Genomic DNA, 56,599 nt, shown 5'->3' with positions numbered 1-56,599 from the left:
ATCAAGCTGCGCGGCTTCGGCGGCAAGACCGAGTTCTGGGACCACAATCTCGAAAGCTTCACGCTGATGGCGGGCCTTGCCGCCGTCACCACCCGCATCCGCCTCTTCGCCACCGCCGCGACGCTGGTGATGCCGCCGGCGATCGTCGCACGGATGGCCTCGACGATCGACAGCATCTCGGACGGGCGCTTCGGGCTCAACCTCGTCACCGGCTGGCAGCGGCCGGAATACTCGCAGATGGGCCTGTGGCCCGGCGACGAGTATTTCGCCCGGCGCTACGACTATCTCGCGGAATACGCCACGATCCTGCGCGAGCTCTGGGAGACCGGCCGGTCCGACCTCAAGGGCGCGTTCTTCCAGATGGACGACTGCCGCCTGTCGCCGCAGCCGCAGGTACCGGTGAAGATCATCTGCGCCGGCTCGTCCCATGCCGGCATGGCCTTCTCGGCGCGCTATGCCGACTACAACTTCTGCTTCGGCGTCGGCGTCAACACGCCCAAGGCCTTCGCCGGCAACACCGAACGACTGGCCAAGGCGACCGCCGAGACGGGGCGCGACGTCTCCACCTTCGTGCTCTTCATGATCATCGCCGAGGAGACCGACGAGGCGGCCCGCGCCAAGTGGGAGCACTACAAGGCCGGCGCCGACGGAGAGGCCATCGCCTGGCTCGGGGTCCAGGGCGCCGCCGACACCAAATCCGGCCCGGACACCAACGTCCGTCAGATGGCCGACCCGGTCTCGGCGGTGAACATCAACATGGGAACGTTGGTCGGCTCCTTCGAGACGGTGGCGCGGCTCCTCGACGAGGTGGCCGAGGTGCCGGGCACCGGCGGCGTGCTCCTGACCTTCGACGACTTCGTGGAAGGGGTCGAGGCCTTCGGCACCCGCATCCAGCCGTTGATGCAATCGCGCCGCCATGTCACGGCGCAGCTGGAGGCCGCCGAATGAGCGCCCTGCCCACTGCCGGCCACGTGCCTCGCCCGCAGACGTTCGAGAGCGTGGCCCTGCCGGCGCGCCCCGAGCCGCTGTCGTTGAAACCCCACGAGACCGCCGTCGTGGTGGTCGACATGCAGAACGCCTACGCGACGCCCGGCGGCTACGTGGATCTCGCCGGCTTCGACATCGCGGGCGCCGCCGGCACGATCGGAGCCATCGGCAAGGTGCTGCCAGCGGCGCGCGCGGCCGGCGTCCTCGTGGTCTACCTCCAGAACGGCTGGGACCGGGACTACCAGGAAGCCGGCGGCCCCGGCTCGCCCAATTGGCACAAGTCGAATGCGCTCAAAACCATGCGCCGCCGCCCCGAGCTTCAGGGCACGCTGCTCGCCAAGGGCACCTGGGACTATGCGATCGTCGACGGGCTGGAGCCGCGCCCCGGCGATCTCCTGGTGCCGAAGACCCGCTACAGCGGCTTCTTCAACTCGACGCTCGACAGCACCTTGCGCGCGCGCGGCATCCGCACCCTCGTCTTCGTCGGCATCGCCACGAATGTCTGCGTGGAGAGCACGCTGCGCGACGCGTTCCACCTCGAATATTTCGCGGTGATGCTGGCCGACGCGACCCACCAGCTGGGTCCGCCCGCCGTCCAGGAAGCGGCCGCCTACAACATCGAGACCTTCTTCGGATGGGTGTCGACGGTCGCCGACTTCTGCGGCGCCGTCTCGCAAGTCCCGCCCGCATCTCCTTCCGCCTGAACCAGGAGCCTCCATGCCCAAATCCATCGTCGTCCCCGAAGGCACGTCGAAGCCGATCGCCCCCTTCTCGCCGGGCACGCTCGCCGACGGCGTGGTCTACGTGTCGGGGACCCTCCCCTTCGATGCGAACAACGACGTCGTCCATGTCGGCGACGCGGCGGCGCAGACGCGCCACGTCATCGAGACCATCAAGCGGGTGATCGAGACCGCCGGCGGCACGATGGCCGACGTCACCATGAACCACATCTTCCTCACCGACTGGGCGAACTACGCGGCGGTGAACGCCGTCTATGCCGAGTATTTTCCGGGCGACAAGCCGGCGCGATACTGCGTGCTCTGCGGCCTCGTGAAGCCCGACGCGCTGATCGAGATCGCGAGCGTCGCCCATATCGGCCGCCCATGACGCTGCACCACGAGATCCGGGGACGCCGCGACGCCGGCGCGCCGACGGTGATCCTCTCGTCGGGCCTCGGCGGCGCCGGTGCCTATTGGGCGCCGCAGATCGAGATGCTGGCGCAGGATTTCCGGGTCGTCACCTACGACCATCGCGGCACCAACCGCAGCGGGGGCCGGGCCGAGGGGACGATCGCCGCCATGGCGGACGACGTCCTCCAACTTGCGGTCGCGGCCGGCATCGAGCGTTTCCATTTCGTCGGCCACGCGCTCGGCGGCCTGATCGGCCTCGATCTGGCGCTCCGCTCCGCTTCGCCCGTCGAGAGCCTCGTCCTCGTCAACGCCTTCGGCCGCGCCGATCCCCATTCCGGACGCTGCTTCGACACGCGGATCGCGCTTCTGGAAAAGGCGGGGGTGGAAGCCTTCGTCGAGGCGCAGCCTTTGTTCCTCTATCCCGCGGTCTGGATGGCGGAGCATGCCGAGCGGCTGCGCGCCGAGATCGCCCATGGCATCGCGCATTTCCAGGGGCGAGAGAACGTTCTGGCGCGCATCGCCGCGCTACGCGCCTTCGACGTCGAGGCACGGCTCGGCCAAATCCCGGTGCCGACGCTGGTGGTGGCGGCCCGGGACGACCTCCTCGTGCCCTACACGCGCTCGCTCGCCCTCGCCGAAGCGATCCCGCACGCGGCGCTCGCGCTGTCGGACTTCGGCGCCCATGCCGTCAACATCACCGAACCCGCCTGGTTCAATGCCGCCGTCGGCTCGTTCCTCGCTTCCCGGAAAGGATAGGACCCCGATGACCGTCGCATGCGCGTCCGCCGCGCCCCATGCCGAGCACCACGAAATCGACCGCCTCGCCTTCCGCGACGCGATGGCAAGGCTCGGCGCCGCCGTCACCATCGTCACGACCGACGGGCCGGGCGGGCGTGCCGGCTTTGCCGCCACCGCGGTCTGCAGCGTCACCGACGACCCGCCGACGCTTCTGGTCTGCGTCAACCGGGCGTCCTCGACCTACGCGCCCGTCCGGCGGAACGGGCGGATCTGCGTCAACGTGCTGGCTGCCGAGCATGCCGAACTGAGCCGCGTGTTCGGGGGCAAGACGCCCGTCGCGGAGCGCTTCGCCGCGGCAAGCTGGCGCGAGAATGCGGGCGGAACGCCCGAACTCGAGGGCGCCCTCGCCTCGTTCGGCTGCGAGATCGCGACGGCGACGCAGGCGGGCACGCACGACGTCTTCTTCTGCCGCGTCGTGTCGGTGCGATCGCGCGCCGAGGGGAAAGGCCTGATCTATTTCGATCGCGCCTACCACGTGCCTCAAGCGCTCGGCGCGACCGAGATGGCAGGGCCCGGCGCGTTCAGCGAGGCCGCACCCCGTCGATGATGACGGACAGGACCGACCGGGTGACCCCTTCCCGGAAGTCCGGACGCTCGACGTCCGGGCCGAGGATCGCTCGGATCTGGACCGCGAAATCGGCGTAGTGCTGCGTCGTCGCCCAGATCGCGAAGATCAGATGGATCGGGTCCACCGGGGCCAGTCGCCCCTGCGACGCCCAGGTCCGAAGGATCGCGGCCTTTGCCGACACCAGCGTCCGCAGCCTCGTCTGGAGGGTGGGCAGGATGACGGGCGCGCCGGCGAGGATTTCGTTCACGAACAGTCGCGACGCCTCCGGCCGTTCGAGCGACAGCGCGAGCTTGGCCGTGATGTAGCGGCCGAGTTCCTCGACCGGGTCTCCGTCGACGTCCAGCGCGTCGAGCGGATCCAGCCATTCCCCGAGCGTGCGCTCCAGAACGGCCTCGTAGAGATCCTGCTTGCGGCGATAGTAGTAGAGGAGGTTCGCCTTGGACAGGCCGGCCCGGGCCGCGATCTCGTCCACCGTCGATCCGCGAAACCCGTGGCGCGAGAAGATTTCCAGCGCCGCATCGAGGATCTGCGCCCGTGTGGCGGCCTGGATGCGGGTCACCGGTGGCGCGGGTGGCGCTTCCCCTCGATCTGCGCCTCGCGCGCCCATATGCGATCCCCGCTCGTCGGTGTGTCGCGACGTCCTAGGACGGCTGGCGTCGCCGACGCAATGGCTCGCGGTCCGACCATCCGGCGCCGCGGTCCGGGGCGCGTCGGCCCCTCACGCCACGGGCCGGCGCAGACGGATCGCCTTGGCGCCGGTCCAGAGCGTGCCGCGCCCAAGGTCTGCGAGGACGTCCAGACGGTCGGTGATCGTCAGGAAATGATTGCCCGCCAGGGGGCCGGCCTTGGAGGCGAAGGCGACGGGACCATAGGCGAGGAGGATCTCGGTTTCCGAGACGCCGCCGGGATAGAGGATCATCTGGCCGGGCGCGGGGTGGCTGGTCGCGTTCTCGTATCCAAGACCGAAGTCGCGCTCACCGAGCGGGATCCAGCAGGCCTCGCCCGACCAGCGCACGTGGATGATCCGTTCGGCATAGGGAAGGATCGCCTCCACCGCCGCGACGGTGCGGGGCGCCGCCTCGCGCTCGAAACGCGCGGGGAAGATCTCGCTGTCGATCTCGACGAGGATTTCGGTCATGTAGGGGCGACTCCTGACAGGCCGGATGGGTGCCGGGTTCTGGATCACGGAAAGGATACGAGCCCATGTCGCGCCGGATCGGAACGATCGCCATCTTCTGCGGATCGAACGCAGGCGGACACGAGGCCTATGCCGAAGGCGCGAAGGCGCTCGGCCGGACGCTGGCCCTGGAGGGCATCGGCATCGTCTACGGCGGCACGCACAAGGGGCTGATGGGCCACCTCGCCGACGCCGCGCTCGCCGAGGGCGGACGCGTCCACGGCGTGATCACCGAACGCCTGCACGGCCGCGGCCACGCCCATGCCGCCTTGAGCGACCTCGAGGTCATGCCGACCTTGCGCGCGCGCAAGGAGCGCATGGCGGCGCTCGCGGACGCCTTCATCGCCCTGCCCGGCGGCATCGGCACCCTGGAGGAGTTCCTCGAGGTCTGGACGATGAACCAGCTGTCCGAGATCGACAAGCCGGCGGGGCTGCTCGATACGCGCGGCTTCTTCCAGGCCTTCCTCGGCTTCATCGACCACATGGTGGTGGAGCGATTCCTGCCGGCCGCGCACCGCCATTCCATCGTCGTGGACGCCGATCCGGCGGCGCTGGTCGACGGGCTCCGGCGGTTCGAGCGGATCGACGTGCCGAAATGGCTGTGACCGCCCGGGACTGAAGACGCCAGCGTTCACGGCGCGGTGCGGCGCGCGATTACGGCGACCGGCCCGCCGCCGTCCGGCCCCTGGTGCTCGGCGCCGCCCGAGACGAAAAGTTCCGTCGTGCCGGTGAGCCCGGCCAGCACGCCCCCGACGAAGGCGCGCGCATGGCGCGTCGCCGAGATGTCGCTGTCGTCGTTCATCGTGTGCCGGACGCCGCGCACGAGGCCGGTGCGCGAGGCCTCGGCCTTGGCGAGGAGCGCCTCGAAGCGGGCGCCGGCGGGCACGCCGAGCCCGTCGAGGCAGGCGTGCACGGCGGCCGCGTCGATCGCATCGCGCATCACCGCATGCGCCACCGCGAGCGGCCCACGCCAGTTCCGGCTCATGCCGAGCACGAGGATCTCGTGGCCCATCAGCTCGATGCCGGCCGAGGTGCTGGCGCGGCCGGAGAACAGCGTCATGTCGCGGCCGATGGCGCTGTCCGGCACGTCGGCGGCATCGAGTTCCCCGAGCGCCAGCGCGATGCCGAGCGCGCTCGCCCCGCGCGACAGGCCCATCGACTTCAGCGTGTCGGACACGGCGCAGCTCTCGCCGCGCGCCGCAGCCTCCGCGATGCGGGCCGAGGTGAGGAGCGGGCACTTGATCTGAACGAAGTGAACGTCCTCCGCGCCGGCGATGCCGGCCGCCGCCATGGCTTCCCCGACGCCTGCCCGCACAACCTCCATCTGCGCGCCGCGACCGATCTCCTCGGGCAGGAGATCGCGGGTGACGGCGGTGCCGATCGCGAGCGAGCCGTCCGGATACGCCGGCCCCTCCCCGTCCCCGACCCGCTCGAACACGAGCCAGTGCGGGCCGAGCGCGCCTTCCGTGCCGCCCGACATGACCAGCACGACGCCGGCCGCCCGCTCCCGGCCGACATGGCCGGCCAGGAAGTCGGCGAGCGCGCGGGTGGCAAAGCCCCGCGTGAAGTCGTTGACGCAGCCGTTGCCCTCGGTCTTGCCGAGAATGGCGAGAATGCCGGCGGGATCGAGCGCGCCGCTGGCGACGAGATGCTCCAAGCCCGACACGTCGTCGGGCGCTGCGGCGGGAACGCGGTGGAGGCGCGTCGAAGGGCAGGAGGGCGACACGAAGGGATGCTCCTTAGGGGGTCAGCAGCAGGCGGGGCCATGGAAATGATCGCGCATCGCGGCTTCCAGATGCGGCAGCGCCGCGGCAAGGCGGCCGGAGGCGACCATGCCGTGGCGCACCTCGGCCAGAAGCTCGCGGGTGAGCGCCTCGTGGTCGATGCCGGCGAGGCGGCCGCCCTTGGCGATGCTGCGTCCGCCGACGATCACCTCGGCGATGTGGTGCCGGGTGCCGCGCGCCAGAAGGAGGCCGCCGGGCTCCGGCGTGATCGGCAGGCGGTCCTCGTCCAGCCGGTCCATGTCGAGGAGGAGGAGATCGGCTGGCTCGCCGCTCGCGATACGCCCGCCCTCCTCCTCGCCGAGCACCGCGGGCCGTCCATTGCGCGTCGCCATCGCCAGGATGTCGGCATCGCCGAACTCGTGCGAGAAACCCCAGCCGCGATGGAGGAGATGGGCCAGCCGCATCTCGCGCAACGCGTCGTCGTCCTCGTCGAGACCGAGCCCGTCGAGACCGAGCGCCACGCGGCAGCCCGCCCGGCGCATCGCGGCGAGGGGAGCGATGCCGGAGCGGATCTGGAGGTTGGAACTCGTGTTGACCGCGATCGTCGCACCACTTTGCGCGATCAGCTCCAGCTCGTCCGGCCGGGCATAGGTGCAGTGGGCGAGCGTCAGGCGCGGCGAGAGGAGGCCGATGTCGGCGAGCCAGCGCACGAGCCCGCCGGGCTTATCCTGCCGGTCGGCCCATTCGCGCTGATAGCGGGTTTCCAGGAGATGCATGTGGACGCGCCGACCGGTGAGGCCCGAGGCCTCGGCCACCGCGACGAGCAGTTCGTCGCTGCACCATTGCGGCCCAGTCGGCCCGTACTGGGCACGCACGCCCTCGCCGAGCGCCGCATCGACCTCGTCGACGAGGCGGATCTGCGCGGGCACGTCCGGCGCGGGGGCCGAGACGCGCGCGGCGATCTCGGCGCGCGCGTCACCCGGCAGCGCGTTCAGAACGGCTTCGGACGGGCCGTAGACCAGCGGGTTGCGGTCGCGAAGCGCGACAGCGAAACCGATGCGCACGCCGACGTCGCGGGCGGCCCGGGCCGTCGCGGCCGCTTCGTCCGGCACGGCGGCGAAGGATCGGAAGCGCGTGTGATGCACCATCACGACGCCGGCGCCGCCGAGCGCGCTGCGCCCGAGCGAGGCGGCGGCCGCGAGATAGGGGTCGATCGGCGGCAGCAGCGCGAGAGTGGACAGCCAGAGTTCCAGCGGCTTGCCCGCCGCCCCGAAGGAACTCGCCCGTACCGGCCGCGCGTGGTCGTGCGCGTTGACGAGGACCGGCATGGCAAGGGTCGGGTCAGCGGCCGTGCCCGGCGCGACCGAGGCGATCCGCCCATCCGCGAGGGTCAGCGTTACGGGATCGCGTGAGCCGAAACCCTCGGCGCAAAGCGCGCCGAGGCAAGGGATGCTCGTGCGGGTCACTGCGACGCGCCACCGGGCATGCGCTCGGCCTGCGGCGGCAGGAAGGAGCGATCGAAGACGTCGGACGGGGCCGGGCTGCGCTCGAGCCCGTAGGCCTCCGCGATCGAGCCGATCGCGCGTCCGAGGCGGGCGTCGTCGAGATCGCCGAGCCCCAGCCGCTTCGCCTCCTCGGTCTCGATCACGCGGGCCAGCGCGAAGCGCATGCGCGCCGTTTCCGCCTCGGCATTCACCAGCGGCTCGATCGCGGTCAGCGCGGCGACGCCGAGCGCCGGATCGGCCGCGACCTCGACCATCGCGCGATTGATGGCGCGCACGAGACCGCGCACGGCCTCCGGCTTCTCGGTGGCGAGGCGCCGGGAGACCATGACGCCGTTGGAATAGAGGTCGAGCCCGTTGGCCGCAAAGTCGATCCAGTGGAAGTCGCGCTCGGGGTCCTGCCCCTGCGACAGGAGATTGACGTAGCTCGTGACGTTGAAGACCAGAGATGCCGCGACCTCACCCCGCAGCAGCATCTGCTCCTGGAGGTTCGCCTGCATGTTGAGCACCTCGACGCTCGCAGGATCCACCGCATTGGCCTTGAGAAGCAACGGCAGAAGCTTGGTCGCCGCGGCCGAGGCCGGACCGCCGACCGTCTTGCCCGCAAGGTCCGCGATCTCGGCGATGCCGCTGTCGGCCTTGGTGAGTACCGAGAAGGGCGCGGCGTTGTAGACCTGGTAGACCATTACGGGCGCGGTGTCCGGCGCGCTCGCCGCCTGCTGGATCACGGCGTTGATGTCGCCGAAGCCGGCGTCGTAGGTGCCCGACGCGATGCGCGTGACGGTGGCGGCCGAGCCCTCGCCTTGGTCGATCGTGACGTCGAGCCCTTCGGCGTCGAAATAGCCCTTCTCCTTGGCGAGGAGGAAGGGGCCGTGGATGCCCTGGTAAACCCAGTCCAGCGTGAAGCGGATCGGCACCTTCTCGGCGGCGGCGGCGGGAAGCGTGGCGGCAAGCCACAGGGTGGCCAGGGCGAGGGCACCGGCGAGCGGTCGACAGGTCATGATCTCGTTCCTTCGAAGGGCGCCGGGCCGTCAGCCCAGGGCGAATTCGGTCTTGCGGTTGGCCCAGCCGGTGACGCGCTTCTCGACCAGCGAGAAGGCGGCGTAGAGCGCGACCCCGAGACCGGCGAGGATGAAGAGGCCGGCGAAGACCAGCGGCACGTTGAAGTTGGACGAGGCGATCAGCATCATGTTGCCGATGCCCTTGTTGGAAGCCACCGTCTCGGCGATCACCGTGCCGACGAAGGCGAGGGTGACCGCGACTTTGAGCGAGGCGAAGAGGTAGGGCATCGTCCGGGGCAGGCCGACGTTGAAGAGGATGTCGGTGCGGCTCGCCTTCCAGGTCTTCAGGACGTCCTCGAGCTCGGGCTCGGTGGTCGCAAGGCCCGTCGCCACGTTCACCACCACCGGGAAGATCGAGATGATCATGGCGGTGATGATCGCCGGCACCGTGCCCGCCCCGAACCAGAGGACCAAGATCGGCACCACCGCGACCTTGGGGATCGAGGAGAAGCCGACGAGCAGCGGAAAGGCCACCTTGTAGGCGAAGCGCGAGGAGCCGATCACCATGCCGATGACGACGCCGAGCGAGACCCCGAGCGCGAAGCCGACGAGCGTCGTATAGAGCGTCTGCACCGCGTGGGGCATGAGGGCGGGCCAGCGCGTGACGAGCACCGTCACGATCTCGCTCGGGCGCGGCAGCACGAGCGGGCTGATCGCGAAGGCGAGGCACGCGGCCTCCCACAGCGCGAAGAAGCCGAGGATGACGAGAAGCGAGCCGAAGCGTTCGCGGGACAGGCTCATCGATCAGGCCTCCTTGGCGGCGGTGCGCGCCTGGACGATCAGGGTGCGCAGGCGGTGGCCGAGCGCCACGAAAGCCGGCTCCGCCGTGGTGTCGATCGTGCGCGGGCGGGCGAAGGGCACGTGCTCGTCGACAAGGATGCGGCCGGGCCGCGCGCTCATGACGACGATGCGGTTGGCGAGGAACGCGCTCTCGCGCAGGTCGTGGGTCACGAGAAGGACGGTCGGGCGCGTTTCCATCCACAGCGACTGGAGGATCTCCCAGAGTTCCTCGCGGGTGAACTGGTCGAGCGCGCCGAAGGGCTCGTCGAGGAGAAGCAGGGTCGGCTCGTGGATCAAGGCACGGCAGAGCGAGGCGCGCTGCTGCATGCCGCCCGAGAGCTGCCAGGGATAGCGGTCGCCGAAGCCCGCGAGCCCGACCTTGGCGAGCAGCGCCTCGGCCCTCTCGCGGTACTCAGCCCGGCGCTTGCTCCGCCAGTGCTCGCGAAAGCCGGGAACGATCTTGAGCGGCAGCATGATGTTGTCGCGGATCGTCAGCCAGGGCAGGAGCGTCGGGTTCTGGAAGGCCATGCCGATGCGCACGTCCTCGGCGCCGACCTCGCGCCCGCCGACGAACACGTAGCCGGCGGTCGCCCGGATCAGCCCGGCGACGAGCTTCAGGATCGTCGACTTGCCGCAGCCGGACGGACCGACCAGCGCCACGAAGTCGCCGGCGAAGACCTTGAGGTCGGTCTCGGCCAGCGCCTGGACCGCCGTCCCGCCCCGCCCGTAGGCGAGCGCCGCCCCGTCGAACTGAATGAGCGGCACCGGCGAGGGCGGCGCGTCGGGGTCGAAGGGCCGGGCCCCCGCGGTGTCGTTGACGCTCAGCATCTGCATGGCCTCCTCCTCATGTCACGCCGCGGCGCGCGGTCGCGCCGAAGCCGGTGTCGGCGGGCGGAGCACGGCCTCCATCGTCTGGTCTAGGTTTCGCGGTCGGGGCGTCGGCATCGCCTGCACCCGGCGCACCGAGCGACCCCAGCCGGCGGTGTCGGTGACGAGCGTCCGGTCGCGCATGGCAAAGCGCCCGCGCACCATGGTGTGGATGGGCAGGCCCACCGTCTCCATGCCCTCGAACGGCGTGATCTTGCCGCGCGAATGGAGCTCCGCCGCGCGGATCACGTGGCGCCGCTTCATATCCACGAAGGCGATGTCGGCGTCGGCGCCCACCGTGAGCGAGCCCTTGCGCGGGAAGAGGCCGAAGGCGCGCGCCGGGGCGGCGGCCGACATGCGCACGTAGTCGGCGAGCGTGAAGCGCCCTTCGTTGACGGCGGTCAGCATCAGCTGCATCTGCGTCTCGACGCCGGGAAAGCCGCAATCGGCGGTCCAGATGTCGTCGCGGCGCTTTTCGGCGGGGTCGTGGGGCGCGTGGTCGGTGGCGATCATGTCGATCGTGCCGTCCTGGAGAGCCTCCCAGAGCGCTGCCTGGTGATGGCGCTCGCGCACCGGCGGATTGACGCGGATGATCGAGCCCAGCATCTCGTAGGCGTTCTCGTCGAACAGGAGGTAGTGCGGGCAGGTCTCGCCGGTGATGTCGACGCCCCTCGCCTTCGCCTCGCGAAGCGGGCGCAGTTCGTCGGCCGACGAGATATGGAGGATGTGGATGCGCGCGCCGGTCCATTCGGCGAGGATCGCGGCGCGGGCCACCGCCTCCGTCGCCACCACCGCCGGGCGCGAGGCGAGATGGGCGAGCGGATCGTGGCGTCCGGCGGCCGCGAGCTTGCGCTGGCGCCAGGCCATGATCGAGGCCGTCTCGGCATGGAGCGAGCAGCGCAGCCCGTGCCTGGCGAGGATCTCGAACCCTTCGAGCATCGCGCCGGTGGAGGGCGAGGGCAGGTTGCCGAACGTGTTGCCCATGAAGCACTTGAAGGCGGCGACACCCCCTTCGATCAGGGCTTCGAGCTGGTCGATATTGTCCTCGGCGAGAAGGCCGTAGATGCCGAAATCGACATGCGCCTTCTCGGCCGCCTTCAGCTTCAGCGCGAGGGCCTCCCGAGTGCCCGTCGGCGGGTTGGTGTTGGGCATCTCGAAGACCGTGGTGACGCCGCCCATGGCGGCCGCCGCCGTGCCGGTGCCCCAGTCCTCCTTGTGCGTGTAGCCGGGCTCGCGGAAATGGACATGCGCGTCGATCGCGCCCGGCAGGAGATGCAGGCCGGTGGCATCGAGGGTCTCGCGAGCCGGCGGCATGGCGTCGGGCATGCCGACGGCGATGATCACGCCGTCGCGGACGGCGAGTGCCGCGTCCAGCGTACCCGTCTCGCCGGCGATCGTGCCGCCGCGGATGACGAGGTCGGCAGTGGGCTGGGGTTCGTTCGTCATGGCGGGTCCTTTCAGAGCATGGCCCAGCCGCCGTCGACCGGCAGGTCGACACCGGTGATCTGGCGGGCGGCGTCGCTGGCGAGGAAGACGCAGGCATGGGCCACGTCCTCGTCGGTGGAAACGCGCCGCAGCGCGTAGTCCTCGGCATGGCGCCGGGCGGCCTCGTCCTCGGTGATGCCGAGCCGCGCGGCCATCTCGGGCACGACCTTCGTGCGGAATCGCGGGCCGTCCACCATGCCGGGCGCCACGCAGTTGACGTTGACGTTGTGCGGCCCGGCCTCGAGGGCGAAGGACTTGGTGATGCCGCGAAGGCCCCATTTCGATGCCGAGTAGGCCATGCGCCCGGCCCGGCCGCGCATGCCGAACGTGCCGCCGACATTGACGATGCGCCCGCCGCCGCCCGCGATCATCGCCGGCATCACCGCGCGCATCGTGTTGAAGCAGCCGGCCATGTTGAGCGTGACGATCTCGTCGAACTCGGCCGCCGTCGTCTCCCAGCCGGTCTTGCCGATCGGGCCGGAGCCGCCCGCGACGTTGACGAGGACGTCGATCCGGCCGAAGGCTGCCGTGGCCTCGTCCGCCAGCGCTTCCGCGTCGCCCTCGCGGGTGACGTCGCAGGCGACGACGATGGCTTGCGTCCCGCGCCGTTGCGCGTCCTCGGCCACCGGCGCGATCGCCGCCGTGTCGCGGCCCGCCAGCACAAGCCGGCATCCCTCGTCCGCAAAGGCGAGGCTCACCGCCGCGCCCATTCCCTTGGCCGGACCGGTGATGATTACGGTCCGCCCCTTCAATCCGAGTTCCATGTCGATACCTGCCTTGCGTTCAGTTCACGACGGCCGTCGGGCGCTCCGCGAGCGGCGGCAGGAAGGCGTCGGTGAATACCTTCTCCAGCGCCGGCGTCCGGGGCAGCGCGTTGGCCTCCACCACCACGTCGATCGCCCGACGCATGCGCGCGGGGTCGATGGCGCCAAGGCCGATGGTCTTGATCTCCGGATGGTTCATCTCGGCGGCGAGCGTCGCTTGCGTGCGCTCGACCTCGACCGCCTGGTTGAGGAGCGGCTCGCGGCTCATCACCGCGTCCACCGAGCCGGCGGGATCGGCGATCATGTCCTTCGTGGCGCGGTTCAGCGCCGCAACCAGCCCTTTCAGCGCTTCCGGGTGCTTGGCGGCGAAGCTCTTCGACGCGACCACGGCGTTGGAATAGAGATCGAGCCCGTAGTCGCCGAACTTGACGAAACGCAGCTGCGTCTCGGGATCGATGCCGGCCGCCTTGGCGCTGAAGGCGATCGTGTTGACGTAGCCGAAGACCCCATCCACCTGCCCGCTCATCAGCATCTGCTCGCGCAGGTTGGGCTGCATGTTCGTCACCGTCACCCCCGCCGGGTCTATGCCGGCCGCCTTGGCGAAGGCGGGAAACAGCTTCAGCGCGCCGTCGCTGGCCGGGCCGCCGATCGTCTTGCCGGCGAGATCGGCGGGCTTGGCGATCGGGCCGTCGGCCTTGACCGCGATCGTGAAGGGCGGCGTGTTGAACATCTGGTAGATGCCGATCGGCGCCTGGTCCGGCTGCGTGGCGGCCAGCGCGATCAGGGCGTTGATGTCGCCGAAGCCGACATCGTAGGCGCCCGTCGCGACCTTGGTGATGGCGGCGGCCGAGCCCTCGCCCTGGTCGATCGTCACGTCGAGACCGGCTTGCTTGAAATAGCCCTTGTCCTCGGCGAGGAAGAACAGGGCCTGCGGTCCCTGGTACTTCCAGTTCAGGACCATGCGCACGGGCGTCTGGGCCGACGCTGCGCCAAGCGGCGCGGCGGAGGCAAGAAGGGCGAGGCCGAGGACGGCGAGAAGGGATCGCATGGGTCAGGCTTCCTGTGCGGGAGGGACGGGCGAAAGGGCGGCGAGGAGGTCGGGGCTTTCCGCCACGAAGCCGTGCAGCGTCTCCACCAGCCAGACCACGGCGGCCTCGATGGCGGGCGGCGAGACGGTGGCGCAGAGGTCGGAGAGGAGCACGCAGTCGTAGCCGAGCGCGGCGGCGTCGGTCAGCGTCTCGAAGACGCAGCGGTCGGTGTTGATGCCGCAGAAGAGAAGCGTCGACACGCCCATGCGCCGCAGCAGGCTGTCGAGATGGGTGTCGGGAAAGCCGGAAAAGCGCTGCTTGTGCACCTCGTGGTCTTCGGGCTCGCGCGTCAGCCCGTCGGCGAGCGCGGCGCCCCAGGACCCCGCATGGAGCGTGCCCTCGTCGCGGCCCGCCGGGCGCTCGCCGTAGCCGATCGCGTCCGCCTCGCGCTTGCCGCGATAAAGCGTGGAGGCCGGCAGGTGCGCGGCGGTGCCGGGCAGGCCCCAGTTCAGCCAGACGACGGGCAGGCCGGCGCTCCGGCAGCCGCGAGCGAAAGCGTCGATCCGCTCGATCGGCGCCCGCCCCTGCCGCCCGGCCTGGGCGAACCAGCCTTCGCCGTGCAGGAAGTCGTTCTGGAGGTCCACCGCGATCACGGCGGTCCGCGTGAGATCGATCTCGACCGCGCGCGGCCGCGCCGCGAACGAAGCCGGCCGGGGCGTGGGCTCGGGGCGGAGCGTCGAGATCCGGTCCGGCGCGACCTGCCAGCCCTGCCCGGGCGAGGCGCCGAGGCGGAAGGGTTCGGCGGTTCGGGAAGGGTGGATCGGCTCGGCCAAGCGCTTCGGGCTCCTGTCATCTCGGGACGACGCTACAGGCCGAAACGCGGATACCGGAAATGCCGATTTCGATGCGATGTGATACGAAAAAGTCTACACCCCTGAGCGGAGCACGCGGCGATGCGCCATATGCGGATCTGGTCCTACGTCGATCTCGCCGCCCGCCACGGCTCGATCCGGCGCGCTGCGGAGGAGCTCAACATCACCCCCTCCGCCCTGCAGCGGCGCATCCAGGACGTCGAGGACGATCTCGGCACCGCGATCTTCGAGCGGTCCGCGCAAGGGGTTCGCCTCACGGCGGCCGGCGAGACCTTCATCCGCTGGATCCGGCAGCAGACCGTCGACCTCGACCGAACGCGCTCGCAGATCGAGAGCCTGGAGGGCCTGAAGCGCGGGCATATCCGCATCGCCTGCAGCCAGGCGCTGGTGAACTATCTCCTGCCGCAGGAGATCGCGGCCTTCCGCCGGATCTATCCGCGCGTCAGCTTCTCGATCTCGGTGGTGGACCACGACGTCGCGCTGCAGCGACTGGTGGACTACGAGGCGGACGTGGTGCTGATCTTCCGGCCGCGCCGCAGCGCCGAGCTCCAGCCGATCGTCACCATCGGCCAGCGGCTTCACGCGGTGATGGCGAGCGACCACCCGCTGACGCGCTTTGCGAGCATCCGCCTGCGCGACTGCGCGCCCTACCCGATCGCGCTGGCGGACCGCTCGTTCGGGTCGCGGCGCATCATCGACGGCATCCTGTCCACCAGTTCCTTCGCGCTGTCGGTCGATTTCGAATCAGACTCCTTCGAGATGCTGCGCAACCTCGCGCGCTCCGGCGAGGTGATCACCTTCCAGATCGAGGTCGGCTCCGAGGTCTCCTGGCTCGAGCCGGGGCTCGTCTCCATTCCCGTCGCCGACGCCGACCCGACCCACGGGCCGCTGGTCCTCGGCCAGTTGCGCGGTCGGACCCTGCCGGTGGCGGCGGCCAAGTTCGTGGAACAGGTGGCGCGCCGCCTCGACCGGACGCGCAACCTGCCGCAAGGCGCCTGAACGCGCAGGATCGCGATGCACCTGCCTAATGTTTCATCAACACTCGAAACTGATACCACCGGAGAAATTCGCCAAACAACTGATATGACATGATCCTTCGCCTTGGCACGGGCATTGCATGCAATCTCTCGTCATTCCTCGACGGGATCATTTCGCCATGCCGCTTCTGCCGATCCATCGCCGCCGCTTCCTCCAGGGCGCAGGCGCGCTCGCCCTCAGTCCGCTGATGCTGCGCGCCGGCTCCGCGCGCGCCGCCGAGGACCTGACGGTCGGCTTCCTCTATGTCGGCCCGAAGGACGACTTCGGCTACAACCAGGCCCATGCGCAGGCCGCCGCCATCATCAAGGCAATGCCCGGCGTCACCGTCCTGGAGGAGGAGAACGTCGCCGAGAGCGAGGCGGTCTCGCGCTCCATGCAGTCGATGATCGAGCTCGACGGCGCCAAGCTCCTCTTCCCGACCTCGTTCGGCTACTACAAGCCCTTCGTGCTGGAAGCCGCCACCGCCAACCCGGATGTTCAGTTCCGCCATTGCGGCGGCCTCTGGAGCGAGAGCGATCCCGAGAACGCCGGCTCCTATTTCGGCTATATCGGCATGGCGCAGTACCTGTCGGGCATCGTCGCCGGCCACCAGTCGAAGTCGAAGAAGCTCGGCTTCATCGCCGCCAAGCCGATCCCGCAGGTCCTCCTCAACATCAACTCCTTCACGCTCGGCGCGCGCTCGGTCGATCCGTCGATTACGACGCAGGTCATCTTCACCGGCGACTGGTCGATGCCGGTCAAGGAGGCGGAGGCCGCCAACGCACTGATCGACCAAGGCGTCGACGTCATCACCTGCCATGTCGACGGGCCGAAGGTGCTGGTGCAGACGGCGGCCGGCCGCGGCTCGTTCGTCACCGGCTACCACACGAGCCAGGCCGAGCTCGCCCCCGAGCACTACCTCACCGGCGCCGAATGGGACTGGGCCAACGTCTACCGCTCCTTCGTCGAGAAGGCGCAAGGCGGCGAACCGCTGCCGAACTTCGTGCGCGGCGGTCTTGCGGAAGGCTTCGTGAAGTCGAGCCCCTATGGCGCCATGGTCTCGGAGGCCGCGCGTGCCCAAGCCGACAGCGTGCGCGCCGAGATAATGAAAGGCGGCTACGCCGTCATCAAGGGGCCACTCAAGGACAACAAGGGCAAGGAGGTGGTGGCTGCCGGCCAGAGCTATCCGGAGACCGCAATCGAGCTGGAAAAGATGGACTATCTCGTCGAGGGCGTCGTCGGCTCGACGGCCTGAGCGAGCAGGGACCGGCCGCGATGAGCCTCGATCTCGCCTCTCCCCTGGCCGCGCCGGCGCGCGGCCTCTCGGACGCCGCATGCCGGCGGATCGAGGCCGTGCTCCTGCCGGTCCTCGCGATCCTTGCGGGCTTTGCGGCGTTCGCGCTGTTCCTGGGCCTGCAGGGCCATTCGCCGGCGACGTTCGCGAGCCTCGTCTGGCGCGGCGGGTTCGGCACGGCCTTCTCGATCGCCAACACGCTGCAGCGCGCGGCGCCCCTCCTCCTCACCGCGCTCTGCGTCGCGCTGCCGGCGCAGCTCGGCCTCGTGATCATCGGCGGCGAAGGCGCCTTCGTGCTCGGCGGTCTGGCAGCCGCGGCGACGGGCGCAGCTCTGGCCGGCCTGTCGCCGGTACCGGGCATCGCCGCGATGGCGTTGGCCGGCGCGCTGGCGGGCGGGCTCTGGATCGGCCTTGCCGGCTGGCTGCGCCATGCGCGAGGGGTCAACGAGACCATCGCCTCGCTGCTTCTCAGCTACATCGCCATCGCACTGTTCAACCACATCGTGGAAGGGCCGCTGCGCGATCCGGCGAGCCTCAACAAGCCCTCCACCACGCCGATCCCGGCGGACTTGCGCATCGGCACCCTGCCGGGAATCGACGTGCACTGGGGCTTTGCGGTCGGCGTCCTCGCCTGCCTCGTGAGCGCCTTCGTGATCCGGCGCACCACGTTCGGCTTCGCCGCGCGCATCGCCGGCGGCAATCCGCGCGCCGCCGCCGTGCAGGGCCTGCTGGTCGGGCGGCTCGTCGTCGCCTTCGCGATCGCCGGCGGCGCGGCGGCCGGCATCGCGGGGATGATCGACATGGCGGCCGTGCAGGGCTCGGCCAACGCCTCGCTGATCGCGGGCACTGGCTACACCGGAATCCTCGTCGCGTTCCTCGCGCGGCAGAACCCGCTCGCCATCGTGCCGATGGCGATCCTCGTCGGCGGCATCGCAGCGGCGGGCGGCCTCGTGCAGCGGCGCATGGGCCTGCCGGACGCGACCATGCTCGTCCTCCAGGGCTGCCTGTTCCTGTCGATCCTCCTGTCGGAGACGCTGGCCGGACGTCTCGTGCCGAAAGCCCTGCGCGCGGAAGGGGGTGCCCGATGAGCCTCGATCTCTGGAGCGTCCTCGTGGCGGTTCTGGGCGGCGCGATCCGCGTCTCGACGCCGTTCCTCTTCGTCAGCCTCGGCGAGTGCGTGACGGAGAAGTCGGGCCGCATCAATCTCGGCCTCGAGGGCACGCTCGTCTTCGGCGCGATGGCCGGCTACGGCGGCTCGCTCCTGACCGGCAGCCCCTGGGCCGGGGTGCTCGCCGCCGGGCTCGCCGGCACCTTGTTCGGGCTCCTGCACGGCGCGATCTGCTCCTTGAAAGGCGTCAACGACATCGCGGTCGGCATCGCCCTGATGATCTTCGGCACGGGCCTCGCCTTCTACTTCGGCAAGCCGCTGATCCAGCCCGCCGCGCCCATGCTCCAGGCGATCGACCTCGGCTTCTGGACCAGCGACCCGGCGCTTCGGGCGGCGCTCCAGATCAATCCCCTGTTCCTCGTCGGCATCGCGATCGCGTTCGCGATGGGCTTCGCCTTCCGCCGCACGCGGGTCGGCCTGGTCCTGCGCATGGTCGGCGACAGCGCGGATGCCGCGCGCGCCATGGGCTATCCGATCGTCCCCGTGCGCATCGCGGCCACCATGTTCGGCGGCTTCATGGCCGGCGTCGGCGGCGCCTACCTCTCGCTCTACTATCCCGGCTCCTGGAACGAGGGCATCTCGTCCGGTCAAGGGTTGATCGCCGTCGCCCTCGTCATCTTCGCGCGGTGGAACCCGGTCGCCTGCTTCGGGGCGGCGCTCCTCTTCGGCGGGGCGGGCGCGCTCGGACCCGCGCTCCAGTCGGTCGGCGTCACCGGCGGCACCTACCTCTTCTATGCCGCGCCGTATGTGCTGACGCTCGTGATCCTCGTCCTCACCTCCTCGCCCCGCCGCGCCCTCGACGGCGCGCCGCGCGAGCTTTCCATCACCAAATAGGAGCCCGGCATGAACGGCCTCGGCGGACTGAACAAATCGGACAATGGCGTCGTCATCGGCTGCGTGCAGCTGCAGCTGCCGACCGTCGCCACCCCGGACGACCTCCGGCGCCAGACGGCGCGCATCGTCGCCATGGTCGGCAAGGCGCGCCGCAACCTCTCGACCATGGATCTCGTGGTCTTCCCGGAATACTCGCTCCACGGCCTGTCGATGGACACCAACCCGGCCATCATGTGCCGCGTGGACGGGCCCGAGGTCGAGGCGTTCCGCAAGGCGTGCCGCGACAACCGCATCTGGGGCTGCTTCTCTATCATGGAGCTGAACCCCGGCGGCATGCCCTACAACACCGGCCTCGTGATCGACGACACCGGCGAGATCCGGCTGAACTACCGCAAGCTCCATCCCTGGGTTCCGGTCGAGCCCTGGGAGCCCGGCAATCTCGGCATCCCCGTCATCGACGGGCCGAAGGGCGCCAAGCTCGCCCTCATCATCTGCCACGACGGCATGTTCCCCGAGATGGCGCGCGAATGCGCCTACAAGGGCGCCGAGATCATGCTGCGCACGGCCGGCTACACCGCGCCGATCCGCGAAAGCTGGCGCTTCACCAATCAGGTCAACGCCTTCTGCAATCTCATGGTGACCGCGAATGTCTGCATGTGCGGATCGGACGGCTCGTTCGATTCCATGGGCGAGGGCATGATCGTCAACTTCGACGGCACGGTTCTCGCCCACGGCACCACCGGCCGCGTCGACGAAATCATCACCGCGGAAGTCCGGCCCGACCTCGTGCGCGAGGCGCGTCGCGGCTGGGGCGTCGAGAACAACATCTACCAGCTCGGCCATCGCGGCTACGTCGCGGTCCAGGGCGGCGCGCAGGACTGCCCCTACACGTACATGCAGGACATGGTCGCCGGCCGCTATCGCTTAGCATGGGAGGACGAGGTGAAGATCGTGGACGGCACGTCCTGCGGCTTCCCCGCCCCGACGCGCCGATACGGCGACGCCCTTCCCCAGGCCGCCGAATAAGGAGCCGGAGCGATGGACACGCTGAACGCCGCCGGTCTCACGATCGCCTCCACCCCCTATCGCTGGCCCTACGATGGGAGCCTTGCGCCCGCGACCACTGCGCTCGTCATCATCGACATGCAGACCGACTTCTGCGGCCCCGGCGGCTATGTCGACAAGATGGGCTACGACCTCCAGCTGACACGCGCGCCGATCGAACCGATCCGTAGCGTTCTCGCCGCCATGCGCGACAGGGGCTTCCCCATCATCCACACGCGCGAGGGGCATCGGCCGGACCTGGCCGACCTTCCCGCCAACAAGCGCTGGCGTTCGCGCCAGATCGGCGCCGGCATCGGCGATCCCGGCCCCTGCGGGCGCATCCTGGTGCGCGGCGAGCCGGGCTGGGAGATCATCCCCGAACTCGCGCCCCTGCCCGGCGAGGTCGTCATCGACAAGCCCGGCAAGGGCTCGTTCTGCGCCACCGACCTCGAGCTGATCCTCCACGCGCGCGGCATCCGCAACATCGTCCTCACCGGCATCACCACCGACGTCTGCGTCCACACCACCATGCGCGAGGCCAACGACCGCGGCTTCGAGTGCGTGATCCTGGAGGACTGCTGCGGCGCCACCGACCGCGGCAACCACGAGGCCGCGATCAAGATGGTGACCATGCAGGGCGGCGTCTTCGGCGCCGTGGCCTCGAGCGCCGCGTTGATCGAGGCGATCACCGCATGAGCGCGCTGGAGGCGCTGCCCGACGACGAGCCCGAGGCCGCCGAGACGCGTGGATCGCGCCCACTTCTCGAAGCCGTCGGCCTCACCAAGCGGTTCGGCGCCTTCACGGCGCTCGACGACGTGACGATCGCGCTCCATCCCGGCGAGTTCCACGCGCTGCTCGGCGAGAACGGGGCGGGCAAGTCGACGCTCGTGAAATGCATTCTCGGCTACCACCGGCCGGACGCCGGCGCCGTGGTGCTCGACGGTCGCGAGGTGGCCGTCGGCTCGCCGCGCGACGCGCGCCGGCTCGGCCTCGGCATGGTCTATCAGCACTTCACGCTGGTGCCCGCGATGAGCGTTCTGGAGAACCTCGTGATGGCCGGCGCCACGGTGCCGCGCGTCGTGGACTGGCGGGCCGAGCGCCGGCGCCTCGCCGCCTTCATGGAGACGATGCCGCTCCGCGTGCCGCTCGATGTCGCCGTGGACCGCCTGTCGGCCGGCGAGCGGCAGAAGACCGAGATCCTGAAGCAGCTCTATCTCGGCTCCCGCGTCCTCGTGCTCGACGAGCCGACCTCGGTGCTGACGCCGGGCGAGGCGGAGGAGGTGCTGTCCTTCCTGCGCACCCGCGCCGCCGAGACCGGCATGGCCGTGCTCCTCATCACCCACAAGTTCTCGGAGGTCACGCGGTTCTGCGACCGGGTCAGCGTGCTGCGAAAGGGACGTGCCGCCGGCGGCGGCAAGGTGGCGGACCTCACCGTCGAGGACATGGCGCGGATGATGATCGGCGAGCGTGAACTCACCGAGGCCCCCGCCCGCACGGCCTCGCCCACCGCGCCGCCGGTGCTGCGGCTGGAAAACCTCACCGCCGGCCTGCCGGGCAGTCGGGGCGCGATCGCGATCGACCATCTGGAGGTTGCGCCCGGCGAGATCGTCGGCATCGCCGGCATCTCGGGCAACGGCCAGACGACGCTAGTCGAGGTCCTCTCGGGACAGACACCGGCGGACGGCGGCGTACTCGAGGTCGGGGGCAAGATCTACCGGGCGAGCCGGGCCGAGGCGCAGGCGCGGCGGGTCCGCTGCCTGCCGGAGGAGCCGTTGCGCAACGCCTGCGTCGGCCGCATGTCGGTCTCCGACAACCTCGCCTTCCGCTCCTTCGACCGCGACGAGGCGGGCGCGCCGATCCGCCTCCTCGACCGCGCCCGCATGCGGCGCGACGCCGAGCGGCTGATCGCGGCCTACTCGGTGAAGACGCAGAGCCCCGGCTCGCCGATCGCCACGCTGTCGGGCGGCAACGTGCAGCGCGCGGTGCTCGCCCGCGAGCTTCAGGGCGAGACCGACCTCCTCGTCGTCGCCAACCCGTGCTTCGGGCTCGACTTCGGGGCGGTCGCCGACATCCGCGCCCAGCTGATGGCCGCGCGCAACCGGGGCACGGCCGTCCTCCTCGTCTCCGAAGACCTCGACGAGGTGATCGCGCTGTCGGACCGCATCCTCGTCCTCTTCGAGGGGCGGATCGTGATGGAGACGCCCGGCGGCGCGGCGGCCGATCCGTTCGCGATCGGCCGCGCCATGGCGGGGCACGTCTGATGGGAACCGTTTCCGCCCTGCCCTTTGCGTTCGCGCTCGACCCGGCCCGCGTCGGCCTCGTCGTCATCGACATGCAGCGCGACTTCCTCGAGCCCGGCGGCTTCGGCGAGAGTCTCGGCAACGACGTGCACCCGCTCCAGGCGATCGTGCCCGCCGTGGCGAAACTGATCGCGGGCTTTCGCGCCGCCGGGCGCCCGGTGATCCACACGCGCGAGTGCCATGCGCCCGACCTGTCGGACTGCCCGCCGGCCAAGCGTCTGCGCGGCCCCGAGGGAAAACGCATCGGCGATCCCGGCCCGATGGGGCGCATCCTCGTCCGCGGCGAGCCAGGCGCCGACATCGTGCCCGACCTCGCGCCCCTGCCGGGCGAGTTGGTGCTCGACAAGCCCGGCAAGGGTGCCTTCCACGCGACACCGCTGGACGCGGAGCTTGAAAGGCTCGGCCTGCGACAGCTCGTCTTCGCCGGCGTCACCACGGAGGTCTGCGTCCAGACCACGATGCGCGAGGCCAACGACCGGGGCTACGAGTGCCTGCTCGCCGAGGACGCGACCGAAAGCTACTTCCCCGAATTCAAGGCCGCGACGCTCGCGATGATCCGCGCGCAAGGCGCGATCGTCGGCTGGACCGCAGAGACGGACGCCATCCTGGAGGCCCTCGCATGAGCGACCCCGTGCATTTTCCGGGCCTGGCCACGGGCGCCTTTTGCGACGCCGCCTTCGAGCCGTTCCGCGAGGGCGTCGAGATCGCGCATCTCCAGCGGCCGGGGGAAAGCGGCGGTCCTGCGCTGGCCCTCCTGCGCTACCGGCCGGGCGCCGGCGTGCCACGCCACGAGCATACCGGCCTCGAGACGATCCTCGTCCTCGCGGGGAGCCAGAGCGACGAGCGCGGCACCTACCGGGCCGGCGACGTCGTCCTCAACCCGCCCGGCAGCGTCCACCGCGTCTGGTCCGACGAGGGCTGCACTGTCCTCATCTCCTGGGCGGCCCCCGTGCGCATCCTCGGCGACGCCTGACCCTTTCGAAAGCCCGCGACATGACACTGCCCACCGTCCTCGACTTCGCCCGTCTTCGGGCTGCCTATGCGTCCGGCCTGACCCTGCCGGAGATGGTGGACGCCCTTCTCGAACGGCTGGCGGCGGCCGATCCCGCGATCTTCATCGCGCGGACCGCGCCGGACGCGCTCCGCGCAGCCGTTGCCGACATTCTCGCACGCGCGCCGGAGCCCAACTCCCTGCCGCTCTGGGGCCTGCCCGTCGCGGTCAAGGACAATATCGACGTCGCCGGCCTGCCCACCACCGCCGGGTGTCCCGACTTCGCCTACGAGCCGGCGGCGGATGCGCCGGTCGTGGCCCGGCTAAAGGCGGCAGGCGCCCTCGTCATCGGCAAGACCAATCTCGACCAGTTCGCCACCGGCCTTAACGGCACGCGCTCGCCCTATGGCGCGCCGCGCTGCGTCTTCGACGCGAGGTACGTTTCGGGTGGCTCGTCCTCGGGCTCGGGCGTCGCGGTGGCGGCGGGCCTGGCCGCCTTCTCGCTCGGCACCGACACGGCGGGCTCCGGCCGCGTGCCCGCCGCCTTCAACAACATCGTCGGCATCAAGCCCTCGCCCGGCCGCGTCGCCACCGCGGGCGTCGTGCCGGCCTGCCGTTCGCTCGACGTCGTCACCGTTTTCGCGGCTTCCGTCGCCGACGGGTTGGAGGTGCGGCGGGTGGCCGAGGGCTTCGAGGAAAGCGACCCCTTCTCGCGGCGCCTCAGCGAGGCCGCGCTGCCCGCGCGCCTGCGCGTCGGCGTGCCCGAGGACGACGAACTCGAATTCTTCGGCAACGAGGGCTATCGCGCGCTCTACGCGGCGAGCGTCGAACGCGCCCGCACGCTCGGCGCCGAGATCGTCCGCTTCGACTACCGGCCGTTCCGCGAGGCGGCGGCGCTGCTCTACGAGGGCCCCTGGGTGGCCGAGCGGTTGCACGCCGTCCTGCCGTTCATCGACCGGGCACCGGGCGCGATGGACGCCACGGTGCGCACCATCATCGAGGGCGCGCGGGGCATGACCGCGGTGGATGCCTTCGCCGGTCGCTACCGGCTGGAGGCGCTGCGGCGCGAAGCCGAGCGCGAGTGGGCGAAGGTCGACGCCCTCCTCCTGCCGACCTCGCCGGACATCCAGACGGTCGAGGCGATGCGGGGCGATCCGGTCGCGCTGAATGCCCGCTTCGGCCGCTACACCAACTTCGCCAACTTCTTCGGCTGCGCCGCCATCGCCGTGCCCGCCGGCTTCACGGAGGCCGGCCTGCCCTTCGGCGTGCAGCTCGTCGCCCCGAGCGACACGGACGAGGCGCTCGCCCCCTTCGCCGCCCGCCTCCACGCGGCGGCCGAAACCGGGGCCGGTGTCGACCGCACCCTCCAGCCGCCCGCGGTCGCCGACAGGCCGACCGACGACATCGCCATCGCGGTCGTCGGCGCCCACCTCACCGGCATGCCGCTGAACGGTCAGCTGACGGAGCTCGGCGGCGCGCTCCTGACGGAAGCCCGCACCGCGCCGGGCTATCGCCTCTACGCGCTCGCGGGCACCGTGCCGCCCAAGCCCGGTCTCGTGCGCGCGCCGGGCTTTGCGGGACCGGGCATCGCCGTGGAGGTCTGGCGGCTCTCGCCCGCCGCCTTCGGCCGTTTCGTCGCCGCCATTCCCCAGCCGCTCGGGATCGGCAAGCTCGTGCTCGACGACGGGTCCGAGGTGTCCGGCTTCCTGTGCGAGCCGGCCGCGCTCGACGGGGCCACCGAGATCACCGAGTTCGGCGGCTGGCGGACCTACATTGCCTCGCGCGCCCAAGCCGCCTGATACTGGCGCAATGACGAAGCATCCCAAGCGCACGCAGGCGGACATGATCCGCGAGGTCCTGTCCGATCGGATCGTCCACGGCATCCTTCGCCCCGGCGAGGCGCTCGACGAGACGAGCCTTGCGGCCGAGTTCGGCGTCTCGCGTACGCCGATCCGCGAGGCGCTGCGCCAGCTCGAATCGATCGGGCTTGCCCTGTCCCGCCCCCATCGCGGCACGATCGTCACCAATGTCGGCGAACGCGAGCTTCACGACATCTTCCGCGTCATGGGCGAGTTGGAAGCGCTCTGCGCCCGGCTGTCGGCCGAGGCGATGACGCCGGGCGAATGCGAGGCGCTATCGCATCTCCACGCGCACGGCGCCGAACTGGTGCTGCGCGGCGACGTCGGCGGCTACCTCGCGCACAACGAGCAGTTCCACGACGCGCTCTATGCCGGCTCGCACAACGGCTTCCTGGAGGAGACGACCCGCTCCGTGCGCCGCCGGCTCGCCCCCTTCCGCCGGATGCAGTTCGAGGCGCTGCACCGCATCGCCCATTCGCAGCGCGAGCACGGGGCCGTGGTGGCCGCCATCCTCGATGGCGACGCCGATCGCGCGGCGCGCGCCATGCTGGAGCACCTGTCCATCGTGGAACGGGCCGTCGACCGGATCTCGCCGTCCCATCGTGCGGCCGGCGAGGACGGGGCCGATCCGTTGCTTCGGGCAGACGTTGGCTAGCGCGCGCTAACGCGGGAACCAGGATCGCCCTCCTGCTTGCGGTCGGAACGCCTTCGATGAAGCACTTCCGCCTTGGGCACCCTGACAACGAGCGGGCGGCGGCCGGACGGCGTCAGGGCGTGCGCCTCAGAAGTCTTCCCATTCGGATGCAGCGGAGACGGGCCTCGCGGCAGCGCCGCCGGAGCCGAGCGTGCGCATCTGCACCACGGGCGCGCGGGGCGTTGTCGCCCGCGCGGCGGGCGGGGCGGCGATCGCCGAGCGGATCCGGAAACGCCGCGTGAGGGCGGCGAGCCGTTCCGTCTCGTCCGTCAAGGCCTTGGCCGCCGCGGTGGTTTCCTCGACCATGGCCGCATTCTGCTGCGTCACGTGATCCATCTGGTCGGCCGCGGACGCGACCTCCTTCAAACGCCGCGCCTGATCGCTCGCGCTTTCGGCGATGCGAGAGACGATCCCGCTGACGTCGCCGACCTTGGCGACGATGTCCTCGAGCGACGAGCCGGAGGCGGAGACGAGGTCGACGCCGATCGAGACCTGCGAGGCGGAGCTCGAGATCAGCGACTTGATCTCCTTGGCCGCTTCCGCCGAGCGCTGGGCAAGGCCGCGCACTTCCTGCGCCACCACGGCGAAGCCACGGCCCGCTTCCCCGGCGCGCGCGGCCTCGACACCGGCGTTCAGCGCCAGGAGGTTGGTCTGGAAGGCGATCTCGTCGATGACGCCGATGATCCGCCCGATCTGGTCCGACGACGCCTTGATCGCGGCCATGGCCGTCACCGCGCGGGCGACGATCTCGCCGCCGGCCGCAGCGACCCGCTCCGTGCCGGAAGCCGCCCGCTGCGCGTCGCCGGCCCCGGCCGCCGTTCCGTCGATGGTGACCGTCACGTCCGCGAGCGCCGCAACGGTTTCCTCCAGCGAGGCCGCCTGCTGTTCGGTGCGATGGGCGAGGTCACCCGAGGCCGCCGCGATCTCACCGAGCCCGAGGCGGATCGTGCCGACGGATTCGACCACCGTTCCGATCGCGCCTTCGAGAGCTTCCACCGACGCGTTGAACGTCCGGCGGATGGGCTCGAATTCGGGTGCGGTGGTCGCGGCCATGCGCACGGTGAGGTCGCCTTGCGAAAGGCTCTGGAAGCTTTCCTCGACAAGATGGACGAAGACGCGCAGGTCCTCCGCCTTCGCCTGATCGATCGCCGCCTGACGGGCCGCACCGGCCGCACGGGTCTCGCGGCTGGCCTCGGCCTCCGCTTCGAGCCGGAGCTTTTCCAGCGCCGCGTCCTTGAAGACCTGGACCGCGCCGGCCATGTCGCCGATCTCGTCGCGGCGCTCGGTTTCGGGGATGTGGATCGAGGTGTCGCCCGCTGCCAGCCGGCGCATCGCGCCGGTCAGCCCGACGATCGGCCGCGAGATCGTGCGGACCAGCATCCAGCCCATGAGGAGGGCGATGGCGCCGCTGATCGCGAGCGAGCCGACCATCGTGCGCATGGACATCGTGTTCGCGACGTCGGCGGACGCGCCGTTCGAGGCGATGAGTTCCTGCTGGACCTTCAGGGCGTCGTCAAGCAGGTCGTAGGCCTGCGTCAGCGGGAACTGCTTGGGCAGGGCCAGCGCCTCGGCCCGGGTCGCGGGATCGCGGCCGAGCTCGATCATGCGATTGCCGGCCTTGTCCCACCAGGTCTCGACCACCGTGCGCGCCGTCGAGACCTTCGACCGCTGCTCGTCCGAGGGAGACAAGGCGAGGAACTCGTCGGCGGCCTTCCCGAAGCCGCTCTTGGCGTCAGCATAGGTCTTGAGGAAGCGCTCCTCGCCGGTGAGGAGATTGTTGCCGATGGCGTTCTGCTGGCGATACAGCGATGCGCGCATGCGCTCGGCCTGCAACGAGGCCATCAGGTTGTTCGTCTGCGCGCCGTTGGCGGACGAAGCATCCGACATGCTCGACCAGAGCAGGCCGTTCGCCGCAAAGAGAACGACCATGATCGCCGCGAAGGCAAGGATCAGCTTGCGCGATATCGTAAGCTTGGGAAACATGGAGAACCATCTCTGGACGATGCCGGCCGGCCGCACCGTGACGGCGACGGTTCCGGTGTAAGCCGTTCCAGTGAAGGTTTCGTTGATCGGCACCCCGGGGCGAAGGGCGACGAGACGCCGTCCGAACGCGGGCAGGCCTGTCAGGCCGTGTTCGACAGGGTTCTCACGAAGCGTATCGTGCGCTCGTCCCGCGGATGGCCGAAGATCTCCGCCGGCGGCCCCTGCTCGACGATCTCGCCGCCCTGGAGAAAGACCACGTGCTGGGCGATGCGGCCGGCGAGCCGCAGATCGTGCGTGGCCATCAGCATCGTCATCCCGTCCTCGGCGAGCCTGCCGAGGACGTCGACGACTTCGGCAGCGAGTTCGGGATCGAGCGCCGAGGTCGGCTCGTCGCACAGAAGCAGCTTCGGGGACGCCGCGAGTGCGCGTGCGATGGCGACGCGTTGCTGCTGCCCGCCGGAAAGCGTGGCGGGATAGGCGTCCGCCTTGTCCCCCATGCCGACGGTCCGCAGGAGTTCCGCGGCCCGCGCCCGCGCCCGGTCGAGCGGCCACCGCTGGACGATGACGAGACTTTCCGTGACGTTCTCCATCACCGTGCGATGGGGAAAGAGCTGGAAGTTCTGGAACACCATGCCGGTGCTTCGCCGCACGGCCAGAACGTCCTTCTGCGGCAGGCGCCCATCGGGGTTGAAGGTGATCCGCAGCGTGTCGAGTTCGAGGCTGCCGGCTTCGGGAACCTCGAGAAGGTTGACGCATCGCAGGAGCGTGCTCTTGCCGCTGCCCGAGGGGCCGATCAAGGCGGTGACGCGCCCCGGCGCGATGTCGAGATCGACGCCGTCCAACACGGTGTTCTCGCCGAAACTCTTGCGAAGGCCCGAGAGGCGGATCATGACCGGCCCTCGACATATCCGCCATAGCTGGAGAATCGGCGTTCCAGCCTGTTCTGCAGCGCCGACAGGACGGACGACAGCGCCAGATATATCAGGGCCGCCTCGATGTAGAGGATCAGCGGCTCGTAGGTCACGGCGACGACCCGCTGAGCCTGCTGGAACAGCTCCGGCACCGTGATCGCGGCGGCCAGCGAGGTATCCTTGACTAGGGATATGAACGAGTTCGAAAGCGAGGGTACGGCGACGCGCAACGCCTGGGGCACCACGGTGCGCGTCATCGCCTGGCGCTGCGTCATGCCGATCGAGTAGGCCGCCTCCCATTGGCCCTTCGGGATGGACGAGAGGGCGGCGCGGATGATCTCTGAGGTGTAGGCGCCGACGCTGAGCGAGAAGCCGATCAGGGCCGCGGGAAAGGCGTCGATCAGGATGCCGAGGCTCGGCAGTCCGTAGAAGATGACGAACAGCTGCACCAGCAGCGGCGTGCCGCGAATGAACCAGACGTAGAAGCGCGCGATCGCCACGATCGGCCTGGGCGCGAACAACCGGACCACCGCCGTCGCGAACCCGATCGTCAGCCCGATGGCGAACGACAGGATGGCGAGCGGCACCGTGAACGTCAGCCCGGCCCGAACCAGCGGCCAGAGCGAGTCGAGCATGAGTTGCAGGCTGGGAGGCACAGCGATCCGTTCTTGTCACGTTGCGCGACGCAGCCGCCCCGCATCGGGGATGATAGGGCGGCCGATCGATCGCGGAAGACGGGAGGGCCAGCCTCAGCGCGAGACGTCGGCCCCGAAGTAGCGCTGCGAGATCGCCTCGTAGGTGCCGTCCGCCTTCATCTCGCCGAGCGCCTTGTTGATCGCGGCGACGAGATCGGGGTTATCCTTCTGGACGATGATCCCCGAGGCGGCGGCCTCGCCCTGTGTCGCGACCACGACGACGGGCGCGTCGGGCTTCTGCTTCTTGAAGTCGAGGAAGGACAGGTTGTCGTTGATCGTGGCGTCGGCGCGGCCCGTCAGCACGAGCTGAACCGACTGGTCGAACCCGTCCGTTCCCACAAGCGTCGCGCCCGCCTCTTCCGCAAGGCGGCCGTAGTTCGACGTCAGGGACTGTGCCGCCCGCTTGCCCTTGAGATCGCCGAAGCCCTTGATCGCCTCGTTGCCCTGCTTCACGATCAGGACGGCCTTGGATACGATATAGGGATCGGAGAAGTCGAAGCGCGCCTTGCGCTCCTCGGTGATGCCGACCTGGTTGATCACCGCATCGTAGCGGTCGGCGGCGAGGCCCGCGATCAACCCATCCCACTTGCCCTCGACGAACGTGGCCTCCACGCCCAGGCGCTTTGCGACCTCCCGGCCGATCTCGACGTCGAAGCCGACGAGCTGGCCGGAGGCGTCGTGAAACGTGAACGGCGCATAGGTGCCTTCGGTCCCGATGCGCAGGGCCTTCGCCGATTGCACGTCCGCAAGGCTTCCAGCGAATGCCGCGCCGCTCGAGAGCGCGAGGGCGAGAGCGGTGGCAACGAGGCATTTCATGCGACTTGTCCTTTGGACGGGGATCGATCCGATGGGTGAGATATGGGCGATGGGTCCCGGCTTCTCCAAGGAACGCGATTGCGCCGATCGGAGCGGAAGGGAACTTTCTTCCTTCGCCGGCCACGCCCATCCCGCGGTGTGGGGTTCCAGTCCCGGCGTTTCGGTCCCTCCCCCCAGCCAACTGCAGCGACCAAGGCGCGGTGCCCGAGACCGCCAGCGCGGCATCTGCTCCCTCATGCGAACGCGGGCCGCCGCGATACGGCCGGATCGCGGAACGGCAAGGGCACCGTTCCGGCGCCCCGCTCTCGCATCAGGCCGGCTGGCCGTTGCCACCCGTCGATCCGAAGATCTGGCCCGTGGAATAGCTCAGCAGCGGGTCGGCCGCGGCGACGTAGAGAGCTGCGATCTCGGCCGGCTGGCCGGCGCGGCCCATGGGCGAATCGCCGCCGAAGGTGCGCAGCTTCTCCGTCGTCGCCCCGCCCGAAACCTGGAGCGGCGTCCAGAACGGTCCCGGCGCGACCGCGTTGACGCGGATGCCACGCGGCGCCAGTTCCTTGGCCAGCCCCTTGGTGAAGTTCAGAACCGCCGCGCGGGTCATCGCGTAGTGCATGATCTCCGGTGACGGGTTGCCGGCCTGTTCTGACGAGGTGTTGACGATCACCGCCCCCGCTTCCATGCGCTCCAGCGCGGCTTTCGTCAGCCAGAACGGGGCGTAGACATTGGTCTTCATCGTGTCGTCGAAGAGCTCGGACGAAATCTCGGCGATCGAGGGACGGGTCTGCTGGAGAGCCGCGTTGTTGACGAGGATGTCGAGGCCGCCGAGCTGGTCCGCGGCCTGCGAGATCAGGCTGCGGCAGAATTCCTCCGAACGCAGGTCCCCGGGGATCGCGACCGCCTTGCGCCCTTCCGCCTCGATCAGCGCGACGACTTCCTTGGCGTCGGGCTCCTCGGCGGGAAGATAGTTGATCGCGACGTCGGCGCCCTCGCGGGCATAGGCGATGGCGGCGGCCCGGCCGATGCCGCTGTCGCCCCCCGTGATCAGCGCCTTCTTGCCCGCCAGCTTGCCGGAGCCCTTGTAGCTCGTCTCGCCGTGGTCGGGACGCGGATTCATGCGCGAGGCCAGCCCCGGCCAGGGCTGCATGTCGGTCGGATACGGGGGCTTCGGATAGCCCGCGGCAGCCGGGGCGGTCGGCTCCGACGCGCCGCCGCCGCCGCCCGACTGAGCGGACGCCGCCGTGTTCGAGGCGAGCGTGACGGCGGCGCCTGCGGTCAGGGCGGCGCCTGCCAGAAACGTGCGGCGGTTGGTGTCGGTCATGACGTGTGTCTCCGTGGTGCATCACGAAGCTGGCTTCACCGCGAATGGTTCCGCAGCGGGTCCTGGCAAACGAACCCGGCTCATCCACCAGTTCCGGCACCATCGCCGCACGGAGGAAGTGCCTGCGTCCGGGACCTCGCATCCGACGAACGGTCGATCGGCCGGCAGGTCTGGCACCGTCGGGGCGGGAGACGGGAGCGCTGGGGGAGCGGTCATCGGCGATGCCTCGTGTGTCGGCGGGGATCCCGCGAGCCGACTTTCAGCGGCACTCGGTCGCACCATCGATCCCGTGCCCCTCGCCTCTTGTGCGCAGAACCCGGAACATCCATTTACCATCCACTTGGATGCATAATGGGAAAGTCGGGGCATGCCGAAGAAGGCCGTCGGACAGGAACGCGCCGGGGACAGCGAGAAGCTGACGCTGAACCTTGGATATGTCGATCTCGGACGCATCGACCTCCTGGTGCGCGAAGGGTTCTACGCGAACCGCAGCGACGTCATCCGCACCGCCATCCGCAAGCATCTCGACGCCCATGACGCCGAGCTGCGCCGATCGTCCGAGCGGCTGACGCTCGAACTCGGACTGCGCCGCTTCACCCGGGCCGACCTCGAAGGCGCCAAGACGGCGGGCCGGATCCTCCACGTCCGCGTGCTCGGCCTGGCGACCTTCGACGACGACGTTCCCGCGGAGCTCGCCCGCGAGACGATCGGGTCGATCACCGTTCTCGGGGGCCTCCAGGCCAGTGCGGCGGTCAAGGCCGCCCTCGCCGACCGCATTCACTGACGGGCCCGGTCCGGCTCGTCTCCAGGCCTCTTGTTGCAGGAAAACCGCATGGTCCGTTCCCTTCCCTTCCTGGCCGAGGCGCAACGCCTCGTTCTCTCCCGGCGCCTGTCGGACGCCACGGCGCTGATCCAGGAGCGCCTGGGCGGGGCCTCCCGACCGGTCGCCGGCGCGCCGGACGGTTTGCGTGGGCCGACGATCGAGCTGACGGTCGAGGCGGTGAAACCGGCACGAGGCAAGCCGCCGGCGAGCGAGCCGACGTTGCGCACCCGGCCGCGCTTTGCACCCCACGCTCCGATCCATCCCGGCCGGGCGGCGGAGCCTTCGCCGGACATGCCGCGCGGGGCCGAGTTCGCCCGCCTTGTGCACGAGGGTCCGGCCGGGCGACGCGCCTATCGTCTCTACGTGCCGGCGGCCGAGGCCAAGGGGCCGCGCCCGCTCGTGGTGATGCTGCACGGCTGCACGCAGAACCCGGAAGACTTCGCGCGGGGCACGCGGATGAACGTGGTCGCCGAGGAGGCCAACGTGCTCGTCGCCTATCCCGAGCAGGATCGCTCGGCCAATCCCAATCTCTGCTGGAACTGGTTCGACCCCGCGCACCAGGACGGCGGGACCGGCGAGCCCGCGATCGTGGCGGGGATCGTCGAGGACATCGCCCGCCGTCATGCCGTCGACCGCCGTCGCATCTTTGCGGCAGGCCTGTCGGCGGGTGGTGCGATGGCCGCCACTCTCGGATCGACGCGGCCCGACCTCTTCGCGGCCGTCGGCATCCATTCCGGCCTGCCGCATGCCAGCGCCCGCGACGTCGCAACGGCGCTGGCCGTGATGCGCACCGGCAAGGCGGGGGCGAACGGCGCCATGCCGCCGCGCGTGCCCGCCATCATCCTTCACGGCGCCCGCGACACGACCGTCCATCCGGCGAACGGCGAGCGTATCGCGGGTCTCGACGCGGCTCGGCATGGCTCCGGCGAGAGGATCACGGGCACCGAGAACGGACGGGACTTCACGCGCACGACGCTGCCCGGTGGCGGCCGGACACAGCCGCGGGAACACTGGCGGATCGAGGGCCTCGCGCATGCCTGGTCGGGCGGCGACGGCGCCGGGTCCCATGCCGATCCTGCCGGTCCCGACGCATCGCGCGAGATGCTCCGCTTCTTCCTGGAACAGGCGGCGTCGAGAACACGGGGATGATCCGCGGCGCCAGGGGGTGAACCGGGGCGTGGCCCGATCGCCACGGCGGCCCGGAGCCTTCGGTCCCGCCCGCCACGTTTCGGGCGGGAAGTGTTCCTAAGGTCATGGCCGACCCGCCCGACCACGGTTCGCTCGGTCCAACCCAAGGAACTCACCTTGTCGGTCACACGCAGTTCCCCTCAGCCGCGCTTCCAACTCATCCTCATCAAGCCCTCGCATTACGACGACGACGGCTACGTGATCCGCTGGTGGCGCGGGATGATACCCTCGAACTCGCTGGCGGCCCTCTACGGCATCGCCGCCGATTGCGCCGACCGGGAGGTGCTGGGTCCGGGCATCGCCATCGACATCGTGGTGATCGACGAGACCAACACGCGGATCGATACCCCCGCGCTTCTCGCTCAGCTGCGCGAGCAAGGCGGCTTCGGCATGGTCGCGCTGGTGGGTGTTCAATCCAACCAGTATCCAAGGGCGCTCGACATCGCGCGCCCCTTTCGCGAGGCAGGCGTTCCGGTGGCGATGGGCGGCTTCCACGTATCGGGCTGCCTTGCCATGCTGGACGGCGACGCGGTCGGGCTTGGCGCCTGCCGCGAGATGGGCATCTCGATCTTCGCCGGGGAAGCCGAGGGTCGGCTGGACGGGGTGATCCGGGATGCGGCGTCCGGGCAGCTCGCGCCCCTCTACGATTTCATGAAGGACCTGCCGGGCCTCGAAGAGGCTCCGACGCCGTTTCTGCCCAAGCGCTATGTTGAGCATACGCTCGGCCTCAGTTCGAGCTTCGATGCCGGGCGCGGCTGCCCCTACCAGTGCTCGTTCTGCACGATCATCAACGTCCAGGGCCGCAAGTCGCGCTTCCGCTCGGCCGACGACGTGGAGCGGCTCGTGCGCACGAACTGGGCGCAGGGGATCTCGAAGTTCTTCATCACAGACGACAATTTCGCGCGCAACCGCCAGTGGGAGGCGATCCTCGATCGGCTGATCCACCTGCGCGAAGTGGAGAAGATCCCGATCGGGCTGATGATCCAGGTCGACACGCTCTGCCACAAGATCCCGCACTTCGTGGAGAAGTCGAAGCGGGCCGGCGTGACACGCGTCTTCATCGGGCTCGAGAACGTCAACCCGGACAACCTCATCAACGCCAAGAAGCGGCAGAACAAGATCACCGAGTATCGGCGGATGTTGCTCGACTGGAAGGCGCAGGGCATCATCACGCTGGCCGGCTACATTCTCGGCTTTCCCGCCGACACGCCGGAAAGCATCCGTCGCGACATCGCGATCATCCAGCGCGAACTGCCGCTCGACGTCATCGAGTTCTTCTGCCTGACCCCGCTGCCCGGCTCCGAGGACCACCAGACGCTCTGGCGCGAAGGCGTCGCGATGGATCCCGACCTCAACATCTACGACGTCGAGCATGTCTGCACGGCCCATCCGAAGATGACGAAGGGGGAATGGGAAGCCATCTATCGCGAGGCCTGGGCTCTCTACTATACGCCGGCTCATATAAGGACGCTTCTGCGCCGCGCCGTCGCGACCGGCGTTCCGGTCGGCAGCCTCGTGAAGATCCTCGTCTCGTTCGCCACCACCGTGCGCCTCGAGAACGTCCACCCCCTCCAGGGCGGGGTCCTGCGGCTGAAGCATCCCTCGGAACGGCGGCCCGAGATGGCCCGGGAAAGCGCGTTTGTCTTCTGGCCGCGGTTCGCCTGGGAGACCGCACGCAAGCATGCCTCGCTGGCCAAGGCGATCGTCCAGCTGGTGGTGGCCGCGGTGGCGATCACCCGCTCGAAGGAGGCTGCGAACTACATGGATCAAGCGCTCACGCCGGTCGGCGAGGACGGCGACGCGACGCTCGAGCTGTTCACGCAGACCACCGGCGGGCGCGCCAGTCTTGCCCGCGCGAGGCCGATGGCGCGACCGGCCTGACCGGAACCCATCCCGCGCAACCGGACGGCGGCGCCTGGCAGGAAGCCAGCGGGCGGGCCGATCGGTGAACGCATAGGCATGACGGGGCGACGGCCCCATATGGCAGGCATGCCAAGCCCTTCCCAGCTCCTCGCCCCGAAGCGGATCTATTTCGAGCCGGCCGTGCTCGGCTTCGAGCGTGGCCGCGAGATCCTCGCGCGGTTTGCGGACGCGGAGCGCGTCGAGGTCCAAAGCCACACGCGGATTCCCCAGCTCTACGGCGACAGCGCGTCGGCCGAGGACTGGTTGCGCTTGAAGCGGGACGTTCTGGTGCTCGGAGTGAAGAAGGGCCTGCAGATGCGCCCGAACGGGCGGAGCGCCGACTTCATCGCGCCCTCGTCGTCGAACGGCTGTGCCATGGCCTGCTCCTACTGCTACGTCCCCCGCCGCAAGGGCTACGCGAACCCGATCAGCGTGTTCGTCAACGTCGGGCAGGTGATCGCGGCGATCCGCAAGCACGCGGCGGCGACCGGACCCAAGGCGGCGCCGAACCAGGTCGACCCCCGCGCCTGGGTCTACGACCTCGGCGAGAACGGCGATCTGTCGGTCGACGCGCTGGTGTCGGACAACGTGCGCGACCTCGTGGCCGCCTTCCGCGACCTTCCGCATGCGAAAGGGTCGTTCGCCACGAAGTTCGTGAACCGCGACCTTCTCCGCTACGATCCGCAGGGCCGGACGCGCGTGCGCTTCTCGCTGATGCCGGCGGAGATGGCCAAACTGGTCGATGTGCGCACGTCGCCGATGGACGAGCGCATTCGCGCGATCAACGATTTCGTGGAAGCGGGCTACGAGGTCCACGCCAATTTCTCGCCCGTGGTCGTCCACGAGGGCTGGCAGGCGGAATGGCGGCGCCTCTTCGCAGAGATCGACGACGCGCTGACGCCCGCGGCCAAGGCGCAGCTGAAGTGCGAGGTCATCATGCTGACGCACAACGAGGGGCTGCACGACCTCAACATGTCCTGGCACCCGAAGGCCGAGACCTTTCTCTGGCGGCCCGACATCCAGGAGGAAAAGCGCAGCGAGAACGGCATGGCGAACGTCCGCTACCGGCATGGCTGGAAGCGCCAGTGGCTCGACCAGCTGCTCGGCTGGATGGGCGAGACGATGCCCTATTGCGGCGTGCGCTACGCGTTCTGAGGTGCCCGACGTCGCAAGCCTGACCCGGTGGGTCTGCTGACGGGACGGCCCGGACCAGGTCGCCCCTTTCACGCTTGCGGGTATCCGTCTGGATTCGCTGGACGGTTGACCGCACTGAAGTGATGATGTCTGCTGTCAGACAACATCGTTCGGGAAAAGCGGAGGCGAGACGAGCGTGACCGACGGGCTGGCCCGCCTCCCTCCCGCCAACCGGACGCGGGCCGCGATCGACATCGTCGCGGACTACATCGCGCAAGCCGGTCTCAAGCCGTCGGAGCGCCTGCCGACGGAACACGAACTGATGGGGGCGCTCGGCATCGGCCGCTCGACGGTGCGCGAGGTGATGCGTCACTTCCAGGCGCTGGGCGTCGTCGAGACGCGGCGCGGCAGCGGCTCGTTCCTGCGCCGGAGCATTTCGGCGGCGACCGTGCACATGCCCCTGTCCTTCGATCCCGGCCCGATGCGCGATGGCCTCCTGCGCACGCTCGACGTTCGGCGCGGACTGGAGGTCGAGGCCAGCATGCTCGCGGCCGTCAGGGCCGAGGCGGCCGATATCGAGACCATGCGCGCGACGTTGGAGGAGATGGAACGCGTGCACCTGGAGAAGGGCACGGCGGGGCGCGAGGACCTCGCCTTCCACCTCTCGATCTACGATGCCACGCGCAACCCGCTGTTCGGCCAGTTGCTGGCGCAGATGCGGGAGGCCTTCGAGCTCTTCTTCGAGAAGCCCTTCGACCGCCCGGACTTCGCGCGCCGGTCCTTTCCGTTCCACCGCGAGCTGTTCGACGCGATCCGGGCCGGCGATCCGGCCGGCGCGCGGGAGAAGACGTTGCAGATCCTCGCCATCGTCGAGGAAGACATCAAGGACATGTCCCAATGATCGACGGGATGGACTGGTTGGAGCATGCGGCCGGCATCGTGGCCCACGACGCGCCCAACGCCTATGCGGCGGTGGTGCCGCCCATCGTGCAGACCTCGCTCTTTACCTTCGAGTCCTATGCCGAGATGGAGGCGGTCTATCGCGGTCTCAAGCAGCGTCCGGCCTATTCGCGCGGGCTGAACCCGACCACGCGCATCTTCGAGGAGAAGGTGGCCGCGCTGGAGGGCACCGAGGACGCGCTGTCGTTTGCCAGCGGCATGGCGGCGATCTCCTCCACGGTCCTCACCTTCGTGTCGCCCGGCGAGCGCATCCTCGCGGTCCGCAACGTCTACCCCGACGCCTACCGCCTGTTCGAGACCTTCGCCAAGCGCATGGGCATCCGGGTGGACTATGTCGACGGGCTCGATGAGGCGGCCGTGAAGGCGGCCCTGCCCGGCGCGCGGCTCTTCTACATGGAAAGCCCGACGAGCTGGGCGATGGAGGCGCACGACGTCGGCGCGCTGGCGGCGCTCGCCCGCGAGGCCGGCGTGATGACCGTGATCGACAATTCCTGGGCCTCGCCGGTCTTCCAGAACCCGATCGCGCTCGGCGTCGACCTCGTCCTGCATTCCGCCTCGAAATATCTCGGCGGCCACAGCGACGTGGTGGCGGGCGTCGTCGCGGGTCCGTCGAGCCTCGTCGCGCGCATCCGGGGCGAGACCCATCCCTATCTCGGCGGCAAGCTGTCGCCCTTCGAGGGCTGGCTCCTGATCCGCGGCCTGCGCACGCTTCCGATCCGCATGAAGGCGCACGAGGCTTCGGCGCTGACGATCGCGCAGCGGCTGAAGGCCCACGAGGCGGTGGAGGGCGTTTCGCATCCCGGCCTTGCCAACGCCCTGCCGCTGGGGCTGCGCGGCACGTCGGGCCTGTTCTCCTTCGTGTTCCGCGAAGGCGTCGACGTGGTGCGCTTCACCGACGCGCTCTCGACCTTCTCGCTCGGGGTCAGCTGGGGCGGCCACGAGAGCCTCGTGGTGCCCGGCGCCATCGTGCGGGCGCAGGCGGCGCAGCCGAACTCCGCCGTCGCCTTCGGCATCCATCCGCGCTCCGTGCGCCTGCATATCGGCCTGGAGGGGGTGGATCTTCTCTGGCGTGACCTCGAAGCGGCCATCGCGGCCGCGACGCTCTGAGCTTTCAAGACGACCAAAAAAGGAGGAATGGCATGATCAGGACGCTTCTCACCGCCACCATTCTGGCCGGGCTCGGCGCCGGCCCGAGCCTTGCCCAGACGCTCAAGCTGACCGAGGTGATCACCAGCCCGGAGCGCACCGCGACGCTGCGCGAGATCGTCAAGGGCTTCGAGGCCGAGAACCCCGGCGTCACCGTGGAGATCACCTCGCTGCCCTGGGGCCAGGCCTTTGAGCAGTTCGCGACCACCGTCTCGGCCGGCGAGACGCCCGACGTCGTGGAGATGCCCGACACTTGGCTGGCGCTCTACGCCAAGAACGGCGCGCTGGAGAATCTCGAGCCCTACCTGAAGGACTGGCAGTACACCGCGGGCCTCAACGACCGCGCGCTTCAGTTCGGCCGCGCCGTCGACAACACCGCCTACATGCTGCCCTACGGCTTCTATCTCAGGGCGATGCTCTACAACAAGGACGTCTTCAAGGCGGCCGGCGTCGAGGCGCCGCCGAAAACCCTGGCGGAGTTCACCGCCGCGGCCGAGAAGATCAAGGCCGCCGGCAAATCCGCCTATTGCCTGCGCGGGGGCCCGGGTGGCCTCAACGGCTGGGTCATGTTCGGCGCGACGGCGAACGGCGACAACACCTTCTTCAAGGAGGATGGCACCTCGACCTTTTCCGAGCCCGGCTGGGTGAAGGGCCTGACCTACGTGGTCGACCTCTACAAGAACGGTCATGCGCCCAAGGACTCCATCAACTGGGGCTTCAACGAGATCGTGGCGGGCTTCTATTCCGGCACCTGCGCGATGCTCGACCAGGACCCGGACGCGCTGATCGCGATCGACGAGCATCTGAAGCCCGAACAGTACGGCGTCGCGCCGATGCCCAAGGGCGAGGCCGGCAAGGCCTTCCCGACGATCGGCTATGCCGGCTGGTCGATGTTCGCCGCCAGCGAGAACAAGGACCTCGCCTGGAAGCTGATCGCGGCGCTCGAAGGTCCCGAAGGGAATCTCGCCTGGAACAAGCGCACCGGCGCCCTGCCCGTCCACAAGTCGGCCGAACAGGACCCGTTCTACGCGCAGGACAAGTTCAAGGGCTGGTTCGAGGAACTGTCGGACGCGAACGTCGTGCCGACCGTGATGCCGACCGACCTCGAGGAATTCGCCTTCTTCAAGGATTCGCTCGTCATCAAGACCAGCCAGGAAGCGCTTCTCGGCTCGATCTCGCCGGAGGAGCTTGCCAAACAGTGGGCGGACTACCTGACCGCCGCCAAGAAGAAGCAGATGGGCAACTGACCCCTTTGCCGAACCCCGGAGGGCGGCCGTGAGCCGCCCTTCCCCCCTCCTCCCACCATCGGCGAAGCGCTCATGACCGTGATCGGCCAAACCGGCTTCCCGCCCGGAGCCCAGGCCCCGCGCCGAAGCTGGACCGCGCGCCTCGAGCCCTACCTCTACGCGGCGCCGGCGGTGATCCTGATCCTCGCGATCATGCTCGTGCCGCTCGTCGTCGGCATGTCCTACGCCTTCCGCGACATCCGGCTGATGAACCCGTTCAGCGGCGGCTTCGTCGGGTTCGACCAGTTCGTGAAGCTGTCGGGCGACAGCGACTTCCGCCTGGCGCTCGGCAACACCGTCTTCTGGACCGCGACCTCGGTGGCGCTCCAGTTCACCTTCGGCCTCATCCTCGCGCTCCTCCTCAACCGTCCCTTCACCGGACGAGGCCTCGCGCAGGCGCTGGTCTTCCTGCCCTGGGCGGTGCCGAGCTTCCTCTCCGGCCTCGACTGGGCCTGGCTGTTCAATCCGGTGGTCGGCCCGATCCCGCATTGGCTCACGGCGCTGGGGATCATGGACACGCCCTCCAACATCCTGGCCGACCCGGACCTTGCGATGTGGGGGCCGATCGTCGCCAACGTCTGGTGGGGCATCCCGTTCTTCGCGATCACGCTTCTGGCCGCGCTCCAGTCGATCCCGCGCGACATCTACGAGGCGGCCGCCATCGACGGCGCCGGAGCGTTCGAGCGCTTCCGCTCGATCACCCTCCCCCTTCTGGCGCCGACGATCGCGATCACCATCCTCCTGCGCACCGTCTGGATCGCCAACTTTGCCGACCTCATCGTGGTGATGACCAACGGCGGCCCGGCCGACCGGACGCAGATCGTCGCGAGCTACATCTTCACCACCGCCTTCCGGCGCCTCGACTTCGGCTACGCCTCGGCCATCGCCATGGTGCTGCTCGTGCTCCTGATGATCTATTCGCTGCTGCTCGTGATGCTGCGCCAGACCCTCCTGAACAGGTCCTGATCCATGGCCGCCGTTGCCCGCCGGCGCCTCGTCGGCACCATCGCCCACCGCACCGCGATCCTCCTCTACATCGTGGTCGCGCTGTTTCCGCTCTTCTGGCTGCTCAAGGTGTCGGTGACGCCCAACGCCCTCCTCTACAGCGAGGGCGTCCGGCTGTGGCCGTCACGCACGAGCTTCGAGCATTTCGCGTTCGTGCTCGAGAACAGCGACTTTCCGCTGTTCTTCCGCAACTCGCTGATCGTCTCGCTCTCGACCGCCGTGATCGTCACGCTGATCGCAGCGGGCGCCGGCTACGCGATGTCGCGCTTCCGCTTCCGCGGCAAGTTCTGGCTGGTCGCCCTGATGCTGGTGACGCAGATGTTCCCGCTCGTCATGCTGATCGCGCCGATGTTCCGCATGCTGGCGCCGCTCGGCCTCACGAACAGCCTCACCGGCCTCGTGATCGTCTATTCGGCGTTCAACGTGCCCTTCGCCGTGTTTCTCATGCAGTCCTTCTTCGACGCGATCCCGAAGGATCTCGACGAGGCGGCGATGATCGACGGCGCCAGCCGCTTCCAGGCGTTCCGCGAGATCATCGTGCCGCTGACGCTGCCGGGCATGGCCGCGACGCTCGGCTTCGTCTTCACCGCCGCCTGGAGCGAGCTTCTCTTCGCGCTGATGCTGATCTCCAAGACGGATGCCAGCACCTTTCCGGTCGGGCTCCTGTCCTTTGTCTCGAAGTTCGGCGTCAACTTCGGGCAGATGATGGCGGCCGGCGTGCTGGCGCTCATCCCCGCGCTTCTCTTCTTCCTCCTCATCCAGCGCTTCCTCGTGCAGGGCCTGACGGCCGGCGCGGTCAAAGGCTGAAGGGCACGAACGACATGGCCACGATCGACCTCCACGCCGTCCAGAAGTCCTTCGGCCCGATCCATGTGCTGGAGCCGGTCGACCTCCAGATCCGAAGCGGCGAGTTCGTCGTCCTGGTGGGCCCGTCGGGCTGCGGGAAGTCGACGCTGCTGCGCATGATCGCGGGGCTGGAGGAAGCCACCGGGGGCGACATCCTCATCGCCGGGCAGCGCGTCAACGACATGGAGCCGAAGGACCGCAACATCGCCATGGTGTTCCAGTCCTACGCGCTCTACCCGCACATGAGCGTCGCCGGGAACATGAGTTACAGCCTGAAGCTGCGGAAGACCGCGAGGGAGCGGATCGCCGAGGCCGTGAAGGGCGCGGCCGAGACGCTTGGCCTCGCGAAGCTCGTGGACCGCAAGCCCCGCGCGCTCTCCGGCGGCCAACGCCAGCGCGTCGCCATGGGACGGGCCATCGTGCGCCAGCCGCAGGCCTTCCTGTTCGACGAGCCCCTGTCCAACCTCGATGCCCGGCTGCGCGAGCAGATGCGCGCCGAGATCAAGAAGCTGCACCAGCGGCTCGGCGCGACCTCGATCTACGTCACGCACGACCAGATCGAGGCGATGACCCTCGCCGACCGGATCGTCGCGCTCGACGCCGGCCGTATCCAGCAGATCGGCACGCCGCTCGACCTCTACCAGCGACCGGCCAACCGGTTCGTTGCCGGCTTCATCGGCTCGCCCGCCATGAACTTCGTCTCGGGGCGCTATCGCGCAGGGGTCGAAGGCCGATCGCCGCACCTCGACGCCGACGACGCGTCGATCCCGCTCGGCGACTTGCGGATCACGGACGGCCGGGCGGTGACCGTCGGCATCCGCCCCGAGCATATCGCCTTCGCCGGACCGGAGGCACCTTATGCCATCGACTGCGCGGTGGAACTCGTCGAGCCGACCGGCGTCGGCACGATCGTCCACCTGCGCTTCGGCGACGTCGCGGTGAAGGCTTACCGGCCGGGCTACGGCGAGTGGAAGGCGGGCGAGCGACTGCGCATCCTCGCCCCTTTCGAGCATATCCATGTCTTCGACGGCGAGACGGGCATGCGGATCGAGCACGCCTGAGCGACCGGCGCGCAGGCGAAAGCCGCCGACCCCATGGAGACCACGAGCGGCGAGTGGGTGCCCGCGCCGGCCCTGTCCCGCCTCGGCCGCGTCGTCCGGCGGTTCGGCGAGTGGGAGGTGGTCGGCGGCGGCGGCGCTCTGATCGGGCCGGAATTCGAGGGGGCCGACGAGTTCGAGATCACGCCTGCCCGCCGCTCCCCTCGAGAGTTGACTGCGCCGCGACCGTGCCCGCGTTCGGCCGACGTCATCGGACGGCGTCGATCTCGAACGCCGTGCGCACCGCCCGCGAGACCGCAATGGGCAGCATCGTCATGTGGGTTTCGCCGGGATAGATCTCGCATGCGACGCGCGTGCGGGGCAGCGCCGAGAGGCGTGCGGCCATCTCCCGCGTGAGTTGGAGCGTGCGCGCGGTGCGGGCGCCGGACAGCCGCGTCTCGGTGTCCTCGCGGCCATACTGGAAGGGCGCAAGGGTCTCGCCCTCGTATTCGCCCACTGAGAGATGGATCACGACGTCCCTGTCCCGCGGTGTCGCGGCGAAGCGTCGCTCGCTCTCCAGAAGACCGCCATCCTCCCAATAGATGGTCGGACTGGCGGCGACATAGCGCGAGAACGCCTGGCAGCCCGAAAACAGGGCGTGCAAGGCGAAGAGGCCGCCGAACGAATGGCCGAACAGGGTGCGGCGCGCGGGATCTATCGGCGCGAGGCCGCCGAGAAACGGCAGCACCTCGGCCTCGATGACGTCGAGGAAGCGCTGCGCGCCGCCCGTGCGCACCGCCGGCCCGCCCTCCGAGAAGGGCGGGTAGGAGCGTCCCGGCGGCGGCGAGAGGTCGAACGATCGACGCAGCGGATCGTAGGCGTCGTCCGTCGGATAGCCGATCGCCGCGATGACGCCCGGCCCGACATGGGTGCCCATCGGATAGCTCGACTGGACACGGAGCGCGTCGACCGCCGTCGCGATCATCGCGTTGCCGTCGGTGATGACGAGAAGCGGCCATCCCTCGGGCGGCGGCTCTCCGGCCGGTCGATGCACGAAGACCCGCCACGGCCCGGCCTCCGACGTTCCGAGGTCGAAGGAGCGCGTCCGCCACAGGGAATGCGCACGACCGTCGGTCGAACTGCCTGAAGGACTCACGCGCCTGTGACCTTTCTGCCGCAGTGCACACGTGTCGGCAAAGCCCAACGCCGTCCGTCGTGGTCCGAAGAATGTCTCAAGGCGCTGTTTTTCCTTCCGATTTCTCTCGCCGCACCCGCCGCATGCCGGATCGAACGGGCGTCAGTCAAATATTGACTATGCTTGTCATGTTTTCCTACGCAGTCGATCGACTGGTCACAAGTCGCGTCTTTCGAGGATCCCGCCATGTTCGCTGCCCGCCCCGCCCCGCGCGCTCTCGCCGTCGCCCTTCTGGGATGCACCTGCCTCACGGCGATCGGTGCGACGGGGGCTCGCGCGCAGGACGTGATCGAGCTCGACACCGTCACGGTCGAGGGCAGCGCCGGCACGCCGACGCCGGGCGAAGGCGAAGGCAGCGGCCTGGAGACGGACGGCTACGTCGCCAAGGCGGCGGATGTCGGCACCAAGACCGATACGCCGCTCAACAAGGTGCCGCAGTCCATCTCGGTGGTCTCGCGCCAGCAGCTCGAGGACCGCAACGTCCAGACCCTGTCGGAGGCGCTGACCTACACGCCGGGCGTGCGCGTCGGCGCGTTCGGCTTCGATCCGCGCTTCGACAGCTTCTCGATCCGGGGCTTCGACGTCGTCTACAACGGCGTCTACCGCGACGGCCTGCGCGAACTCACCGGCAACTTCTCGATCTTCAAGACCGAGCCCTACGGCCTGCAGGGCGTCAGCGTCCTGAAAGGGCCGAGCTCGGTGCTCTACGGCGGCGGCTCGCCGGGCGGCATCGTCAACCTGACGTCGAAGCGCCCGACCGACGCGCCGTTCCGCGAGATCGAGACGCAGATCGGCAACAACGACCGCTACCAAGCCCAGTTCGACGCGTCCGGTCCGCTGGCCGGAAACGACAACGTCCTCTACCGCATCACCGGCCTCGCCCGGACCGCAGAGACCGATCTCGCCAGCGTTCCCGACGACCGCACCTTCATCGCGCCGGCGCTGACGCTCCGGTCCGACGACCGCAACACGCATCTGACGATCCTCGGCGAATACGCCGACATCACCACCGGCGGCAACGCGACCTATTTCAACCAGAACGGCCGCCCCACCGGGCTCGAATCGGGCGATCCGGCCTTCGGCGACTTCGACCAGCAGCAGGGCCGGATCGGCTACGAGTTCGAGCATCGCTTCAACGAGACGGTCGCGGTGCGCCAGAACCTGCGCTACGCCCACATCGACGCGGACGTGAAATACACCTCGATCGGCGCGCTCTCGCCGGACGGGCTGACGGCCAGCCGGTCCACCGGCCGGATCGTCGACGACCTCGACTCGATCGCCGTGGACAACCAGGTGCAGGTGAACGTCGATACCGGCCCGGTCGCCCACACGCTGCTCGGCGGGCTCGACTACAACCATGTCGACGTCGACGACAAGATCGGGCTCGGCACGGCGCCCGACCTCGACCTCGTGACCCTGAACTACGGCACCCAGCCGATCCCCTCGCCCGCGCTCGACTTCGTCGCAACCACGACGCGGCAGAGCCAGACCGGCGTCTATCTGCAGGATCAGCTCGAATACAACCGCTTCGTGCTGACGCTCGGCGGGCGCTACGACTGGCTGGAGCAGGAGGCGTTCAACCAGTTGAGCGTCTCGACCAGCGCGCAGGACGACCACAAGTTCTCCGGCCGCGCCGGCCTCGCCTACCTCTTCGACAACGGCATCTCGCCCTATGTCAGCTATTCCACGTCGTTCTCGCCGGTGATCGGCAACAGCTTCTCGGGCGACGCCTTCAGCCCCTCGGAAGGCGAACAGGAGGAGATCGGCGTGAAATATGCGCCGAGCGAGGTGAACCTTGCGATCAACGCCGCGCTCTTCCGCATCCGGCAGACCAACGTCCTTGCGAGCGACCCGAACAATCCGAACTTCCAGATCCAGCGGGGCGAAGTCGAATCGAAGGGCATCGAGCTGGAGGCCACGACCAGCCTGATGGCAGGGCTGAATCTCACCGCCGCCTACACCTATCTCGACCTCGAGATCACCGCGGGCGACAACGAGGGCAACGCCCCCTCGGGCATCCCGGAGCACCAGTTCTCGATCTGGAGCGACTACACCGTGCAGAGCGGGGCGGCCGAGGGCCTCGGCTTCGGGGCGGGCGTCCGATACCTCGGCGAGAGCTTTGGCGACGACACCAACACGTTCCGCAACGACTCCCGCATTCTCGTCGACGCGTCGCTCTCCTACGATTTCGGCAAGGCCAACCCCAAGCTCGAGGGCGTCAGCGCCCAGATCAACGCCAAGAACCTCTTCGACAAGCGCGCCGACAGCTGCCAGGCCGGCTACTGCTACCGCGACGAAGGCCGCAACGTGATCGGATCGCTGCGATATCGCTTCTGACGAGCGGGTAAGCGGTCGGAGCCTTCGCTGGTCCGACCGCGATCACCACCGCGACCGTTCTCTCCTCGGGGTCGCCCATCCCCGACGACACGTCGACGGACCGCCGTTGGACAGGTCGTATCCCCCGACGTCTGCGTGCGCGCTCTCCGGTCCCGGCGTCGCGCGAGCTCCTGGGGTTTCCGGGATCGACCGACGGACTCGGCCGGGGTTCGGTTTTCGGCGGGCTGGCCGGCGGGCGGCGGCGGCGCGAGGGCTGCCGTCACGGCACCGGGTTACGCGACCTCGTCGACCGAAATCGCGTGCCCGCTCCTCGCCGGGCATGTCGTCGTCATGCACAGCCGTCCCGCCACGACGCCGCAGTCGTGCGAGCCGCGACGAACAGCATCCGCCTAGATCTGACGCTCGAGCCAGTCGGCGGCGCTTTCCGGAACGGCCCGGTATTCCCAGCCGTCCGTCGTCCGCCGTCGCCAGAGTTGGCCGAGGCCGTCCCATCGCGTGCCGTCGGTCAGGCGCACAGCGGACATCACGCGCCATTCGTGCCAGTGCGACGCATCCGCCGGCTCCATGCGGTCGAGGCAAACGTCGATCAAACGGGAAAGGGGTCTGCGCATCGGCAAGCGGGCTTCCGGTCTGCGGGGCACCATCGGCGCCCGACAATTGCGTCCTTCTTGATGGGAGATAGGGGATCCCCGGCAAATTGCTGCACCCCAGCATGAACGACGAAGCCGCCGGCTTGCGACCGGCGGCTCGCCCATGCAGCATCGATCAGGCGATCAGGATATCGGTGTGGTCGAGGAAGCCGAGCGTCTTGCCGATGAAGGCGATCGCCTGCGCGGCGCCGGGATCGGAGCCGTCGGCGTCATAGGACAGGCCGCCCGTGGTCCGGCTGCGGATCAGCTGCGCATCGGTTCCGACCGCCTCGCCCGAAAGGGAAAGAGCCGAGGCATCGAGGATGCCGTCGTCGTCGGCATCGAGGTTCGCGAAGACGGATCCCGACAGTTCGATCCTGTCGTCGGAGCCGAAGTCCCAGATCGAGTCGCGATCGGCAGGCCCCATCTCGGCAAAGAAGAGAGTATCGGCGCCGCCCTCGCCCTGCGGGTGAAGAAGACGTCGTCTTCGTTCGTACCCTTGAAGAGAGGAGCCATGCGTTCCTTCCGTCATGCGACGCAGGACAGACTAGGCGGCGCGCCGCCGGCTTGCCGACGTCGGCCGCGGGCAGCGGACGTTCCGCCCCCGGCGTTCCGTCACGAGACGCCGGCGCCGGCGAGCGATCCGTCCGCGCACCGCAGAACAGCCTGCGCGGCGGCCTCCGGCGAGAAGTGGCGGAGGTAGGCCTCTGTCCTCTGCGACAGCTCCATGCAGACATCGGGCGCGTTCAGGCATGCGACGAGCTGGGCGGCGAACTCTTCCTCATCGTCGGCGAGAAGAAAGGGCGCGCCCTCGACCGGGAAGCCGTGGGCGCCGACGCGCGTCGTCACGCAGCCGAGCCCCTCGCGGAAATAGTCGACCATCTTGATCTTGATGCCGCTTCCCATCCGGACCGGATTGACGGCCACCGCGGGACGGTGGGTCAGCGAGCCGAGGTCGTCGACCCGTCCCCAGCAGACGACGTTCGGATGGCCCTCGAACAACGAGCCGATCGATCCCACGACGTCGAGGACCGCGCCGGCGTGAGCGGCCAGCACGTTCGGCCAGACCTTCTCCAAGAACCATCGCAGGCCATCGACGTTGTGATGGGCTGACGAGCCGATATACAGGACGCGCCCCGAGCGGGGATCGATCCGCCGTTCGAGCGGGCCTGCGGGAACCGCGGGATAGAGCGTCGCGACCGCCGAGCGCGGGGAGAGCCGGCCGTATGTGGCGGCGTCGGCGTCGGAGATCGCCAGGATGGCGTCGAAACGGGAAACGAGGTCCCCTTCCATGCGGGCATCGACGCGCGGCGTCACCTCGAAACCGTTGGCTTCGAACGAGGCGACCCTTTCGTGGAAGACGTCGTGCCCGACGAGGACGGTCCGTGCGCCGCCCACCTCCTCCGGCACGTACGGCGCGCGGAAGATCGTGTCCACGAAGACCACCTTCGCCTCCACGCTTCCCAGCATCCGCCGCACGGTGTCGATCTCATGCTTTGCGGGGAAGCGCTCGATCTTGACGCGTTTGCCGATCGGGTTCCCGGACGGCCTTCGCGACGACAGCCGACGCTTGGCATACCGCGCGACCGGCAGCACCGAGGGGACGACGAACCGCCCGCCCCCGAGGGGAAGGGCGTGCGCGAAGCGGACGGTGACGCCGGGATCGTCGGTCGGGATCCGAAACGCGATCCGGTCGAACCGGCGTCCCGCGACCAGGATCAGGACGCGCCAGCCGAGCGCGCGGATCGCCCGCAGCACCGCGGCATTGTAGCTGGCAGCACCGCTGTGATGGTCCTGCGGGAACTGATCGACGAGTAGAACCGCATCAAACGTCTCGCGCATAGTGCCCGCACCCATTCCATTACTTGGATTTGGATCGAATGCGAGGCAGCCGCACCGTCGCATCGATCCGCAGAACGCTTATCGGCGAACGTTTACACCTTCGGGGCGGTGTGCGACACAGCAAACCAGAGGGCACCGCAACATGATGCGCTGCCTCAGGAGATTGCCAGTTGGTCGCCGCCGGTGCAAGCAGCTTGAAAGCAAACGTCGTGTGGTCGGCGGCTCGGAACTGGGTCGTTCGACTGGGATCGGCAGTCGTCTTCTTCATCCTGGCGAGAATTCTGCCACCCGAGCAGATCGGATTGTTCAGCGCGGCGCTCGCGGTCATAGCCTTTGTTGAGATCGTCGCGGAAAACGGTCTGGGCGACGCCGTCATCCAGTCGTCGCGCTTCACCGACGAAATCGTCGTCGCGGCCCTGTGGTGCAACCTGGTGATCGGATCGGCGACCGCGGTCGTTCTCTACACCATATCCCCCCTCTTGGAGGATTGGCTGCAGGCGCCCGGACTTGCCGCCATCTTGTCGACACTGATCCTGGCCGTCCTTCTGAACTCGATCAGCTACGTTCCGCAGGCCGTGATGCGGCGGAAATTCCTCTATAAGTCGCTTGCTATACGAGCGACGGTCGCCACCGGCGTATCCGGCCTCGTCGGCCTCGCCCTCGCGATCGCCGGCTACGGCATCTGGAGCATGGTGGTCCAGTTCAACCTGTTCTGCGCGTTGAACTGCCTGATCGTGTGGCGCGTCAGCCCCATCCGGCTCTTCGTCCGGCCCGACTTCGGCCACCTCCGCCAGCTCATGCAGTTCGGCTTCCAGATCTTCCTGTCGCGCGTCCTCTACTTCGCTTCCACGCGCATCATCGAATTCGTGCTGCTCTACAAGTTCGGTCCCGTGACGCTCGCCTACTACATCATGGGATCACGCATCACCTTCATCGCCAGCCAGCTTCTGACCGCGGTCACGGTCGACGTCGCCCTCACCTCGTTCTCGCGAAGCGTTTCCGACCTGCCGCGGCTCGTCGGCATGTATCTCGATTCCCTGAGCTTCAGCACCTTCGTGTCGGTGCCGGTGTTCGTGGGCCTGGCCGCCATCGCGCCGGAATTCTGCACCGTGGTGTTCGGCGAAAAGGGAGAGAACGCGGTGCCCTTCATGATCGCGACGTCCGTGCTTCAGGCGGTGCTCGCCGGCCAGGCGCTGAACGGGAGCCTTCTGAGTGCGCGCGGCTTTCCCGGCTACTCCGCCTGCATCCTCGTGCTGCAGAGCGTGCTGGCGCTGGCCGTTCTCCTGCCGGACTGGCAGATGACGGCGAGCCATTACATCTTCGTCTACTGCGGGGCGATCGCCTCCACCACGATCGTGTACTTCCTGCTTCTCAGGCACGTCATATCGATCCGGTTCGCCGACTTCGCGGCCGTGATCTTTCCCGCCTACGCCGCATCGGTCCTGATGTATGCCTGCATTGCCGGCGTTCGATACGCGCTGGATCGCTCGATCGGCGACCTCGGCCTCCTCGTCGCGACCGTGCTGACCGGGATCATCGTTTATACGGGCTTCATGGCGGCCCTCTATCCCGCCTACCTTCGAAAGAACGTGGGTCACATCTGGTCCAGGAAGAACCTCGGAAAAGGCGCGAAGGCATGAAGCTGTTCTACTACAAGGCTCCGGGCGGAAACTTCGGGGACGACCTGAACGCCTGGCTCTGGTCGTCGGTGGAGCCGCAACTCCTGGCCGACCCCGACGACGGCTACACGCTGGTCGGGATCGGCACGCTTCTCGGGATCAAGATGCCGGCCGATTCCGGCATCAAGCTGGTCATCGGCACGGGAACGGGGCTGGAGCAGCCGCAGCCCCTCGACGACACCTGGAAGGTTCTCGGCGTCCGGGGGCCGCTAACGGCGCGCGTCCTCGGGCTGCCGCCGACGGCGGTGGTCGGCGACGGCGCCTTCCTCCTGCGATCGCTTGCCGCCTACCGCACCGCCCCCCCGACGCGCAGCGGCGTCGGTTTCATGCCGCATGTCTACGCCGCCAGCCTCGGCGATTGGGGGGACGCGTGTCGGCAAGCCGGCATCACCTATCTCGATCCGCGCGCCGAATGCCGGGAAACGCTGGACACGATGCATTCGTGCTCGATGGTGCTCGCCGATGCCATGCACGGCGCGATCGTCTCGGACACGCTGCGGGTGCCCTGGGTGCCGCTGATCTCGTCCTGCGAGATCAACACCTTCAAGTGGCTGGACTGGGCGATGTCGGTGAAGGCTGCGTACCGCCCGACCGAGCTGCGCTACATCTCCGTCCTCCACGCCGTGCGGGACTGGTACTGGCCGCTGACCGGCTGGAACCACAAGGCCGACGCGGCGCTGATCGAATCCTACGATCCGCAGGATCCCCGCTCGACGGACTCGATCTTCGAGCGGTTCCTGGCACGCCGGCACGCATCGCCCCTGAAGCGACGCCTCAACCGAGCGGCGCAGGGCGTCTGGCGTCGTATCCTACTCCCGACCCTGAAGGGACTGCAGCGACGGGGCCTGTTCGAGCCCATCGATCGCAGGCTGCGGGCCCGCGTCGCGGCGCAGTTGCGCGAACTTGGCACCCGCCAGGGCATCCTCAGCGAGACGGCGGTCCTGGACAGTGCCGTCGAGCGCCTGAAGGCGTGCGTGCGTTCCGCCCGCGAGCTTGCCGACGGCAGCGCTGCGGCAAGCGCGCATGGGCGGGGACCGGCCGGCCTCGACGCGCGCGACGCCTGATCGCATCGAGGCGGGGCCGCCGGCTCCGCCTCGAACGCGTCATCCCGCCGGTGCGCATGCGACGGCGGGCTCGCGGCACCGCAGACGCCTTCGCCGGCACCGCACCGTCCGGTCTCTGCGGCGCCTGGATGGGGCGAGGAACGGCGGCCTATGGATGTGTTCGCCCCCTCCTCGACACCTCGATGCGCACGGTCTAGAGCAGGGTGTTGGCCATGGATCGAAGCCGGACGAACGTGTCATCGAACCCGGAGCGCGGAGTCACGACCGAGATGGCAGCCGGCGCCGAATCCGTCATGCGATCCAACGCCGGGATGGCAGGAAACATTCGCTTCGCCTTCCCGGAAACGGGCGCATGCTCTCGCCCGTCCGCCGGGCGCCACGTCGCGTTCCTCAAAAAACCCGCGTTTGCGATCCATCTGCGACCCTTGCCGTTCATCAGCTCGCCGCAAGCAAAGCACCGGCGCATTCCCGGCATCCGATCCCCCGGTCGGACGCTGGTATCAGGCGCCCTCGCTCGCAGTCTCGTGGCAGCAGGCCGTGCGCCTGCGGGCGCATCCGCCGCCTGGTCGCCGCAGACGGACGGGGCAGGTAATGGAATGACGGCTCGGCCGGATCGCGTCCAGGGAAGGTTTGACTAAGATGATATTCCGATGGACGTTCATGGTGGCCTTCTCGGTCTACATCATCAACATCCAGACCGTTCTGGGTGTCGGCCTGGCGAACCCGATCGAGAAGTCGCTCTTCCTGTTGGCGGCGATGTCGTGTCTCCTCACCCGCAAGGTCGACTTCACGGTCATCTTCATTCTGTTCCTGGTTCTCTGCCTCGTATTCCTGCAGACCATCTTCGTCGATTATCCCGGCTTCAGCTGGTCGATCCTTCTGGGTGCGATCAACCAGTTCGTCATCATCTACGCCTTCCTCGGGATGTACCCGACGGTGAGGGACCGAAGCGTTCTTCTGCGGTTCATCTCGTACCTCGCGATCGCATCGTCGGTTCTGGGGGTCGTCTACGGAGCCCTCGGCATCTGGGAACCGGTCCGGGTCGAGTTCGCGACCGGTGGAGCAAGATTCCGGGGCACGCTCTTTGCCGCCGCGTTCCTGTCCGGCGTCGCGATGATCAGCACCTTCGCCGCCCTGCAGGTCGTCCTCAAGGAGGGCCGCAAGTTCTATGCCGTGCTGGTCCTGGCGAACTTCATGATCCTCCTCCTCTCCGGCGGACGTGCGGCACTCGTTCTGACCCTCATGGTCTGCGCCGCCTCCGTCTTCATGGAACGAAGCATTCGTTTCTCCTCGAAGATCGGCATGCTCGCGGGCGGCTTCACGCTTTTCGCCGCCATCTTCGCGACGGCATGGGAACGCATCCTCAATCGCTTTCTCAACAGCGGCGACAACGGGCGCGAAATCCTGTGGGACTATATCGAATCGCTCAATCGCCAATATCCCAGCGGCATCGGCTTCGGTCACCAGTATTTCTCGGCGCCCGAATACGTGAAGATCATGACGGGCACCTATGCGGCCCACAACGACTTCCTGCGCATCGCCCTGGAATTGAGCTATCCGGGAATGCTCGTATTCTACGGACTGATGGCGCTGGCCATCCTTCGGGTATCATTGCGCGGTACGCTGAATGCCGGGCCGCTCCTGGCGGTCGCGTTCCTGGCATTCCTCATCCTGTCGAACTCCGACAACGCCTTGGCCACGCCACCCTATTTCCCGCTGCTTCTGGTTGCGTATCTCGCTTCCATCAAATTCTTCCGTGCCCCGGCGACGGCCGTCGTGGCCCCATCCGGGGAGGAGGACGGCTGGCGCGAGGTGGGCAGGCGTACGCAGGCGCAGGCCTTCAAGGGACCATTGGTGCCGCCGGGAACCCTGGAGCTGAGATAGACCGATCGCCCTCCGACCGAGACGTCATGGCGCCGGCCTCCGCCCGTTCTGCCTCGTGAAGGTCGGCGCAGCGAGGCCGCACCGCTCTAGCGGGTCGGGCCCGCGGAGATCGCCCACCATCCGCTGCAACGCGGAGACGAGGCGAGGCGGTCAGTCGCCCCGTGCGGAAGGGCTGCCCTCGTCACCGCCATCGAACCGGATCTGCGCCTCTGCGATCTGCCGTTGATACGCGAAGGCCCATTCGCCGAGCGCCTCGACCGGCGTGCGCAGCGAATGGCCGAGTTCGGTCAGCTCGTAATCCACCCGTGGCGGGATGGTGGGCGTCACGCTTCGCGTCACGAGCCCGTCCCGCTCCAGCCCCCGCAGCGTCAGGGTCAGCATGCGCTGCGAGATGCTGCCGATGGCCCGCTTCAACTCGTTGAAACGCCGCGGCCCGTGCCGCAACTGCATGATGACGAGCACGGACCATTTGTCGCCGATCCGTGCCAGAACCCCGCTGACGAGACGGCATCGATCCGCGTCATGCAGATCGGTCGTGGTTACATCGGTGTGCTTCGGTGCCAAGAATGTGCCTCCTTGCGCCGTGCGCGGCAGGTTCCTTATTGAGCGTCGGTATCACATCGATACCGGTCACACAAAGGCACCCCCCGTGAAGCTCCTTCATATCGACACCTCCATCCTCGGTCCGAACTCGGTCAGTCGCATGCTGTCCAAGGCGACGGTGGATCGCCTGGTGAACGAGATCCCCGGTCTTTCGGTGACCTACCGCGATCTCGTCGCCGATCCGATCTCCCACCTCACCGGCCGCTATCTGGCCGGGCAGACCCCCGAGGTCCGGCACGATCAGGCGCTTCAGGAAGACTTGGCGCTCGGCGGGCGGGTTCTCGAGGAGTTCCTCGATGCGGACGTGGTGGTGATCGGCGTCGCCTTCTACAACTTCGGCATTCCCAGCCAGTTGAAGGCCTGGATCGATCGCATCGCGGTCGCGGGCAAGACGTTCCGCTACACGGCGAACGGTCCCGAAGGCCTGGCGGGCGACAAGCGGGTGATCCTGACGATCGCGCGCGGCGGCCACTACGGCACGGGGTCGCCTGCGGCCTCGATGGAGCATGCCGAGACCTATCTGCGCTCGCTTCTGGCGTTTCTGGGCATCCGGCAGCCGGAGGTCGTCGTTGCGGAAGGGTTGGCGATCGGTCCCCAGCAGCGCGAAGACGCCACCCGCCAGGCCCTCGACGAGATCGGCAATCTCAAGGCGGCCTAAGGCCGGAGGAAGCGGAAGCGACGGCGAAGGTCGTTACGTCGCTTGGCTGCCATGGAGGGTACGACTTCGCGGGGCAGCCCGGAGAGCGGACCGGCAATCGTCGGGTCCGCGCTCCTTCGCCCCGGCAGATCGTCTCTTCGAGCGTTTTCGAGGCGAAGACGCGGCGCGGTTAACCGTGACTTTAGAGACGGATCGTAAGTGTAACATCCGTTGCATCTTGCGGTTACGTGTGGCTTCGGCGTCGAGGTCCGCCCCGGGGTGTGGGGGGATATCATGTCGACTTACCGAACCGCCGTGAAACGTCCGCTTTGGATCTCGATCACGGCCTGCGGCTTTGCAGCCGTTCTGTTCGCCAGCGGCGCCATCGGTGGGCTGGCCTGGTATCGCCAGACGCAGATGAGCGACGAAACGGTGCAGGCGGAGTTGCGCAACGACCTCGGCTTCATCCTGGCCGACATCGAAGGGCAGAAACGCGCCGCGTCCGGACTGGCGCTCGCGTTGGCCGGCGAGCCGGAGACGGCTAGCCTGATCGAACTCGGCCTGCGCGATCAGATCGTCTCCCGATACGCGCCCAGCCTTCCCGACATCGTCGCAAACGGCTCGCTGCAGCTCATCAGCTTCGTCGACCCCTCCACCACCGTCGTCGCGCGCATCCATACGCCCGACAAGTTCGGCGACCAGATGAAGGGTCGTCGCAAGACGGTGGAAACGGCGCTGCGCGACGGAAAGCTCGCCGTCGGGATCGAGCCGGGCCGCACGGCGGTCAGCGTGTTCGCGAGCGCCCCCGTTCGCCGGGACGGCAGCGTCGTGGGCGTCGTCGACGTCGGAACGATGCTGACGGAAACCTACTTCCAGCATCTCGCGCAGGCGATCGACGGGGCCCTCACGGTCCAGGTCGTGAGCGACGGCCAGCTGAAGACGCAGGCGTCGACGCTGGCGGGCGGGGCGTTGCTGACCCCCGAGGAAACACAGGCGATCTTCGACGGCGGGACGCGCGAACGGGTTACCGCGCTCGGCGGCATCGACTACGCGGTGACCGGAACCGTGCTGACCGACTTTTCCGGCCAGAAGATCGGCGTTCTCGAGATCGCGACGGACGTGACGTCGACCGTGCAGGCCGCGCGGTCCGCGGTCTGGACGATGCTGGCCTGCACCCTCGCCATTTCGGCGCTGGCCCTCATCGGCTTCATGCTCTTCGCGCGCCGGCTCGGCGTGTCGATCAGCAAGCTGACGACGACGATGGGCACGCTGGCGGCCGGCGATCTGTCGGTCTCGGTGGACGGGCAGAAGAGGTCGGACGAGATCGGCGCGATGGCCCATGCGGTGGACGTGTTCAAGCAGGCCTCGGTCGAGAAGGTGAGGCTGGAATCCGAAGCGGAGGCGTCGCGCCGTGCGGAGGCTTTGCGTCGGGAGGCCCAGGCGGAGGCGGATCGGGCCAAGGCGCGCGAGCTCGAGGGGTTTGTGGCCGACATCGAGGCCGGCTTCGTGCGGCTGGCGGCGGGCGACCTGACGGCGCGCATGGCAAAACCCGTGGCGCCCGAGTTCGAGCCGATCCGGGCTGAGTTCAACGGCTCGCTGGAGAAGCTGGAGCGCACGATGGGCGCGGTGGTCGGCTCGATCGGCACGATCCGCACGGGCCTTGCCGAGATCAACGTCGCCTCCAACGATCTCGCCCAGCGCACCGAGCAGCAGGCGGCGAGCCTTGAGGAGACGGTGG

54 protein-coding genes (1 of these 54 cut by a window edge) are annotated in these 56,599 nt (G+C 68.8%); 33 read left to right on the top strand and 21 right to left on the bottom strand.

Features of this window, described 5'->3' with window-relative positions; translation table 11 throughout:
- The 5 genes in view from rutA to AUL34_RS09050 are tightly spaced (at most 13 nt apart) and all read left to right on the top strand, a layout consistent with a single transcriptional unit that may run on beyond the window.
- Window positions 1-948, top strand: partial view of a pyrimidine utilization protein A gene (rutA, locus tag AUL34_RS09070; protein WP_061933391.1) — the 3' portion only. The gene continues 144 nt to the left of window position 1, outside the view; 948 of the gene's 1,092 nt are visible here — the last part of the coding sequence; its start codon lies beyond the left edge, outside the window; its stop codon occupies window positions 946-948.
- Entirely contained in the window at window positions 945-1,691 is a 747-nt protein-coding gene (gene rutB, locus AUL34_RS09065; RefSeq protein ID WP_061933390.1) for a pyrimidine utilization protein B, read from the top strand. Before rutA ends, rutB begins: the two co-directional genes overlap by 4 nt.
- A gap of 13 nt (window positions 1,692-1,704) precedes the next feature.
- Entirely contained in the window at window positions 1,705-2,094 is a 390-nt protein-coding gene (rutC, locus tag AUL34_RS09060; RefSeq protein ID WP_061933389.1) for a pyrimidine utilization protein C, read from the top strand.
- Complete coding sequence (gene rutD / locus AUL34_RS09055; RefSeq protein ID WP_061933388.1) at window positions 2,091-2,873, top strand: pyrimidine utilization protein D; 783 nt, start codon at window positions 2,091-2,093, stop codon at window positions 2,871-2,873. The genes rutC and rutD overlap by 4 nt, the downstream gene beginning before the upstream one ends.
- A 7-nt stretch (window positions 2,874-2,880) precedes the next feature.
- On the top strand, window positions 2,881-3,462 hold the full coding sequence (locus AUL34_RS09050) for a flavin reductase (RefSeq protein WP_156420852.1): 582 nt from the start codon (window positions 2,881-2,883) through the stop codon (window positions 3,460-3,462).
- On the opposite strand, the gene AUL34_RS09045 is transcribed toward AUL34_RS09050, so the two are convergent.
- Both AUL34_RS09045 and AUL34_RS09040 read right to left on the bottom strand, forming a co-directional pair.
- A complete protein-coding gene (locus AUL34_RS09045; RefSeq protein ID WP_061933387.1) occupies window positions 3,437-4,090 on the bottom strand; it encodes a TetR family transcriptional regulator C-terminal domain-containing protein in 654 nt (217 codons plus the stop codon). The genes AUL34_RS09050 and AUL34_RS09045 overlap by 26 nt on opposite strands.
- Before the next feature lie 111 nt (window positions 4,091-4,201).
- Window positions 4,202-4,621 carry a DUF3830 family protein gene (locus tag AUL34_RS09040; protein WP_061933386.1) on the bottom strand — a complete coding sequence of 140 codons (420 nt, stop codon included), beginning with the start codon at window positions 4,619-4,621 and terminating at the stop codon, window positions 4,202-4,204.
- Between the two features lie 65 nt (window positions 4,622-4,686).
- Here AUL34_RS09040 and AUL34_RS09035 point away from each other — a divergent pair, with 65 nt between their 5' ends.
- The gene (locus AUL34_RS09035) at window positions 4,687-5,265 is read left to right on the top strand and encodes a TIGR00730 family Rossman fold protein (RefSeq protein WP_082653258.1); all 579 of its coding nucleotides are present in this window, start codon (window positions 4,687-4,689) and stop codon (window positions 5,263-5,265) included.
- Between the two features lie 26 nt (window positions 5,266-5,291).
- Here the strand turns inward: AUL34_RS09035 and AUL34_RS09030 are convergent, their stop codons facing one another.
- From AUL34_RS09030 to AUL34_RS08990, 9 genes are read right to left on the bottom strand one after another with little or no spacing between them, the layout of a single operon-like run.
- Window positions 5,292-6,386, bottom strand: a complete 1,095-nt coding sequence (locus AUL34_RS09030) for a ring-opening amidohydrolase (RefSeq protein WP_061933385.1) — start codon at window positions 6,384-6,386, stop codon at window positions 5,292-5,294.
- A gap of 21 nt (window positions 6,387-6,407) precedes the next feature.
- The gene (locus AUL34_RS09025) at window positions 6,408-7,850 is read right to left on the bottom strand and encodes an amidohydrolase family protein (protein ID WP_061933383.1); all 1,443 of its coding nucleotides are present in this window, start codon (window positions 7,848-7,850) and stop codon (window positions 6,408-6,410) included.
- Window positions 7,847-8,887 (bottom strand): ABC transporter substrate-binding protein, encoded by a 1,041-nt coding sequence (locus AUL34_RS09020; RefSeq protein WP_061933382.1) that lies wholly within the window; start codon window positions 8,885-8,887, stop codon window positions 7,847-7,849. The genes AUL34_RS09025 and AUL34_RS09020 overlap by 4 nt, the downstream gene beginning before the upstream one ends.
- Before the next feature lie 30 nt (window positions 8,888-8,917).
- Entirely contained in the window at window positions 8,918-9,688 is a 771-nt protein-coding gene (locus AUL34_RS09015) for an ABC transporter permease (RefSeq protein WP_061933380.1), read from the bottom strand.
- A 3-nt stretch (window positions 9,689-9,691) separates the two neighbouring features.
- Window positions 9,692-10,561 (bottom strand): ABC transporter ATP-binding protein, encoded by an 870-nt coding sequence (locus AUL34_RS09010; protein ID WP_244492498.1) that lies wholly within the window; start codon window positions 10,559-10,561, stop codon window positions 9,692-9,694.
- Window positions 10,562-10,576: 15 nt separating this feature from the next.
- Window positions 10,577-12,040: an allantoinase AllB gene (gene allB / locus AUL34_RS09005; RefSeq protein WP_061933378.1), complete on the bottom strand. Its 1,464-nt coding sequence runs from the start codon at window positions 12,038-12,040 to the stop codon at window positions 10,577-10,579.
- An 11-nt stretch (window positions 12,041-12,051) separates the two neighbouring features.
- The gene (locus AUL34_RS09000; protein ID WP_061933376.1) at window positions 12,052-12,843 is read right to left on the bottom strand and encodes an SDR family NAD(P)-dependent oxidoreductase; all 792 of its coding nucleotides are present in this window, start codon (window positions 12,841-12,843) and stop codon (window positions 12,052-12,054) included.
- Between the two features lie 19 nt (window positions 12,844-12,862).
- Window positions 12,863-13,891 (bottom strand): ABC transporter substrate-binding protein, encoded by a 1,029-nt coding sequence (locus AUL34_RS08995; protein WP_061933374.1) that lies wholly within the window; start codon window positions 13,889-13,891, stop codon window positions 12,863-12,865.
- 3 nt (window positions 13,892-13,894) lie between these two features.
- Window positions 13,895-14,704, bottom strand: coding sequence for a cysteine hydrolase family protein (locus AUL34_RS08990; RefSeq protein WP_192845722.1), 810 nt, complete (start codon window positions 14,702-14,704; stop codon window positions 13,895-13,897).
- Between the two features lie 120 nt (window positions 14,705-14,824).
- On the opposite strand from AUL34_RS08990, the gene AUL34_RS08985 reads away from it, so the two are divergent.
- The 11 genes from AUL34_RS08985 to AUL34_RS23000 all read left to right on the top strand — a co-directional run bounded on the left by AUL34_RS08985 (window position 14,825) and on the right by AUL34_RS23000 (window position 25,905).
- Window positions 14,825-15,742 carry a LysR family transcriptional regulator gene (locus AUL34_RS08985; RefSeq protein WP_061933372.1) on the top strand — a complete coding sequence of 306 codons (918 nt, stop codon included), beginning with the start codon at window positions 14,825-14,827 and terminating at the stop codon, window positions 15,740-15,742.
- 157 nt (window positions 15,743-15,899) lie between these two features.
- Window positions 15,900-17,015, top strand: coding sequence for a BMP family ABC transporter substrate-binding protein (locus tag AUL34_RS08980; RefSeq protein ID WP_061933369.1), 1,116 nt, complete (start codon window positions 15,900-15,902; stop codon window positions 17,013-17,015).
- A 20-nt stretch (window positions 17,016-17,035) separates the two neighbouring features.
- Window positions 17,036-18,142 (top strand): ABC transporter permease, encoded by a 1,107-nt coding sequence (locus tag AUL34_RS08975; protein WP_061933368.1) that lies wholly within the window; start codon window positions 17,036-17,038, stop codon window positions 18,140-18,142.
- Complete coding sequence (locus tag AUL34_RS08970) at window positions 18,139-19,056, top strand: ABC transporter permease (RefSeq protein ID WP_061933366.1); 918 nt, start codon at window positions 18,139-18,141, stop codon at window positions 19,054-19,056. Before AUL34_RS08975 ends, AUL34_RS08970 begins: the two co-directional genes overlap by 4 nt.
- A 9-nt stretch (window positions 19,057-19,065) precedes the next feature.
- The gene (locus AUL34_RS08965) at window positions 19,066-20,082 is read left to right on the top strand and encodes a formamidase (protein ID WP_061933364.1); all 1,017 of its coding nucleotides are present in this window, start codon (window positions 19,066-19,068) and stop codon (window positions 20,080-20,082) included.
- Window positions 20,083-20,094: 12 nt separating this feature from the next.
- The gene (locus AUL34_RS08960) at window positions 20,095-20,796 is read left to right on the top strand and encodes a cysteine hydrolase family protein (protein ID WP_061933362.1); all 702 of its coding nucleotides are present in this window, start codon (window positions 20,095-20,097) and stop codon (window positions 20,794-20,796) included.
- Window positions 20,793-22,361 carry an ABC transporter ATP-binding protein gene (locus tag AUL34_RS08955; RefSeq protein ID WP_061933360.1) on the top strand — a complete coding sequence of 523 codons (1,569 nt, stop codon included), beginning with the start codon at window positions 20,793-20,795 and terminating at the stop codon, window positions 22,359-22,361. Before AUL34_RS08960 ends, AUL34_RS08955 begins: the two co-directional genes overlap by 4 nt.
- Window positions 22,361-23,023, top strand: coding sequence for a cysteine hydrolase family protein (locus AUL34_RS08950; protein ID WP_061933358.1), 663 nt, complete (start codon window positions 22,361-22,363; stop codon window positions 23,021-23,023). Before AUL34_RS08955 ends, AUL34_RS08950 begins: the two co-directional genes overlap by 1 nt.
- Entirely contained in the window at window positions 23,020-23,373 is a 354-nt protein-coding gene (locus AUL34_RS08945) for a cupin domain-containing protein (protein WP_061933356.1), read from the top strand. Before AUL34_RS08950 ends, AUL34_RS08945 begins: the two co-directional genes overlap by 4 nt.
- A 20-nt stretch (window positions 23,374-23,393) precedes the next feature.
- Window positions 23,394-25,190: an allophanate hydrolase gene (gene atzF, locus AUL34_RS08940; protein WP_061933354.1), complete on the top strand. Its 1,797-nt coding sequence runs from the start codon at window positions 23,394-23,396 to the stop codon at window positions 25,188-25,190.
- 10 nt (window positions 25,191-25,200) lie between these two features.
- Window positions 25,201-25,905 (top strand): GntR family transcriptional regulator, encoded by a 705-nt coding sequence (locus AUL34_RS23000; RefSeq protein WP_061933351.1) that lies wholly within the window; start codon window positions 25,201-25,203, stop codon window positions 25,903-25,905.
- Window positions 25,906-26,031: 126 nt separating this feature from the next.
- Here the strand turns inward: AUL34_RS23000 and AUL34_RS08930 are convergent, their stop codons facing one another.
- The 5 genes from AUL34_RS08930 to AUL34_RS08910 all read right to left on the bottom strand — a co-directional run bounded on the left by AUL34_RS08930 (window position 26,032) and on the right by AUL34_RS08910 (window position 31,664).
- Entirely contained in the window at window positions 26,032-27,927 is a 1,896-nt protein-coding gene (locus AUL34_RS08930) for a methyl-accepting chemotaxis protein (RefSeq protein WP_156420850.1), read from the bottom strand.
- A 140-nt stretch (window positions 27,928-28,067) separates the two neighbouring features.
- Window positions 28,068-28,817 (bottom strand): amino acid ABC transporter ATP-binding protein, encoded by a 750-nt coding sequence (locus AUL34_RS08925; RefSeq protein WP_061933347.1) that lies wholly within the window; start codon window positions 28,815-28,817, stop codon window positions 28,068-28,070.
- The gene (locus AUL34_RS08920) at window positions 28,814-29,494 is read right to left on the bottom strand and encodes an ABC transporter permease subunit (RefSeq protein ID WP_061933345.1); all 681 of its coding nucleotides are present in this window, start codon (window positions 29,492-29,494) and stop codon (window positions 28,814-28,816) included. The genes AUL34_RS08925 and AUL34_RS08920 overlap by 4 nt, the downstream gene beginning before the upstream one ends.
- A gap of 93 nt (window positions 29,495-29,587) precedes the next feature.
- A complete protein-coding gene (locus AUL34_RS08915) occupies window positions 29,588-30,349 on the bottom strand; it encodes an amino acid ABC transporter substrate-binding protein (RefSeq protein WP_061933343.1) in 762 nt (253 codons plus the stop codon).
- A gap of 310 nt (window positions 30,350-30,659) precedes the next feature.
- Window positions 30,660-31,664 (bottom strand): SDR family oxidoreductase, encoded by a 1,005-nt coding sequence (locus tag AUL34_RS08910; RefSeq protein WP_061933341.1) that lies wholly within the window; start codon window positions 31,662-31,664, stop codon window positions 30,660-30,662.
- Between the two features lie 367 nt (window positions 31,665-32,031).
- Here AUL34_RS08910 and AUL34_RS08905 point away from each other — a divergent pair, with 367 nt between their 5' ends.
- From AUL34_RS08905 to AUL34_RS08860, 10 genes are all read left to right on the top strand, one after another.
- The gene (locus tag AUL34_RS08905; protein WP_061933339.1) at window positions 32,032-32,448 is read left to right on the top strand and encodes a hypothetical protein; all 417 of its coding nucleotides are present in this window, start codon (window positions 32,032-32,034) and stop codon (window positions 32,446-32,448) included.
- 48 nt (window positions 32,449-32,496) lie between these two features.
- Window positions 32,497-33,636 (top strand): PHB depolymerase family esterase, encoded by a 1,140-nt coding sequence (locus AUL34_RS08900; protein WP_082653257.1) that lies wholly within the window; start codon window positions 32,497-32,499, stop codon window positions 33,634-33,636.
- A 156-nt stretch (window positions 33,637-33,792) separates the two neighbouring features.
- Window positions 33,793-35,556 (top strand): radical SAM protein, encoded by a 1,764-nt coding sequence (locus AUL34_RS08895; protein WP_061933337.1) that lies wholly within the window; start codon window positions 33,793-33,795, stop codon window positions 35,554-35,556.
- A 108-nt stretch (window positions 35,557-35,664) separates the two neighbouring features.
- On the top strand, window positions 35,665-36,732 hold the full coding sequence (locus tag AUL34_RS08890) for a spore photoproduct lyase family protein (protein WP_061933398.1): 1,068 nt from the start codon (window positions 35,665-35,667) through the stop codon (window positions 36,730-36,732).
- Window positions 36,733-36,919: 187 nt separating this feature from the next.
- A complete protein-coding gene (locus AUL34_RS08885) occupies window positions 36,920-37,612 on the top strand; it encodes a FadR/GntR family transcriptional regulator (RefSeq protein ID WP_061933397.1) in 693 nt (230 codons plus the stop codon).
- Window positions 37,609-38,778 carry a PLP-dependent transferase gene (locus AUL34_RS08880; RefSeq protein WP_061933335.1) on the top strand — a complete coding sequence of 390 codons (1,170 nt, stop codon included), beginning with the start codon at window positions 37,609-37,611 and terminating at the stop codon, window positions 38,776-38,778. Before AUL34_RS08885 ends, AUL34_RS08880 begins: the two co-directional genes overlap by 4 nt.
- 35 nt (window positions 38,779-38,813) lie before the next feature.
- On the top strand, window positions 38,814-40,064 hold the full coding sequence (locus AUL34_RS08875) for a sugar ABC transporter substrate-binding protein (RefSeq protein ID WP_061933396.1): 1,251 nt from the start codon (window positions 38,814-38,816) through the stop codon (window positions 40,062-40,064).
- A gap of 72 nt (window positions 40,065-40,136) precedes the next feature.
- On the top strand, window positions 40,137-41,069 hold the full coding sequence (locus AUL34_RS08870) for a carbohydrate ABC transporter permease (protein ID WP_061933334.1): 933 nt from the start codon (window positions 40,137-40,139) through the stop codon (window positions 41,067-41,069).
- 3 nt (window positions 41,070-41,072) lie between these two features.
- On the top strand, window positions 41,073-41,915 hold the full coding sequence (locus tag AUL34_RS08865; protein ID WP_061933332.1) for a carbohydrate ABC transporter permease: 843 nt from the start codon (window positions 41,073-41,075) through the stop codon (window positions 41,913-41,915).
- 14 nt (window positions 41,916-41,929) lie between these two features.
- Complete coding sequence (locus AUL34_RS08860) at window positions 41,930-43,015, top strand: ABC transporter ATP-binding protein (RefSeq protein ID WP_061933330.1); 1,086 nt, start codon at window positions 41,930-41,932, stop codon at window positions 43,013-43,015.
- 244 nt (window positions 43,016-43,259) lie between these two features.
- Here AUL34_RS08860 and AUL34_RS08855 read toward each other — a convergent pair whose 3' ends face one another.
- A complete protein-coding gene (locus tag AUL34_RS08855; protein ID WP_061933328.1) occupies window positions 43,260-44,147 on the bottom strand; it encodes an alpha/beta hydrolase in 888 nt (295 codons plus the stop codon).
- A 225-nt stretch (window positions 44,148-44,372) separates the two neighbouring features.
- Between AUL34_RS08855 and AUL34_RS08850 the strand changes: the two genes are divergently transcribed.
- Entirely contained in the window at window positions 44,373-46,523 is a 2,151-nt protein-coding gene (locus AUL34_RS08850; RefSeq protein ID WP_061933327.1) for a TonB-dependent siderophore receptor, read from the top strand.
- Between the two features lie 389 nt (window positions 46,524-46,912).
- Here the strand turns inward: AUL34_RS08850 and AUL34_RS08845 are convergent, their stop codons facing one another.
- From AUL34_RS08845 to AUL34_RS08835, 3 genes are all read right to left on the bottom strand, one after another.
- On the bottom strand, window positions 46,913-47,134 hold the full coding sequence (locus tag AUL34_RS08845; RefSeq protein ID WP_156420849.1) for a hypothetical protein: 222 nt from the start codon (window positions 47,132-47,134) through the stop codon (window positions 46,913-46,915).
- Between the two features lie 154 nt (window positions 47,135-47,288).
- Window positions 47,289-47,684 carry a hypothetical protein gene (locus AUL34_RS08840; RefSeq protein WP_156420848.1) on the bottom strand — a complete coding sequence of 132 codons (396 nt, stop codon included), beginning with the start codon at window positions 47,682-47,684 and terminating at the stop codon, window positions 47,289-47,291.
- 83 nt (window positions 47,685-47,767) lie between these two features.
- Window positions 47,768-48,994 (bottom strand): glycosyltransferase family 4 protein, encoded by a 1,227-nt coding sequence (locus AUL34_RS08835; protein WP_061933322.1) that lies wholly within the window; start codon window positions 48,992-48,994, stop codon window positions 47,768-47,770.
- A 194-nt stretch (window positions 48,995-49,188) separates the two neighbouring features.
- On the opposite strand from AUL34_RS08835, the gene AUL34_RS08830 reads away from it, so the two are divergent.
- The 3 genes from AUL34_RS08830 (at window position 49,189) to AUL34_RS08820 (ending at window position 53,621) form a co-directional block, all read left to right on the top strand.
- Window positions 49,189-50,634, top strand: a complete 1,446-nt coding sequence (locus AUL34_RS08830; RefSeq protein WP_192845721.1) for an oligosaccharide flippase family protein — start codon at window positions 49,189-49,191, stop codon at window positions 50,632-50,634.
- Window positions 50,631-51,737, top strand: a complete 1,107-nt coding sequence (locus tag AUL34_RS21865) for a polysaccharide pyruvyl transferase family protein (RefSeq protein ID WP_061933319.1) — start codon at window positions 50,631-50,633, stop codon at window positions 51,735-51,737. The genes AUL34_RS08830 and AUL34_RS21865 overlap by 4 nt, the downstream gene beginning before the upstream one ends.
- Before the next feature lie 639 nt (window positions 51,738-52,376).
- A complete protein-coding gene (locus AUL34_RS08820) occupies window positions 52,377-53,621 on the top strand; it encodes an O-antigen ligase (RefSeq protein ID WP_082653254.1) in 1,245 nt (414 codons plus the stop codon).
- A gap of 150 nt (window positions 53,622-53,771) precedes the next feature.
- Here AUL34_RS08820 and AUL34_RS08815 read toward each other — a convergent pair whose 3' ends face one another.
- Window positions 53,772-54,185 (bottom strand): helix-turn-helix domain-containing protein, encoded by a 414-nt coding sequence (locus AUL34_RS08815; protein WP_061933315.1) that lies wholly within the window; start codon window positions 54,183-54,185, stop codon window positions 53,772-53,774.
- Window positions 54,186-54,270: 85 nt separating this feature from the next.
- Here AUL34_RS08815 and AUL34_RS08810 point away from each other — a divergent pair, with 85 nt between their 5' ends.
- Together AUL34_RS08810 and AUL34_RS08805 are read left to right on the top strand one after the other, a co-directional pair.
- Entirely contained in the window at window positions 54,271-54,882 is a 612-nt protein-coding gene (locus AUL34_RS08810; RefSeq protein WP_061933313.1) for an FMN-dependent NADH-azoreductase, read from the top strand.
- Window positions 54,883-55,155: 273 nt separating this feature from the next.
- The coding region (locus tag AUL34_RS08805; protein ID WP_156420847.1) for a methyl-accepting chemotaxis protein at window positions 55,156-56,599 on the top strand (1,444 nt) is incomplete at its 3' end.

The organism is Aureimonas sp. AU22 (genome assembly GCF_001463745.1).
Taxonomy (GTDB): domain Bacteria; phylum Pseudomonadota; class Alphaproteobacteria; order Rhizobiales; family Rhizobiaceae; genus Aureimonas.
This window is presented reverse-complemented; position numbering and strand designations above follow the sequence as displayed.

Bases quoted from the DNA above. Each gene is read 5' to 3' on its own strand.
- rutB (WP_061933390.1), top strand. From the start codon at position 945: ATGAGCGCCCTGCCCACTGCCGGCCACGTGCCTCGCCCGCAGACGTTC.
- rutC (WP_061933389.1), top strand. From the start codon at position 1,705: ATGCCCAAATCCATCGTCGTCCCCGAAGGCACGTCGAAGCCGATCGCC.
- rutD (WP_061933388.1), top strand. From the start codon at position 2,091: ATGACGCTGCACCACGAGATCCGGGGACGCCGCGACGCCGGCGCGCCG.
- AUL34_RS09050 (WP_156420852.1), top strand. From the start codon at position 2,881: ATGACCGTCGCATGCGCGTCCGCCGCGCCCCATGCCGAGCACCACGAA.
- AUL34_RS09045 (WP_061933387.1), bottom strand. From the start codon at position 4,090: ATGGGCGCGCGAGGCGCAGATCGAGGGGAAGCGCCACCCGCGCCACCG.
- AUL34_RS09040 (WP_061933386.1), bottom strand. From the start codon at position 4,621: ATGACCGAAATCCTCGTCGAGATCGACAGCGAGATCTTCCCCGCGCGT.
- AUL34_RS09035 (WP_082653258.1), top strand. From the start codon at position 4,687: ATGTCGCGCCGGATCGGAACGATCGCCATCTTCTGCGGATCGAACGCA.
- AUL34_RS09020 (WP_061933382.1), bottom strand. From the start codon at position 8,887: ATGACCTGTCGACCGCTCGCCGGTGCCCTCGCCCTGGCCACCCTGTGG.
- AUL34_RS09015 (WP_061933380.1), bottom strand. From the start codon at position 9,688: ATGAGCCTGTCCCGCGAACGCTTCGGCTCGCTTCTCGTCATCCTCGGC.
- AUL34_RS09010 (WP_244492498.1), bottom strand. From the start codon at position 10,561: ATGCAGATGCTGAGCGTCAACGACACCGCGGGGGCCCGGCCCTTCGAC.
- allB (WP_061933378.1), bottom strand. From the start codon at position 12,040: ATGACGAACGAACCCCAGCCCACTGCCGACCTCGTCATCCGCGGCGGC.
- AUL34_RS09000 (WP_061933376.1), bottom strand. From the start codon at position 12,843: ATGGAACTCGGATTGAAGGGGCGGACCGTAATCATCACCGGTCCGGCC.
- AUL34_RS08995 (WP_061933374.1), bottom strand. From the start codon at position 13,891: ATGCGATCCCTTCTCGCCGTCCTCGGCCTCGCCCTTCTTGCCTCCGCC.
- AUL34_RS08985 (WP_061933372.1), top strand. From the start codon at position 14,825: ATGCGCCATATGCGGATCTGGTCCTACGTCGATCTCGCCGCCCGCCAC.
- AUL34_RS08980 (WP_061933369.1), top strand. From the start codon at position 15,900: ATGCCGCTTCTGCCGATCCATCGCCGCCGCTTCCTCCAGGGCGCAGGC.
- AUL34_RS08975 (WP_061933368.1), top strand. From the start codon at position 17,036: ATGAGCCTCGATCTCGCCTCTCCCCTGGCCGCGCCGGCGCGCGGCCTC.
- AUL34_RS08970 (WP_061933366.1), top strand. From the start codon at position 18,139: ATGAGCCTCGATCTCTGGAGCGTCCTCGTGGCGGTTCTGGGCGGCGCG.
- AUL34_RS08965 (WP_061933364.1), top strand. From the start codon at position 19,066: ATGAACGGCCTCGGCGGACTGAACAAATCGGACAATGGCGTCGTCATC.
- AUL34_RS08960 (WP_061933362.1), top strand. From the start codon at position 20,095: ATGGACACGCTGAACGCCGCCGGTCTCACGATCGCCTCCACCCCCTAT.
- AUL34_RS08955 (WP_061933360.1), top strand. From the start codon at position 20,793: ATGAGCGCGCTGGAGGCGCTGCCCGACGACGAGCCCGAGGCCGCCGAG.
- AUL34_RS08950 (WP_061933358.1), top strand. From the start codon at position 22,361: ATGGGAACCGTTTCCGCCCTGCCCTTTGCGTTCGCGCTCGACCCGGCC.
- AUL34_RS08945 (WP_061933356.1), top strand. From the start codon at position 23,020: ATGAGCGACCCCGTGCATTTTCCGGGCCTGGCCACGGGCGCCTTTTGC.
- atzF (WP_061933354.1), top strand. From the start codon at position 23,394: ATGACACTGCCCACCGTCCTCGACTTCGCCCGTCTTCGGGCTGCCTAT.
- AUL34_RS23000 (WP_061933351.1), top strand. From the start codon at position 25,201: ATGACGAAGCATCCCAAGCGCACGCAGGCGGACATGATCCGCGAGGTC.
- AUL34_RS08930 (WP_156420850.1), bottom strand. From the start codon at position 27,927: ATGTTTCCCAAGCTTACGATATCGCGCAAGCTGATCCTTGCCTTCGCG.
- AUL34_RS08925 (WP_061933347.1), bottom strand. From the start codon at position 28,817: ATGATCCGCCTCTCGGGCCTTCGCAAGAGTTTCGGCGAGAACACCGTG.
- AUL34_RS08915 (WP_061933343.1), bottom strand. From the start codon at position 30,349: ATGAAATGCCTCGTTGCCACCGCTCTCGCCCTCGCGCTCTCGAGCGGC.
- AUL34_RS08910 (WP_061933341.1), bottom strand. From the start codon at position 31,664: ATGACCGACACCAACCGCCGCACGTTTCTGGCAGGCGCCGCCCTGACC.
- AUL34_RS08905 (WP_061933339.1), top strand. From the start codon at position 32,032: ATGCCGAAGAAGGCCGTCGGACAGGAACGCGCCGGGGACAGCGAGAAG.
- AUL34_RS08900 (WP_082653257.1), top strand. From the start codon at position 32,497: ATGGTCCGTTCCCTTCCCTTCCTGGCCGAGGCGCAACGCCTCGTTCTC.
- AUL34_RS08890 (WP_061933398.1), top strand. From the start codon at position 35,665: ATGCCAAGCCCTTCCCAGCTCCTCGCCCCGAAGCGGATCTATTTCGAG.
- AUL34_RS08880 (WP_061933335.1), top strand. From the start codon at position 37,609: ATGATCGACGGGATGGACTGGTTGGAGCATGCGGCCGGCATCGTGGCC.
- AUL34_RS08870 (WP_061933334.1), top strand. From the start codon at position 40,137: ATGACCGTGATCGGCCAAACCGGCTTCCCGCCCGGAGCCCAGGCCCCG.
- AUL34_RS08865 (WP_061933332.1), top strand. From the start codon at position 41,073: ATGGCCGCCGTTGCCCGCCGGCGCCTCGTCGGCACCATCGCCCACCGC.
- AUL34_RS08860 (WP_061933330.1), top strand. From the start codon at position 41,930: ATGGCCACGATCGACCTCCACGCCGTCCAGAAGTCCTTCGGCCCGATC.
- AUL34_RS08850 (WP_061933327.1), top strand. From the start codon at position 44,373: ATGTTCGCTGCCCGCCCCGCCCCGCGCGCTCTCGCCGTCGCCCTTCTG.
- AUL34_RS08845 (WP_156420849.1), bottom strand. From the start codon at position 47,134: ATGCGCAGACCCCTTTCCCGTTTGATCGACGTTTGCCTCGACCGCATG.
- AUL34_RS08840 (WP_156420848.1), bottom strand. From the start codon at position 47,684: ATGACGGAAGGAACGCATGGCTCCTCTCTTCAAGGGTACGAACGAAGA.
- AUL34_RS08835 (WP_061933322.1), bottom strand. From the start codon at position 48,994: ATGCGCGAGACGTTTGATGCGGTTCTACTCGTCGATCAGTTCCCGCAG.
- AUL34_RS21865 (WP_061933319.1), top strand. From the start codon at position 50,631: ATGAAGCTGTTCTACTACAAGGCTCCGGGCGGAAACTTCGGGGACGAC.
- AUL34_RS08820 (WP_082653254.1), top strand. From the start codon at position 52,377: ATGATATTCCGATGGACGTTCATGGTGGCCTTCTCGGTCTACATCATC.